This is a genomic window from Micromonospora sp. ATLC16 (assembly GCF_057196645.1).
The window spans coordinates 1-56927 of record NZ_JBXUOW010000018.1; the positions used below are offsets into that span (position 1 = coordinate 1).

The window sequence follows — 56927 nt, forward strand, 5'->3', positions numbered from 1 at the left end:
CAGGTCCACCCAGCGCCACGCGGCCAGGGCGGTGGCCGCGCCCGCGGCGGCGGCCCAGGCCGCGTCGGCGAGACCGATCCCGGCGTACGGGGTCAGCACCGCCGTCGCGCCGCCGAGCCCACCGGCCAGGACGCTCCACCGGCGGGCGGAGCCGCGCAACCTGCTCAGCCGGCGGAAATACCGGGTGCGCTCGTCCGCTGCCACCGTCGCCTCCTCGATTCTCCGCTCAGCCGGCGGCCGTGGTGTCGCCGGTGCCGCGCTCACGGCTCATGCTGGCGCGGATCTCGTCGAGCCGGGCCACTCCCGGATCGGCAGTGGCCGGCTGGTCGGTGACCGCACCACGGTCAGCGCCCGTGCCGAGCTGCTCGCCGGCCATGCCGGCGCGGATCTGGTCCAGCCGGGCGGAGCCGGCCGTGTCCAGCGTCGCCTTCTGGATCTCCAGCATCCGACCCTCGGTCGAGTTGCCGGCCAGTTCGGCGCGGCCCATGGCGTTGGCGTAGCGACGTTCGATGCGCTCGCGTACCTCGTCGAGGGTGGGGGTGCTGCCGGGAGCGGTGAGCGCCGACATCGACTCCAGCGAGGCGGCGACGCTCTCCTGCATCTTGGCCTGCTCCAGCTGGCTGAGCAGCTTGGCGCGCTCGGCGAGCTTCTGCTGAAGGATCATGGAGTTGTTCTCCACCGCCCGGCGGGCCTGCCCGGCGGCGGCCAGCGCCTGGTCGTGCAGGGTCTTCAGGTCCTCCGCGGACTGTTCGACGTTGACCAACTGGGTGGCCAGGGTCTGCGCGGACTGCTCGTACCGCCCGGCCTCGGTCTCGTCGCCCTTCGCCCGGGCCTGGTCGGCCAGGACCAGCGCCTGGCGGGCGTTCGCCTGCAACCGCTCGACGTCGGACATCTGCCGGGACAGCTTCATCTCCAACTGCCGCTGGTTGCCGATCACGGCGGCGGCCTGCTGAACGAGCGCCTGGTGCTGCCGGTGCGCCTCGTCGATGGCCTGCTGGAGCTGCACCTTCGGGTCGGCGTGCTCGTCGATGCGGGCGCCGAACAGCGCCATCAGGTACTTCCACCCCTTGACGAACGGGTTCGCCATCTCCGCGGTATCCCCTCAATCACGTCGCTGCGCCTGCCCCACCCCCGGGGGAAGCGGCTCGGCTACCGGCGATGGTGGCTCCATCGTCCCAGCCGGGCGCCAACACGGCATCCGTACCGGCGAGAGGGGACGTCCGCGATCAACCCTACGCGGCGGGAGCTACCGCGACCATCGGCCGCGAGGCTCAGGCGGCGCAGACCACGTCCCGGTCGCTGCGGTCGGCGGGCCGGACCCGGGCGCTGCGCAGCGTGGCCTTGAGCGGGGAGCCCTGCCGCACGGAGACGGCGACGTTGCCGTCCGAGGTGACCTGGCGTACGCCCCGGCCGGTGGCCTTGTGCACCGACGCGGCGGGGACCGGCGTCGAATCGGCCGGCTCGTCCTGCACCGGCACCAGCACACCCGGCATCTGTTCGGCGAGCGCGACCGTGTCACTGACCTCGCGCAGTAGCTCGGAGAGACGAGCACCCAGCGCGTCGCAGATCGCCGCGAGCAGCTCGCTGGAGGGCTCCTTATGGCCGCGTTCGATCTCCGACAGGTAGCCCAGGCTGACGTTGGCTGCGGACGACACCTCACGCAGCGTGCGGTGCTGCCCCTGCCGGCGCGCCCGTAGTGCGTCACCGATCACCCGGCGTAGCAGGACCATTCGCACCTCCCCTGAGGGACAAAGTTCGCCCGGCCGACCGGTCTCACGAAAGCACCGGCTGTCGGAGCCTTCCCGCAACCGTACCCGTTGTGCGCCGCCACGACATCCCGCCCCGCCCGGTCGTCCCACGGTCGCCGCCGGCAGCGGGGTCAGGTCGGAGCCTGGATATGGTCGGCCAGCAGCCGCAGAGCCTCGGTCACGGCCGCACCCCGCACCTGGTCGCGACCACCGTCGAGGCTCAGTTGCCGCACCTCGGTGCCGTCCGGGCCGGCCACTGCGACGAAGACCAGGCCGACCGGCTTGCCGGCCTGAGGTTCCGGTCCGGCCACACCGGTGGTGGCCAGACTCCAGTCGGCGCCACAGCGTCGCCGTCCCCCCTCGGCGAGCGCCTTCGCCACGTCGGCATCGACCGGTCCACGCTCCGCCAGCAGCTGCGCCGGCACGTCGGCCAACCGTTGCTTCAACTCGGTGGCGTAGACCACCAGCCCACCCCGGTAGACGACGCTCGCCCCGGCGATCTCCACGACCGTGGCGGCCAGCAGGCCCCCGGTCAGCGACTCGACGGTGGCGAACGTCTCCCGCCGATCGGCGAGGCGGCGCACCACGCCCGCCGCCGCGGCGCCCATCGATCCCTCGCCCTCGCATACACCCATGATCTGCATCCTTGCCGGCGCGGGCGTGATCCACGCGTCGCAACGCCGGTGGCCGGTCGTCAGCCCTGGGTACGACGCAGCCGGGTGGCCCGGGCGATGTAGTCCAGCCCGGTGACGAGGGTGACCGCGACCGCCGCGCCCATGATCCACGGACCGATCGGGGTCAGGGCGGCCGGCATCGGCCACAGGTACCAGGTGATGGCCAGCACCTGGAGGGCGGTCTTGATCTTTCCTCCCCGACTGGCGGCGATCACGCCGCGCCGGATCACCCAGAACCTCAGGGCGGTGATCCCCAGCTCCCGGGCCAGGATGACCGTCGTCACCCACCAGGGCAACCGGTCGTACCAGGACAACAGCAGCAGGGCGGCGCCGGTGAGAGCCTTGTCGGCGATCGGGTCGGCCACCTTTCCCACGGCGGTGACCAGCGCGAACCTCCGGGCGATCCACCCGTCTACCAGATCCGTCACCGAGGCCACGGCGAAGATCACGCAGGCGATGACCTGCCATCCAGCGTGCGTCATCCCCGACATGACCACCGAGGCGGCGAAGACCGGTACGAGCGCCAGCCGCAGCGCGGTCAGAGCGTTCGCGGCGTTGACCACGGGTACCCGGGCCACCACCGGCACCGGGGGCGACTCCGTCGCCCCGGTCATCGAATCGCCCCGCTCCGGTGGCGCACCCGGCACCGCACCTCGTGCCTCCTCCGCCTCGTCCCAGCCCACCGTCACCGCGCCGCGTCGGGCGCGGCGGAGATCATCTCATCCGGCACGGCGAGCAGGTCGACGCCCTCGGTACCGGTCACCGTGGCGCGGACGAGGTCTCCCGGGCGCAGCGCGGCCAGGTCGACGCCGCCGCGGTCGGGGGCGACCAGGGTGGTCGACCCGTCCACCTCCGGCGCCTGGTGGGCGGCCCGTCCCTCGACAGCCCCTTCGTCGACCGAGTCGACGAGCACCTCCACCGTCGAGCCGAGGCGGTCCTCGGCCCGCTGCGAACACAGCTCGTCGGCGAGCGCGCTGAGCCTGTCGTACCGGCGTTTGATGGTGGCGGCGGAGACCTTGCCCGGCAGTCCGGCAGCCTCGGTGCCGTCCTCGTCGCTGTAGTCGAAGACGCCGATCGCGTCGAGCCGGGCCTCGGTGAGGAACCGCACCAGCTCGTCGACGTCGCCCCGGGTCTCGCCGGGGAACCCGACGATGAAGTTGCTGCGCGCCCCCGCCTCCGGTGCCAGTTGCCGGGCGGTGGCGAGCAGTTCCAGGAAACGGTCGGTGGAGCCGAAACGACGCATCCGGCGCAGCACCGGCTCGCTGGAGTGCTGGAACGACAGGTCGAAGTACGGTGCCACCCCCGGCGTGCCGGCGATCGCCTCGATCAGCCCGGGCCGGGTCTCGGCGGGCTGGAGGTAGCTGGCCCGCACCCGCACGATGCCATCGACGGCGGCGAGCTGGGGCAGCAGCTTCTCCAGCGCGCGCGGGTCGCCCAGGTCCTTGCCGTAGGAGGTCGAGTTCTCGCTGACCAGCACGAGTTCCCGGACGCCGCTCTTGGCCAGCCACTCGGCCTCGGCGAGCAACTCGTCCGGGGTACGCGAGACGAAGGCACCCCGGAAGGCGGGGATGGCGCAGAACGCGCAGCGCCGGTCGCAGCCGCTGGCCAGCTTGAGCGAGGCCACCGGTCCGCTGTCCAACCGGCGACGCAGCACCGTACGCAGGTGGGCCGGTGTGTGCTCGTCGACGTCGACGCCGCGGCCGTGCCCGGGCAGGGAGACTGCGCTGTCCCGGCGCGCGACGGGGGTCAGGGGCAGCAGTTCACGCCGGTCGCGGGGGGTGTGCGCGGCAACCTCCCGGCCGGCCACCACCGCGTCCAGCCGAGCGGCGATGTCGGGGTAGTCGTCGAAGCTCAGCACCGCCTGCGCCTCGGGGAGGCTGTCGGCCAGTTCCCGGCCGTACCGCTCGGCCATGCACCCGGCGGCCACCACCTTCGCCCCGGTGTCGGCGGCGGCCAGCAGCGTCTGGATGGAATCCTGCTTGGCCTTCTCCACGAAGCCGCAGGTGTTGACGACCACCACGTCGGCGCCCTCGCCGTCGGTGGTCACCTGCCAGCCGTCGGCGTGCAGGCGGGCGGCCAGTTCCTCCGAGTCGACCTCGTTGCGGGCACAGCCCAGGGTCAGCAGTGCGACCCGGCGACCATCGGGGGAAGGCGAGGAGGTGGCAGACACCATCCGAGGGTACCGGGCGGCGGTGCCCGCACCGGCGACGGCGGTCTGAGCCGGTAGGTCAGACCGCCGTGGCGAGCATCCGGACCACGCGGTCGAGCAGGAAGACCTCGGTGCCGGCCAGACCGACCGAGCAGAAGACCGAGATCTGGTCCGCACCGGTGCGGCCGGGTGCCGTGCCCGCCAGCACCGCGCCCAGGTCGCCCAGCCGCGAGGCGTACGGCGGCAGCGCGGCGAGCATCGGCGGGGCGTACGACCGCGCCTGCGTCACCGAGTCACTGGCCAGCACGGTGGCGGCGTCGAGCAGGTCGGTGCCGAACTCCGCGCGGTCCACCTGCTTGAAGCCGACCGCGTTCACGTGGGTTCCGGGGCTCAGGTCGGCGGCGCTCAGCACCGGTGTCGGGCTGCTGGTGGCCAACACCACCACGTCCCGGTCGCGTACCGCCTCGCGGGCGGTGTCCACCGCGCGGGCCGAGATGCCGAGTTCAGCCCGCACCCGGGCGGCGAACGCCTCCCGACGCACCGTCGAGCGGCTGTGCACGGTCACCTCCCGCAGGCGTCGCACGGCGGCGGCGGCCCAGACCTGGGTCCACGCCTGACCGCCGGCGCCGATCAGGCCGACGGTTGCCGCGTCCTTGCGGGCCAGCACGTTCACCGCCACCCCGCCCAGCGCGCCGGTGCGCCGGGAGCCCAGCTCCTCCCCCACGGCCACGGCCCGTACCGCCCCGGTCCGCCCGTCGTGCAGCACCACCACCTGCCCGGTCTCCGGGTGTCCGAACGTGTCGTACGCCCGGTATCCGTACCACTGCCCGACCAGGTGCCCGGCGGTGAGCACCATCCGGCCGGCGCCGAGCGACGCGGCGGCCCGGGGCGGGGCGACGAGCCGCCCGTGGTACGCGGCGAGCAGGGCCTGACGCATCGCGTCGACCGAGGTCGCTGCGTCCAGCACCGCGGCGACCTCCCGATCGGAGATGAGCACGGTCACGGCTCCATTGTGAAGCTTGAAGCAGGCTTGAGTTCCATCCCGGGTGATCCGTCTCACCCGGACGGCCCGGCACCCGATGGCCTGGCTCGTGTTGGTGCTCTCCAAACTGCTCGAAACGGCCTGGGCCATCGCCCTGGACCACTCCGCCGGCTCCACCCGACCCGTCGCCTCGGTGGTCTTCGCGGTCACGCTGGTGCTGAGCATGGCCGGCCTGGCGTACGCGCTGCGGGAGATCCCGGTCGGCACCGGCTACGCCGTGTGGGTCGGCATCGGCGCGGTCGGCACCGCCGTCGTCGGCATGGTGGCGCTCGGCGAACCGGCCAACCTGCCCCGCCTGCTCAGCCTGCTGCTGGTGGTGGCCGGTGTGATCGGCCTCAAGCTGTTCCACTGAGGCGCGTTGATCTCGGACGTGTGGGCGGTGGGGCGTGACTTACGTCCGCAGTGGGTAGAGATCCAGGCAGCAGACCTGAGACTCGTCCCCTGGAGGAAGACATGGCCACCGGCACCGTCCGCTCGACCAGCGCCGCCCGCATCTGCACCATCGTGGGTTTCGTGTGCGCGGTACTCGCGCTACTGCTCAACCCAATCCTCTTCGGAGTCATCGGTCTGGTCCTCGGCGTCGTCGGCGCGGTGCTCGGCGACAAGCCGCTCGGCTGGTACGCCGCCGCGGCGAACGTGGTCGCCATGGTGCTGAGCATGCTGGTCCTCAGCGCACTCTGATCCCGGCTACCTCAACGGCCCGCCGCGCTTAGCGGCGGGCCGTTGCCATGGCCTGTCCCGCTCCACCACGGCCCGTTCCGTCCCTCGTCCCCACGTCGCCGATCAGGACCCGGTTGCCGTTGCCCGACTGCCGTCAGCGAAACGTCGGCTCAGGCATCGCCGCCCCGCAGGCCCTCCAGGACCTCTTCCAGCTCGTCCGGCTTGACCAGCACGTCACGCGCCTTGGAGCCCTCCGACGGACCGACCACGCCCCGGGTCTCCATCAGGTCCATCAGCCGGCCCGCCTTGGCGAAGCCGACCCGCAACTTGCGTTGCAGCATCGAGGTCGAGCCGAACTGTGAGGTGACCACCAGCTCGACCGCCTGCATCAGCAGGTCCAGGTCGTCGCCGATATCCTCGTCGATCTTCTTCTTGCTGTCCTGCGCGGGGGTCAGCACGTCCGGACGGAACTCCGGCTCGCGCTGGTCCTTGCAGAACTTGACCACATCGTTGATCTCGCGCTCGGTGACCCAGGCGCCCTGGATCCGCACCGGCTTCGAGGCGCCCATCGGCAGGAACAGCCCGTCGCCCCGGCCGAGCAGCTTCTCCGCGCCCGGCTGGTCGAGGATGACCCGGGAGTCGGCCAGGGACGAGGTGGCGAACGCCAGCCGGGACGGCACGTTGGCCTTGATCAGGCCGGTCACCACGTCGACCGAGGGCCGTTGGGTGGCGAGCACCAGGTGAATGCCGGCGGCCCGGGCCAACTGCGTGATCCGCACGATCGAGTCCTCGACATCGCGGGGGGCGACCATCATCAGGTCGGCCAACTCGTCCACGATCACCAGCAGGTACGGGTACGGGCGCATCTCGCGCTCGCTGCCCGGTGGCGCCTTGATCTCGCCGTTGCGCACCTTGCGGTTGAAGTCGTCGATGTGCCGGACCCCGTTCGCGGCGAGGTCGTCGTAGCGCATGTCCATCTCGCGGACGACCCAATCCAGCGAGTCGGCCGCCTTCTTGGCGTTGGTCACGATCGGGGTGACCAGGTGCGGGATCCCCTCGTAACCGGTCATCTCGACCCGCTTCGGGTCGATCAGCAGCAGCCGCACCTCGTCCGGCGTGGCTCGGGTCAGGATGGACATAAGTAGGGAATTGAGGCAGCTCGACTTGCCGGCGCCGGTGGCCCCCGCGATCAGGATGTGCGGCATCTTCGCCAGGTTGGCCACCACGTAGCCACCCTCGATGTCCTTGCCGAGGGCGACCACCATCGGATGGTGGTCGCTGGTGGCGGCACGCGAGCGCAGCACGTCACCGAGGGCGACGTTCTCCGGGTCGGTGTTCGGGATCTCCACGCCCACCGCGCTCTTGCCCGGGATCGGGCTCAGGATGCGTACGTCCGGGGACTTCACCGCGTACGCGATGTTGCGGGAGAGCTGGGTGATCCGCTCGACCTTGACGCCATGTCCCAGCTCGACCTCGTAGCGGGTCACGGTCGGCCCCCGGGTGAAGCCGGTCACCGCCGCGTCGACGTCGAACTGATCGAAGACGCCGGTCAGCGCGGCGATCACTTCGTCGTTCGCCTTGCTGCGGGTCTTCGGGGCGGCCCCGCTGCCGAGCATGTTCGACGGGGGCAGCGTGTAGTCGCCGGCCAGGCCGGTCAGCGCGAGCTGCTCGGCCCGGGTCGGCGCGGGCGAGTGCTCCGGTGGCTCGGCGGGCCTGCGGCTGGCCGGCACCCGGGACGGCGCCTTGCGCGGCAGGACCATTGTCTCCTGCAGGTCCGCGCCGTCCAGGTCGTCGAACTCGTCCGGGTCGGCCGGTGGCGCCGCCCGCTTGGTCGGACGCCGACGAGTCGGCGTCGCAGGGGCCTCCGCCGGCTCCGTCTCGTCCTGCCCGACCACCCCGCCGGCCAGGAGGCCGAGCCGCTCGGGGATCTTGTTGATCGGCGTCGCGGTGACCACCAGCAGCCCGAACACCAGCAGCAGGACCAGCAACGGCACCGCCACCCAGGCGGTGACCGCGTGCTCCAGCACGCTGCCCACGCCCGCGCCGATCAGGCCACCGGCGAAGTCGCGCTCGCCCGGGCCGGCCGGCTGCTGGCCGATGTGCAGCAGCGCCGCGGTGGAGACCAACATGGACCCCCAACCGACCAGCCCGCGCCCCCGGTGCTCGGGGTCGTCGGGCTGACGCATCAGCCGCCAGGCGCCGATGCCCAGCAGCACCGGCACCACGATGGAGATCGCCCCGAGGAAGAGCCGCACCGTGTCGGCCAGTCGGGCACCGACCGGACCGGCCGCCGAGAACCAGATCGCGCCCGCACCGAGCAGGGCGAGACCGATCAGCAGCAGGCCGGCTCCGTCGCGGCGGTGCTCCGGGTCGAGATCGCGGGCCGAGGCGGCCTGCCGACCCGCCGCGCGCACCGCCCAGCCGACCCCGTGGGCCAGCCCCATCCACAGTGCCTGGATCGCCCGGCCGACGTACGCGGCCGGGCCCGGCCCCCTCGTCGAGGGGCGGGGCCCCACCGGCGCCCCGGTCTTCTTGGCCGGCTGGCGGGCACGACTGTTCGTGCTGCCACGCGGCGACGCGCCGCGCCGCCGACTCGCCTGAGGGGTACGGCCCGCCATAGCATCACCGTAACGGCGGGCCGGGTGATCGGCCGGTCATCCTGGTCGCTCCGCGTGTCGCAGCGCGGTCCCTGCCGCCTGCCGTGATATTCGCCTCACGAGGGAGCGTCCGATGGGGTCGCCGGAATTCGAGGACCGTGCCGGCGACCCGTTGGCGGGCCATCCGTCGACGCTGCGACCGCTGACCCGGGAACTCGTCGCCGCCGTGCTGAACAACCGGGGTCACACCGTCGCCGGCGACGCCGACGGTGCGTTGGTGGGCAGGTGGGCGCAGGGGCACATCTGGTTCCTCCGCGCCGGAGACGCCGGTGAACTGCTCCAGGTGCGTACCGTCGCGGCGCCCGCCTTCGCGGTCCAGGACGTGCCGTGGCTGCACGACTTCTGCAACACCTGGAACCGTGACCGGTTCTGGCCGAAGGCGTTCGTGCACGTCGACGACGCCGGTCAGGCCCGGGTCTGCGGCGAGGTCATCACCGATCTGGAGCGGGGCGTCACCGCGCACCAACTGGAACGGCTGCTCGACCGGGGCATCTCGGCCGGTTGTCGGCTGGCCGACGAGGTGGGCCGGCTCGCGGGGACGGGGCACCCGTGACCGGGCCGGTCCCCGGCGCCCGCCGGAGCCGCAGCCGAGCGCGAGGCGCCGCCGGTCCGGCCGATGGCGTACGCGCCGACCACCGGATCGCCGCCGCCCTCGCCGATGCGAGGGACATGCCCGACGGCGAGGTGCGCGTCGGCGAGTTGGAACGGGTCGCCGCTCTCGCCGAGGCGGACGGCGATCGGCGTACCGCGCTGAGCGCCTGGTCCGAGCTGGTCGAGACGCACCTGCGCGGCGGCGAACGGTGGCGGCTGTTCGAGCCGGTCCGGCGTTGCCTGCGGGCGGCGGAGCCGGACGACGACAGGTTGCGCCGCTACCGGCGGTACGCCGTCGAGGCGCTGCTCGGCACCCCCCGCATCAGTCTCGACCAGGCTCGCGGCGTACTGAACGGACTCGCCGAGGAAGGCGGCGAGGCGAACGCGGCGCTGGTGGCCCAGTTGCGGTGCCGGATCGCCGATCACGTGGGCGACGAGCCCGCCGCCCGCCGCTGGCTGGCACGTTGGCGGGCCGGGGCACCCGACCCGGCTGCCGGCTGCCCCGACTGCCTGCCGGTGCGACAGGCGGAACTGCTGGCCGGCTGGGGTGACCGGGCGGCGGCGCTCGAATTGCTCGATCCCCTGCTCGACGCGCCGGCCGGCTGCACCGCCCAGCCGGAGGCGGCCCTGACCGCGGCGCTGCTGCCCTGGCTGCGGGCGGGCCACGCACGGCGGGCTGGGCAGGCGCACGTGCGGGCGTACCGGCGGCACCGGACGGAACCCGACGGGTTCGGCCATCTCGCCACCCACCTGCGCTTCTGTGCACTGGGCGGGCACCTCGATCGCGGTGTGGAGATCGTCGTCGAGCAGTTGCCCCGGCTGGACCGACCGCACGATGATCTGTCCGTGCTGGAGTTCGCCGCGGCGGGGGCGCTGGTCTGCGCGCTGGCGGGCGAGATGACCACGGATCGGGCGGTCCGCCGACCGGCGTACGGTGGACGGCCGGCCGCCGAGGTCACGGTGGGTCAGCTCGGTGCCGAACTGCTCGCCGTCGCGACCACGCTGGCCGGTAGTTTCGACGCCCGCAACGGCACCGGCCACCAGTCCGGCCGGATCGCCGCCTGGCTGGCCGAGCGTCCGCTCGTCCCGCCGGTGCCGCTGCCGGACGACGAGGAGTTCGAGTCGGCCGACGGGTTCGCCACGGACGGCGTTCCCGGCCCCGGAAACCTGCCGGGGGCAGACAGCGGGGCCGCCGAGCTGGCCGCGGACGAGATCGGCACCCTGACCGTGTCGATGATCACCGATACGTTGGACCGGCGGGGTGACGACTACACCGTCGACGTCGCCGGCACGGTGCTGGGACGCTGGGACGACGCGGTGATCCAGTTCCGGCGGGCCGGCGAACGCCACGACATCCTGCACGCCCGGGTGGTGGCCGGGCGTCGGCTGGCGGCGACCCGGCGCACCGAGGCGTTCGCCTTCTGCAACGCCTGGAACCGGGACCGGCTGCTCCCCAAGGCGTACGTGCACGACCCGGGCGACGGTGCGCTGGTGCTGGCCGGCGAGTCGACCACAGACCTGGCGTACGGTGTCGCCCCGGATCAGGTCGCGGTGCTGGTCGACGCGGCCGTCCGCACCGGTGTCGCGTACGCGGCGGCGGTCGCCGCCCTGCCCTGACCCGGCCGGGTGCGGAACGGCGCCCGGCCGGGTGGGCGGATCAGCGCCGGCCGCTCAGAGCGCGGAAGTTCCGCGTGGTGAGCAGCGTCAGGTTGTTGCGCTGGAGGATCTCGTTGACCGGCTGATAGAACGTGGTGCCACCGCGAACGCAGTCGCCGGATCCACCGGAGGTCACGCCCTGCGCCTGGTTGCCGGAGATCCATGAGCCACCGGAGTCACCGGGCTCGGCGCAGACGTTGGTCCGCACCAACCCGCTGACCAGCCCTTCCGGGTAGCGGACGGTGACGTTGCGGGCCTGCACCGTGCCGCAGCTGACTCCGGTGGTGGAGCCGGAGCGGCAGATCGACGAACCGACCGGCACCTCCTGCGAACCGGCCACCCGGGCCACCCCGCCCCGGAAGTCGGTCACCTCCGGCAGCACCCTGGTGTTGTTGTTGACCTGCACGAAGGCCCAGTCGTCACCGGGGAAGGACGAGGCCCGGAAGACGCCCTGCGGCGCCCGGTCGGCACCCGTGGTGCGGGCACCCACCCGCCCGCAGTGGCCCGCGGTGACGAAGCCACCGACCACCGCGAAGCCGACCGAGCAACGGCCGCTGCCGATGAAGTAGGGCTCACCGCCGCGTACGTCGGCGAAGAGTCGGGGCTGTTCCTCGGTGGCCATCCGCACCGCGGTTCGCGGCACGCCGGCACGGGCCACGAAACGCCACCCGGCCGCTTCCGCGCCCGGCTCGGCGAGCACCACCACGTTGTTCGAGGCGACGTCGACGTACCAGCCGGAGACCTGCTGGGCGCGGGCGGCGGTACGGTCCATCCGCGTCTTGAGGGTGTCGAGCTGGCGTACCCCACGCTCGACCACCTTCGGAACCGCCCCGGCGGCCCGGACCCGCTGCGCCTGTGCCTCGTCGGCGACCGCCACGTTGAGTTCGCTGCCGTCGGCGCTGAGCCAGCTGCCGCCGTAGGCCGCGCCGAGATCCGCCCGGAGCTGGTCGACCACCCCGGAGGCCCAGCGTTCGGTCTTCAGTCGGGCGGCCACCTGCGACTCGTCCAGCCGCAGGTCCCGGCGCATCGCCTCGACCACGTCCGGGTCGGCGCCCTCGACCACCCCGCGGGTCGGTGCGCCGACCGGCGCGCCACCGTCACCGGCGAACGACGGCAGGGCGACGGCCGCCGCCGCGCCCACGGCCGCCACCACGACACCGATGGCTGTCAATCGTCTGCGGTCCATCCGCCATGCTCCTCCCGGCTGGCGCGGTCACGCCTGCCGGCTCGGAGTACGGGCAAAAGGCGCGATCGGTTGAACTCGCACCCGACAAATCGATTTGCCGACGCCGATGGGCCACCACCCGCCGGGTGTGGTGGCCCACCGGAATCGGTCCGGTACGCCCGGTGCTCAGACCTCGACCACGGTAGGAACGATCATCGGACGTCGACGGTAGGCGTCGTTGACCCAGCGGCCCACGGTGCGCCGGACGATCTGCTGAAGCTGGTGCGGGTCGGTGATCCCGTCCGCGGCGGCACGGTTGAGCGCCTCGGTCACCAGCGGGATCACCGCGTTGAACGCCGCCGGGTCCTCGGAGAAGCCCTTGGCCGAGACGGTCGGGCCGGCGACCACCTTGCCGGTGACCGAGTCCACCACGACGGTCGTGGCGATGAAGCCACCGTCGCCGAGGATGCGCCGTTCGGTGAGCAGTGACTCGCTGACGTCGCCGACGGCCAGGCCGTCGACGTAGACGTAGCGGCTCTTGACGTGCCCGACCAGGCTGGCCCGCCCCTCGACCAGGTCGACCACGTCGCCGTCCTCGCAGAGCACCACCCGGTCCGCCGCCACGCCGGACTCGATGCCCAACCGGGCATGCGCGCGCAGGTGCCGCCACTCACCGTGCACCGGCATCAGATTGCTGGGCCGGACCACGTTGAGCAGGTAGAGCAGTTCCCCGGCCGGGGCGTGCCCGGAGACGTGCACCTTCGCCACGTCCTTGTGCACGACCACCGCGCCGGCCCGGGCCAGCCGGTTGATCACCCGGTAGACGGAGGTCTCGTTGCCCGGCACCAGCGACGAGGCGAGCACCACCGTGTCACCGGGTGCGACGGTGATGTGCCGGTGATCCCCGCTGGCCATCCGGCCCAGGGCGCTCATCGGCTCGCCCTGCGATCCGGTGGACATCAGCACGATCTGTTCGGGCGGCATCGAGGTCGCCTCGTCGAGACCGACGACCAGACCGGGTGGGATGTTCAACAGACCCAGATCCCGTGCGATGCCCATGTTGCGGACCATCGACCGGCCGATCAGGGCGACCTTGCGGCCGTGCTCGACCGCCGAGTCGAAGACCTGCTGCACCCGGTGCACGTGGGAGGCGAACGAGGCGACGATGATCCGGCCCCGAGCCTTGGCGAAGATCGCGTCGAGGACCGGACCGATCTCCCGTTCGGGCGTGACGAAGCCCGGGATCTCCGCGTTCGTGGAGTCGGACAGCAGCAGGTCCACGCCCTCGGCACCGAGCCGGGCGAAGCCGGCCAGGTCGGTGATCCGGCCGTCCAGCGGCAACTGGTCCATCTTGAAGTCACCGGTGTGCAGCACCAGCCCGGCCGGGGTCCGGATGGCCACCGCGAGCGCGTCGGGAATCGAGTGGTTCACGGCGAAGAACTCGCACTCGAACGGGCCGAGCCGCTCCCGGCCCCCCTCCCGCACGGTCAGCGTGTACGGCTGGATGCGCCGCTCGGCCAGCTTCGCCTCCACCAGCGCGAGGGTGAACTGCGAGCCGACCAGCGGGATGTCGGGCTTGTGTGCGAGCAGGTAGGGCACCGCGCCGATATGGTCCTCGTGACCGTGCGTCAGCACGATCGCCTGGATGTCGCCGAGCCGGTCGAGGATCGGTCCGAAGTCCGGCAGGATCAGGTCGACACCGGGCTGTTCCACGTCCGGGAAGAGCACGCCGCAGTCGACGACCAAGAGCTTGCCGTCGTACTCGAATACGGTCATGTTCCGGCCGATGGCGCCGAGCCCGCCGAGCGGCATGATCCGCAGTCCGCCCTCCGGCAGCGGCGGTGGAAGTTGGGCCTCCTCGTTGTGCGCCTCGGTCACGCGTTCACCTCATTCTGCGACGCCGTCACTCGACGTCCGTCGTGTCGTTTGATCATTCAGGGAGCGGTAGGCCCGCCGCCGCGCAGTCGGCGCGTAGCTGGGCGATCTCGCCAGCGGTAGCGTCCACCAGCGGTGGACGGACCGACCCGCCCGGCAGGCCCTGCGCTGCCAGGCCAGCCTTGACCAGGATCACACCCTGAGTACGGAAGATCCCCGTGTACAGAGGTAGCAACCGGCGGTGCAGCGCCAGCGCGGTGGCCGTGTCCCCCGTGTCGTACGCCTCGATCATCCGCTTGGTCTCGGCGCCGGTGAAGTGCGTAGAGGTGCCCACCACACCGACGCAGCCGACGGCCAGAGCGGGCAGGGTGAGCGCGTCCTCACCGCTGTAGTACGCCAGCTCGGCCCGGCTGGTCACCCAACTCGTCGCCGTCAGGTCGCCCTTGGCGTCCTTGACCGCGACGATGCGGCCGTGCTCGGCGAGCTGCACCAGGGTCTCGGTCTCGATCGCCACACCGGAGCGGTGCGGAATGTCGTAGAGCATCACCGGCAGCCCGGTGGCGTCGGCCACCGCGGTGAAATGGCGTAGCAGACCGGCCTGCGGCGGCTTGTTGTAGTACGGAGTGACCACCAGCAGCCCGTGCGCACCGGCCTTCTCCGCCAAGGTCGCCAGCTCGATGGTGTGTCGGGTGTCGTTGGTGCCGACCCCCGCCACCACCCGGGCCCGGTCGCCGACCGCCTCCACCACGACCCGGATCAGGCGGTCCTTCTCGGCGTCGGTGGTGGTCGGTGACTCGCCGGTGGTGCCGTTGACCACCAACGCGTCGTTGCCCTGCTCCGCGACCAGATGATCCGCCAGCCGTGCCGCGCCGTCGAGGTCGAGCGCCCCGTCGGCGGTGAACGGGGTCACCATGGCCGTGAGCACCCGACCGAACGGGCGCGAGGCCGTTCGAACCGGACCGTCAAGGTGGTCGTGCGTCATGGTGACAACCTATCGGACGGCCGACGGCCGGCCACCGGGGAAGGGGCTCACCACCCCCGGGCGAGCAGCCGCACGCCCCGTTCAGGACACCTGGGCGTACCGGCTCTGCGCCACCTCCGTGCCGTCGGGCAGCGTCGAGATGGTGAAGTCGGCGAAGACGTTCGGCGCCACCCGCTGCAACTGCCGGAGGCATTCCACCGCCAGCTCACGGATCTCCACGTCGGCTTGCTCGGTGGCGCGCATACCGACGAAGTGCCGCCAGGCCCGGTAGTTGCCGGTCACCACGATGCGGGTCTCGGTGGCGTTCGGCAGCACCGCGCGGGCCGCCTGGCGGGCCTGCTTGCGCCGCAGGGTCGGGTTCGCCACGTCGGCGAAGCGCCGCTCCAGCTCCTCCAGCAGGTCGTTGTAGGCCCGTACGCTCGCCTCGGCGGCCTCGACGAACCGCTTGTGCAGCTCCGGGTCCTCGGCGATGACGGTCGGCTCCACCATCGCGGCGTCCCGCTCCGGCACGTACCGCTGCGACAGCTGGGAGTACGAGAGGTGCCGGTGCCGGATCAGCTCATGGGTGAACGAGCGGGACACGCCGGTGAAGTAGAAGCTCACCGAGCCGTGCTCCAGCACCGAGAGGTGGTCGACCTCCAGAATGTGTGCCAGGTAGCCGGCGTTCGTGGCCGTCGCCGGGTTCGGCTTCTTCCAGCTCTGGTAGCAGGCCCGTCCGGCGAACTCCGCCAGCGCCTGCCCCCCGTCGGCATCGGTCGACCACGGCACGTCCTCCGGCGGATCGAAGTGGGTCCACGCAATCAACCTGACCTGGGGCTGCACCATCTCCGGCATGCCTGGGACTGTAGCCGACCGGGCAGCGGGTAGCGGCCGGCGGGCCGGACGCGAACAGATTTGAGCGGGGTATGTCACGGCGACAGCCAAAACCACCATCCGCAACGGTCACCCGGCGTGACAGTAGGGCAAGGTCAGCGGCCGGACGATCCGAGCGGAAACGACCCTCGGGTGGGCTAGACGTAGAGGGCGGTGAACGGGGCCCAGGGCAGGTTACGGACCACCGAGAAGGCGAGCCAGGCGGCGAGGAAGCCGCCGATCAGCTTCGGGCCGATGCGTAGCTCGGGAAGCCGCCAGCCGAACGCCTGCCGACCGGCCCAGGCGACGAAGAGGTACGCCAGGAAGGGCAGCGCGAAGACGAAGAGGAAGTGGTGCCGGGCGGCGGCCGGCAGATCGGCGTGCAGCACGTACCAGAGGGCGCGGGTGCCGCCGCACCCTGGGCAGTCCAGCCCGGTGGTCAGCTTGAGCAGGCAGGTCGGCAGGGCGTCGGGCGCGGAGCGGGTGGGATCGCTGAGCAGCGTGTACCCGATGCCCGCGGCGACACAGCCGACGGCGGCCAACGGCGCCACCCAGCGCGGTGTGCGGGCGTGCATCCGGGTCACGAATCGGGTGAGACGGTCGGACTCGACCACCGGATAGCCGGCCGGGTAACCAGTCGGCCAGTCGCCCTGCGGCGCGGCGCCCGCCGGCCCACCGGACGGGTGACCAGGATCCGGGCGACCATGTGGGTGCTCGCCGTGCAGGTCCGGCTGCGGCTGGGCGTCCGGTCGGTCAACGCTCGTCACGAGCCTCACCGTACACCGGCCACGCCCACCAACGCGGCGGCCAGCGGAGCCGCGAGGTCACCGGCGGCCGGCGGGGCCACCGCGTCCAGGCCGAGCCAGCCGGCCAGGCGGTACAGCTCGGCGGCGAGGGCGATCGCCGTCTCCCCCGGGTCGACGCCCGGCTCCGCCCACACGGCCGGCACCAGCAGCACCCCGGCCTTGCGGTCCGCCTTCAGGTCGACCCGGGCGGTGAAGCGCTCGCCCTGACGGAACGGCAGCACGTAGTAGCCGTACACGCGTTGTGGTGCGGGCACGTAGATCTCGATGCGGTATTTGAAGCCGAACAGCCGCTCGGTGCGGGCGCGTTCCCAGACCAGCGGGTCGAACGGGCTCACCAGGCCGTCGCCGCGTACCCAGCGGGGTAGCCGGGCCTCGGCGTGCAACCAGGCGCGCTGACGCCACCCCTGCACCGTGACCGGCCGCAGCTCTCCCGCCTCGACCAGCTCGGCGATGGCCTGCCGCGCACCGGCCACCGGCAGCCGGAAGTAGTCGCGCAGCTCCGGCTCCGCGGCCACCCCGAGCGACCGGGCCCCGACGCCCACCAGGGTGCGGTACGCCTGCGCGTCGGTCGGCGTCGGCGCGTCCAGGACCTCGGCCGGCAGCACCCGTTCCGGCAGGTCGTAGCGGCGGGCGAAGGAGCCGGTGCGCTGGGCGGCGCACACCTCGCCGGCCCAGAATAGGTATTCCAGGGCCTGCTTCACCGCCGACCAGTTCCACCCCCAGTTGCCGGTCTGACGGGGCGCGTCGTGCTCGATCTCGGCCACCGTCAGCGGCCCACGGGCAGCCACCTCGTCGCGCACCCAGGCGACCAGGGCGGGCTGCTCGGCGACGATGCGGCGCATCCCGCCCCAGGCGTCGGAGCGTGCCCGGGCCATCCGCCAGCGCAGCGCCGGATGCAGGACGACCGGTACCAACGACGCCTCGTGGCCCCAGTACTCGAACAACTCACGGGGCCGCCGGTAGGCGGCCGTGTCGAGCAGGTCGGTGGGGTAGGGCCCGAGCCGACTGTAGAGCGGCAGGTAGTGCGCCCGTTGCAGGACGTTCACCGAATCCATCTGGATCAACCCGACCCGGTCGAGCACCCGACGCAGGTGCCGACGGGTGGGCGCCCCGGTGGGCGCCGGATCGGCGAAGCCCTGTGCGGCCAACGCGACGCGGCGGGCCTGGGCGGGCGAGAGCGATTCCGGTGCGGCCATCGCAGGCAGGCTACGACAGGCGTACGACATCGGTGCGGACACTGGACCTGCCCGCCCCGGCGGCCTAGAACTGGTTCCATGCCCAGTATCCGCCGTGAGCAGCCCGCCGACGCCGAGGCGGTGGCCCGGGTGCATGTGCGCGGCTGGCAGGCCGGCTACGCCGGGATCATGCCGGACGAGGTGCTGAACCGGCTCAACCCGGCCGCCTGGGCGCAGCGCCGCCGGGCCCTCGGCACCGCCGACCCGGATCACCCGTTCACCACCCTGCTCGCCGAGGAGGACGGCGCGCTCGTCGGGTTCGCCACCTTCGGGCCGTACCGCAACAACCAGGATCGCGGCGACCTCGACCCGGCGTACGGCGAGGTGGTGAGCCTGTACGTCACGCCCGAGAACTGGGGCGACGGCACCGCTCAGGCCCTGTTCGCGGCGGCCCGGGCGGGCCTGCGCGAGTCCGGCTGGACGGAGTACCGGCTCTGGGTGCTGGCGGACAACGACCGGGCCCGCCGGTTCTACGCGCGAGCCGGGTTGTCACCGGACGGTGAGCGGTCGACCTATCCGGTGCCGTTGTCCGGCGGGCGACCGGCGATCGGGCTGGTCGAGCTGCGGTACACCGGCCGACTCGACGGCGGCTGAATCCCCCGACGGACGGGGTGGGGCGGGGCGGCGCACCGGCAGGAAGGCAAGCAGCGCCAGGCTGATCCAGACGTAGGTGTTGCCGAACAGGAAACCGTCGAGCCCGGTGAAGTCCTTCTCCCACGCCCAGACGATCCGGCTGGTCAGGAACGCGTACCCGATGGCCGCGCAGGCCAGCAGGACCCGACGTCGCCGACCGCCCGGCGGTGCGGCCATGCCCCGCTCCACCAGCAGCAGCAGGCCCGGCAGCAGCCAGACCAGGTGGTGTACCCAGGTGACCGGGCTGACCAGGCACATCACCGCGCCGGTCAGGGCCAGCCCGGTGGCCTCGTCGCCGACGGACGCCGCGACCCGGCACCGCCACGCCCAGAGCACCAGCGTCGCGGCGACCAGCAGCAGCCAGGCCAGCGTGCTGGGATTCTGCGGGTCGAGCCGGGCCACCACGCCCCGCAGCGACTGGTTGGAGACGAAGGCAAGCTCACCGACCCGCCCGGTGTTCCACAGCGCGCTGGTCCAGAACTCCCGGGACGCGTCCGGGAACAGCGCGGCGGCGACAACTGTCGCGGCGGCCGCGGTACCGGACGCGGTCACCGCCGCGCGCCAGCGTCGGGTCACCAGCAGGTAGACGATGAAGATGCCCGGGGTCAGCTTGATCGCGGTGGCCAGGCCGATGCCGATCCCGGCCCACCTGCTGCCGCCCGGCAGCAGCCGGAGCAGATCCACCGCCACCAGAAAGAGCAGCAGCGTGTTGACCTGACCGAAGTTGATCGTCTCGCGCATCGGTTCGAGGGCGGCGACCAGACACAGCGCCAACGCGAAGGCGAACCAGCGGGTCCAGCCGGCACGCCGGGCGACCGGATCCAGCAGCCACCAGATCAGCACCGCGGTGGTCACCACGCCGGAGGCCACGCTCACCACGATCGCCGCGTGCCAGGACAGGTACGCCATCGGCAGCATCACCAGGGCGGCGAACGGTGGGTAGGTGAAGCCGTACTGGGTGCCGGGCTTGAGGTAGTCGTAGATCTCGCCGCCGTCGTGCACCCACCAGACCAGAGCGCCCCGGTAGACCTGCAGGTCGAAGAAGCCGTGCCGAACGGCCGCCACGGACAGGAACCCGGCCACCACGACGGCGAGCACGATCACCGCGGCGACCTGTCCGACCGTCCGCCTGGCACCCTGCGCCACCGTCGCCTCCCTCGCCCTGCGTAGGCTGTCGTGCCATGAGTCTCGGTTACGTCCGCCCGGCGCGTCCGGAGGACGCCGCCGAGATCGCCCGCATCCAGCTCGCCACCTGGCGGGTCGCCTACCGGCGACTGCTGCCCCGGGACGTGCTGGACAGCCTCGACGAGGCGTCGCTTGCCGAACGCTGGGACGCCTCGGTGCGCCAGCCGCCCAGCGGCACCCACCGGGTGCTGGTCGCCGTCGAACAGGCCGAGCAATCGTATCTGGTGGGCTTCGCCGCCTCCGGCCCGGCCGACGCCGAGGCGCTGGCCCCGAACGAACCGGCCGACGCGCTCGGTGCCGACGTGGTGGCGGTGACCGACCTGCTCGTCGAGCCCCGCTGGGGCCGGCGCGGGCACGGTTCCCGGCTGCTCGCCGCCAGCGTCGACCTGTGGCGGGAGTCCGGCTTCGACCGGGCGGTGGCGTGGGTGTTCGAGGGCGACGAGGCGTCCCGGAAGTTCCTCACCACCGCCGGCTGGGAGCCCGACGGCGCGGGCCGCGCACTGGACGTCGACGACATGCTGGTCCCCCAGTTGCGCCTGCACGTCGCCGTCCCCACCGAACCGCCCCAGGCGGGCTGACCGGCCCGTCCGGCCCGCCTCGGCCGCGCTCAGTCGAGCAGGGCGTCCAGGCCGAGGGTCAGGCCCGGCCGGTTCCGCACCGCGCGTACCGCGAGCAGCACGCCGGGCATGAACGAGACCCGGTCGTACGAGTCGTGCCGGACGGTGAGCGTCTCGCCCGTGGTGCCGAAGAGCACCTCCTGATGGGCGACCAGTCCGGTGGCCCGCACGGCGTGCACCCGCACCCCGTCGACGTCGGCGCCCCGGGCACCGGCGATCTCGTCCTTGGTGGCGTCCGGCACCGGACCGAGACCGGCCTCGGCGCGGGCCGCCGCGACCAGGCGCGCGGTGTGCATGGCGGTACCGCTGGGCGCGTCGAGCTTGCGTGGATGATGCTGCTCGACGATCTCGACCGACTCGAAGTAGCGGGCGGCGCGGGCGGCGAACTGCATCATCAGCACCGCGCCGAGACCGAAGTTGGGGGCGATCACCACACCCACGTCGGGCCGGCCGGCCAGCCAGCCACGTACCTTCTCGATCCGCTGCTCGGTGAAGCCGGTGGTGCCGACCACCGCGTGAATGCCATGGTCGATGCACCAGTGCAGGTTGTCCATGACGACATCGGGGGTGGTGAAGTCGACGAGCACCTCCGCACCGGCCTCGGCAACGTTCGCCAACCAGTCGTCCTGGTCGACCGTCGCCACCAGCTTCAGGTCGGCGGCTGCCTCGACGGCCCGGCACACCTCGGCACCCATCCGGCCACCGGCACCGAGCACGCCAACCTTTATCGACCCGGGCGTGCTCTTCTCCTGCGCGTCAGTCACGCGGCACAACCTATCCCAACGGGGTGGGGTCGCGTCGCGTGATCCACTCTGTTCCGGGTGGGCAGGTCCACCGGGGGCGGACCGCCGCCGGAACGCTCCCGCTCCGCGCAGGGCGCGTCCTGCGGCTTGATCAGCCGGTGAACTGCCGGCCGGCGAACGGACCGACGACCGCGAGGGACATCGGCCGGCTCAGCAGCTCGGCGGCGAGGGAGTTGACGTCGTCGAGGGTGACCTCGTCGACCCGGTCGAGCAGCTCGTTGACCGGCACCAGGTCCCCGTAGAGCAACTCCCCCTTGGCCAGCCGGCTCATCCGGGAGCCGGTGTCCTCCAGGCCGAGCACGAAGGACCCCTTGCTCATCCCCTTGCCCCGGGCCAGCTCCGCGTCGGTGATGCCGTGCGTGGCGGTACGCGCCAACTCGGCCCGGGTCAGCTCCAGCACCTCGTCGACCCGGCTCGGGGCGCAGCCGGCGTAGACGCCGAACAGGCCGCTGTCGGCGTACTGGCTGGCATAGGAGTAGACGGAGTAGGCGAGGCCACGGCGCTCCCGGATCTCCTGGAAGAGCCGGCTGGACATGCCCCCGCCGAGGACGTTGTTCAGCACGCCGAGGGCGAAGCGGCGCTCGTCGAGCCGGTCGATGCCCGGGCAGCCCAGCACGATGTGCGCCTGCTCGGTCTCCTTCTCCTCCAGCACCGTGGCGGCGGCCCGGGTGCGTACGCCCGGAGTGGCCGGCCGTTGCGGCGCGGGCGCCGCCGGATCGGTGTCCAGCGGGGTGCCCCGCAACGCCTGGCGGACCAGCCGCACCACGGCGGTGTGGTCCAGGTTGCCGGCGGCGGCGATGACGATCTGGGGCGCGACGTAGCGTCGTCGGTAGAAGCTCTGGATCTGCCGGCGGGTCATCGGGGTGACGGTGTCGGTGGTGCCGGAGATCAGCCGGCCCAGCGGATGGTCACCGTAGACGACCTGGGCGAACAGGTCGTGCACCTCGTCGCCGGGTTCGTCGTCGTGCATGGCGATCTCTTCGAGGATCACGCCACGCTCGGTCTCCACGTCGGCCGGTTCCAGCACCGAGTCGGCGACCAGGTCGCACATGACATCGATGGCCAGGGGCAGGTCCTCGTCCAGCACCCGGGCGTAGTAGCAGGTGTATTCCTTCGTGGTGAAGGCGTTCGTCTCGCCGCCCACGGACTCGATCGCCGAGGAGATCTCCATCGCGTTCCGCTTGTGGGTGCCCTTGAACAGCAGGTGTTCCAGGAAATGGGCGGCACCGGCCTGCGGACCGGTCTCGTCCCGCGAACCGACCGCCACCCAGATGCCGAACGAGACGCTGCGCATGGCCGGGATCGCCTCGGTCAGCACCCGCAGCCCGTTCGGCAGCACCGTGCGGCGCACGGTGCCGCCCAGCCGATCGTCGCTCAGGGTCCGGGTCACCGCCCGGGTCGACGCACCGGCGGCCCGCGCGGTAGCGGTGGCCTGCCGGCCGGCGCGCGGCGTCGGCCCCGGTCGAGCCCCGAGGAAAGACGAATGCCGGGTCCGGGTCACGGCCACCTGCTTCCAGTACGACGACGGGTGGATGAGTTGACGAACGAACCGGCCGGGCGACGGTGTCGCCCGGCCGGTCAGTGGTTCACGTGTCAGCTGTGCCGGGTGCGGCGTCGGGGACGGTTGTCGCCGCCACCCTCGCCGCCCTCGCCACGCTCGGGGCCACGACCGCCCCGGTCGCCACCGCGCTCGCGGTCGCCCCGGTCCCGCGGACCCCGGTCGCCACCCCGGTCCCGGCCGGCCGGCCGCTCCTCGCCGGCTGCGGCGGCCGGCGCCTCGGCGCCCTCCGGGCGGACCTTGTCCAGGTAGATCTTGCCGCGCTGGTCGATGTCGGCGATCTCGACCTCGACCCGGTCACCGACGTTGAGAAAGTCCTCGACCTTCTCGACCCGCTTGCCGTCGCCCACCTTGGAGATGTGCAGCAGGCCGTCGCGGCCCGGGAGCAGCGAGACGAACGCGCCGAACGGAGCGGTCTTCACCACCGTGCCGAGGAAGCGGTCGCCGACCTTGGGCAGGGTCGGGTTGGCGATCGCGTTGATCCGCTCGACCGCGGCCTGCGCCGACGGACCGTTGGTCGCGCCGACGTAGATGGTGCCGTCGTCCTCGATGGAGATCTCGGCGCCGGTCTCGTCCTGGATGGCGTTGATGGTCTGACCCTTCGGGCCGATCACCATGCCGATCTTGTCGACCGGGATCTTGACCGTGGTCACCCGCGGCGCGTAGTCGGACATCTCGGCCGGTGCCTCGATCGCCCGCTGCATCACGTCGAGGATGGTCTGCCGCGCCTCGTGGGCCTGCTGCAGCGCGGCGGCCAACACGTCCGACGGGATGCCGTCGAGCTTGGTGTCGAGCTGCAACGCGGTGACGAAGTCGCGGGTGCCGGCGACCTTGAAGTCCATGTCGCCGAAGGCGTCCTCGGCACCGAGGATGTCGGTCAGCGTGACGTACTGGGTCTTGCCGTCGACCTCGTCGGAGATGAGGCCCATCGCGATGCCGGCGACCGGCGCCTTCAGCGGCACACCGGCGCTGAGCAGGCCCAGCGTCGAGGCGCAGACCGAGCCCATCGAGGTGGAGCCGTTGGAGCCGAGGGCCTCGGAGACCTGCCGGATGGCGTACGGGAACTCCTCCCGCGAGGGCAGCACCGGGATCAACGCCCGCTCCGCGAGGGCCCCGTGCCCGATCTCGCGACGCTTCGGCGAGCCGACCCGGCCGGTCTCACCGGTGGAGTACGGCGGAAAGTTGTAGTTGTGCATGTAGCGCTTGGACTTCTCCGGGGAGAGGGTGTCCAGCGCCTGCTCCATGCGCAGCATGTTGAGCGTGGTGACACCGAGGATCTGGGTCTCGCCGCGCTCGAACAGCGCCGAGCCGTGCACCCGGGGCAGCACGCCCACCTCGGCGCTCAGCGGACGGATGTCGCGCGGGCCCCGACCGTCGATGCGGACCTGCTCGCGCAACACCCGGCTGCGCACCTCGGACTTGGTCAGCGAACGGAACGCGGCGGAGAGTTCCTTCTCCCGACCCTCGAAGCGGGAGCCGAGTTCCTCGTGCACCCGCAGCTTGATCGCGTCCAGGGCCTCCTCGCGGTCCGCCTTGCCGGCGATCTGCAGGGCCTCGGCGACGTCGGCGCGGGCCAGTTCGGCGACCGCGTCGTACGCGTCGTCCTGGTAGTCCAGGAAGACCGGGAACTCGGCGACCGGCTTGGCGGCCACCTCGGCCAGCTCGCTCTGCGCCCGGCACAGCTCGCGGATGGCGGGCTTGGCGGCCTCCAGACCGCTGGCCACGACCTCCTCGGTCGGTGCGGGTGCCCCGCCGGCGACCAGCTTCACGGTGTGCTCGGTGGCCTCCGCCTCGACCATCATGATCGCGACGTCGCCGTCAGGCAGTGCCCGGCCGGCCACCACCATGTCGAAGGTCGCCCGGGCCAGCTCCTCGTGGGTCGGGAAGGCGATCCACTGGCCGTCCACGTGGGCCATCCGGGTCGCCCCGATCGGGCCGGAGAACGGCAGGCCGGAGAGCTTGGTCGACATCGACGCGGCGTTGATCGCGACCACGTCGTACGGGTGCTGCGGGTCGAGCGCGAGGATGGTCTCGACGACCTGGACCTCGTTGCGCAGGCCCTTGACGAACGACGGGCGCAGCGGCCGGTCGATCAGGCGGCAGGTGAGGATGGCGTCCTCGCTGGGCCGGCCCTCGCGGCGGAAGAACGAGCCGGGAATGCGGCCCGCGGCGTACATCCGCTCCTCGACGTCGACGGTCAGCGGGAAGAAGTCGAACTGCTCCTTCGGCTGCTTGCCGGCGGTGGTGGCGGAGAGGACGACCGTCTCGCCGAGCTGGGCCGTGACGGACCCGGCGGCCTGTCGGGCCAGCCGGCCGGTCGAGAAGGTGATCTCACGGGTGCCGAACGACCCGTTGTCGATCACGGCGGTGCGGGTTTCGGTGCCGAGTTTGGTCTCGGTCATGCTGCTTCAATGCTCCTTCGCATCGGGGGCCACGACGCGGGAGCTGTGCGGACGGCCGGTCTTCGATCGAAGCGCCCGGGACCACCGGCGGGATGCCAGGGTGCCCGGAGGCCACTACCGGAGACCGGTACGCCGACACTCCCTTGTCTGGGTGGTCGTGGCCCGTTTCTCGGTTGGGACGCCGACGGGGGAGTGACCTGGTGGGCCACTCCCCCGTCACGTCACCGGCGCAGGCCGAGCCGCTCGATGAGCGCCCGGTAGCGATTGATGTCCTTCTTCTGAACGTAGTTGAGCAACCGGCGGCGACGGCCGACCAGCAGCAGCAGCCCACGGCGGCTGTGGTGGTCGTGCTTGTGCACCTTCAGGTGCTCGGTGAGATCGGCGATCCGCTTGGTGAGGACCGCGACCTGCACCTCGGGCGACCCGGTGTCACCCTCGGCGGTCGCGTACTCCTCGCGGATCTTGGCCTTTGCCTGCTGGTCGAGCGCCATGTTCTCCCTGTTCTGGTGGGTTGTCTCGATGCGGTCCGTCGGGCCGGGCTACGGCACCGGTGACGGACGGTCCTCGCACCCGCGGCGTCGAGCAGGCAGGTGAGGCCCCACGTCGGTCAGCCGACGTCTCAGCCAGCCTACCAGCACCCAACCGACCCGGCCGGTAAGGGCCACGGGCGGGTCGGTGACCGGTCAGCCCAACACCCGGCGGGTCCGCTCGACGTCCTCGGCGATCTGGGCGATCAGCGGCTCGATCGAATCGAAGCGGGTCTGCCCGCGCAGATGCGCCACGAAGTCCAGCGACAGCCGTTCGCCGTAGAGGTCGCCGTCGAAGTCCAGCGCGTACGCCTCGACCCGGCGCTCCCGGCCGGAGAAGGTCGGGTTCGTACCGATCGACACGGCGGCGGCCAGCGGCTGTCGCCGTCCCCGACGGATCATCCGGGCGGCGTAGACGCCGTCGGCCGGGACGGCCGCGTACCGGTGACAGAGCAGGTTCGCGGTCGGATAGCCGAGTTCCCGCCCACGCTGGTCACCGCGGACCACCACACCCTCCAGCCGGTGCGGGCGACCCAGCGCGTCGGCGGCGGCGGTCACGTCACCCGCGTCGACGCAGGATCTGATGTACGTCGAGGAGAAGACCGTGCCCGCCACGGCGACCAGCGGAGCCCCCTCGACGGCGAACCCGAACGTGCGACCGAGCCGCTCCAGCAGCGCCACGTCGCCGGCGGCCCGGTGGCCGAACCGGAAGTTCTCCCCCACCACCACGAGCGCGGCGTGCAGGTGCTCGACCAGCACGTCGTGCACGAACGCCTCGGCCGACAACCGGGAAACCTCGGGCGTGAACGGAATCACACAGAGCACGTCCGCCCCGAGGGCCTCGATCAGCTCCGCCTTGCGGGACGGCTCGGTCAGCACCGCCGGATGGGAACCCGGCCGCACGACCTCGGCCGGGTGCGGGTCGAAGGTGACCACCACCGACTGCACGCCGAGTTCCCGGGCGCGGGCCACGGCATGGCCGATCGTCGCCTGATGCCCCTTGTGCACACCGTCGAAGACGCCGATGGTGACGACCGACCGTCCCCAGCCACCAGGCACCGCGTTGTACCCCCGCCACCGCTGCATGCTGCTCCTCCGCTGTCGTTGGCCCCGACCGCCGGCGGTCGGCTGTCGGGCACCCGGCGTCAGGCCGGGGCGAGCACGATCTCCGCGCGGGCCCGGCCGGCCCGCTCGCTGACGATAGCGATCAGCCCGCCGGTCGGATCGAAGACCGCGTACGACCCGGTGTGGCCGACCGGGTCGAGCGGACCGCCGTGGGAGAGCACCTTCGCCTCCTCGGCGGTGGCGTCCCGGCGGGGGAAGAACCGGTCGGCGGCGGCCGCGAGCGGCAACCCCACCACGTCCGGCGCACGACTCTCCAGCTCGTCGAGGGTGGCGGCCTCCGCCAGGGTGAACCCACCCACGGCGGTACGCCGCAGCGCGGTCAGGTGGCCGCCGACCCCGAGGGCCAGGCCCGCGTCCCGGGCGATCGCCCGGATGTACGTCCCGGTCGAGCAGGCCACCTCCACGTCGACGTCGACCACGTCCGGCCGATCACGTCGGATCGCCAGCACGTCGAGCCGGGAGACGGTGACCCGCCGGGCCGGCAGGTCGACGCTCTCCCCCGCGCGGACCCGCTTGTACGCCCGCTGCCCGTTGATTTTGATGGCGCTCACCGCGCTCGGCACCTGGTCGATCTCCCCGGTCATCCCGGCCAGCACGCCCCGGACGGCCTCGTCGGTGAGCATCCCGGCGGGCGTGGTGGCGATCACGTCGCCCTCCGCGTCGTCGGTGACGGTGGCCTGGCCCAGCCGGACGGTCGCCGCGTAGCTCTTGTCCGCACCGATCACGTAGGTCAGCAGCCGGGTGGCCCGTCCCACCCCGATCACCAGCACCCCGGTGGCCATCGGATCGAGCGTGCCACCGTGACCGACGCGCCGGGTCCGAGCCAGCCGGCGGATCCGGGCGACCACGTCGTGCGAGGTCATGCCGCCGGACTTGTCCACCACGATCAGGCCGTCTGTGCTCACGGCGTGCAAGCCTGCCAGATCGGCGCGCCGGCCCGAGCACCGGACAGCCGCCGGAAAACCGGATGATCGGGCTTGGACTCCCCTGACACGATGGACCCATCGGCGACGGTGAGTGCCGCGCCGGCAGGCCACGGGGAGAACGAGATGACCACGGACCGCAGTCCCGATCGAACGCGCCGGCCCGACGAAAGGGTCCGCATGCGTACGCCCGAGCAGCCCAGCGCGCTGCCGGACTGGATGCTGAATCCGCCACCGGCGAGACGCACGCTGGGCACCCGCCTCGCCGAGAGCGTGGCCGCGCTGCCCGGTGCCGGGGCGGTCCGGCGCCGCTGGTGGGCCTGGCAGCGACGGCAGCCCCTGCGTCAGCGCTACCCCAACACCATGAAGATCATCGCGTTGCTCGTCTCCTTCGTGGCGAGCCTGGCGCTGTTGCTCGTCATCTACGCGCTGTACGGAAAGGTCTTATCAGGCGGGTAGACGCTCCTCGCCGATCACCGCCCAGGCACCGCTGCGCAATCGCAGCAGCAGCCCGATCAGGCGGATCACGGTGAACAGCATCAGTCCGGCCCAGATGCCACCAAGCCCGAGATCGAGGGCGTACGCCAGCCAGATCGCCGGCAGGAATCCGCCGAGCGCACCGCCCACGGTGAGGTTGCGCAGATAGCGGATGTCACCCGCCCCGATCAGCACGCCGTCGAGGGCGAACACCACCCCGGCCAGCGGCAGCATCGCGGCGAACCAGGGCCAGGCCACCAGCGCCTGTTCGTGGACCGCCCGATCGGGAGTGAACCAGGTGGGCACCACGGTGGCACCGGCCGCGGCGAGCACGGCGAACGCCGTACCGCAGATCGCGCCCAGCCGGCCGATCCGGCGGGCCAGCGCCCGGGCCGTCGCATCGTCACCACCGCCGAGCGCCGCCCCGACCAGCGCCTGCGCGGCGATGGCCAGCGCGTCGAGCACCAGCGCCGCGAAGAACCAGAGTTGTACGGCGATCTGGTGGGCGCCGACCGTCGCGGCACCGAACCGGGCGGCCACGGCCGTGGCGGACAGGAAGCTGGCCTGGAAGGCCACCCCGCGGATCAGCAGGTCCCGGCTGAGCACCAGTTGCTGGCCGATGATCCGGGGACGCGGGCGCAGCGCCACCCGCTCGGCCACCAGGGCTGCGGCGAAGAGCGCGCCGGAGAGGGTCTGCGCGATCACGTTCGCCACTGCTGAGCCGACCAGCCCCAGGCCGACCGGGTAGACCAGCACCGGACAGAGCACTGCGGAGAGCACATTGGGGCCGACCACGAAGAGCAGCGGGCGGCGAGTGTCCTGCACACCCCGCAGCCAGCCGTTACCGGCGGCGGCGAGCAGCAGCCCGGGGGCACCGAACGCGGCGACACGCAGCCACTCGGCGGCGCCGACGGCCACCTCACCACCGCCGGCCAGGGCACCCGCCAGGGCACCACCGCCGAACTGCATGCCGACGACGACGGCCAGCCCCACGCCAAGGGCCGACCAGGAGGACTGGACCCCCTCGGCCACCGCGGCGGCGCGGTCCCCGGCACCGAACCGGCGGGCCGCGCGACCGGTCGTGCCGTACGCGACCACGGTCCCCAGCCAGGCGGTGAGGGTCATCACGGTGCCGCCCACGGCCACCGCCGCCAGCGGCACCCGGCCCAGGTGACCGACGACCGCGGTGTCGACGAGCACGTAGAGCGGCTCGGCGGCGAGCACCACCAGGGCGGGCAGGGCGAGCGCGGCGATCCGGCGCGGCGACGCGACCCGGTCGGTGGCAGTGGTCGGCTGACTCATCGCCGCCGATGGTGACACGCGAGGTGTAAGGGCAGCAAGGCTGCTTACCACTTACCCCTGGCGATCGTCACGCGGGGACGGTGCCGGTCCGGCTCAACGACGCGGAAGGACGAACGGACCGGCGGTGACGTGGTACGCGTGGGCGGCGGGACGTCACCGCCGGTCGAACACCGTCACTGACGGGTGTCCATGGAGGTCTGCAGGGCGCGGCGGGCCTGCTCACGGGCCTCGTCAGTGGTCTCGGGCTTGGGCTTGGCGGCCATGGTGAAACCCCTTCCAGGGCACGCGTCCACCGAACGCGGCGGCGCGTCACGGGCAGTGCTACGACTGTCGCCCGAAAGCCGGTACCGGGGTCGCCGGAGCGGCGGATGGGCGGCCTGGTGGCCCGGGTCGGTGAACCCTGGAGTGGAGCGGCACCGGATATGGCTCCGCCCCTGACCTGCGCCGAAAGCGGCACCAGCCGCTTCCCAAGTTATCGTTCAGGTCCACATGGTGCGCCCTGTTCCCGCAATCTGGACGGGTCGATATTCCGTCAACGAGCCAGGAAGTGCCAGCCGATCCACCACCAGAAGCCGAGCAGCCCGATCCGGCCCACCGGCACCGGACCGACCTCGTACCGCATGACGTACGCACAGAGTTCGCCGAGGGTCGGAAGCTTCGAGCCCTCCCGTCGGGCCAGCCACTCGACCAGCCCGAACAGCGCCATCCCGAGCAGGAAACCGCCGATCGCCAACGCCCGCATCATCGCCGAACCAGCCCCCAGAACGCCGACAGCCACACCAACCAGGCCGCGGAACGGACCAGGCGGTCCTCCAGCAGCGGGTCGGCCAGCAGCGAGAAGGTGGGGAAGTCGTCACCGGCCGCCGCGATGAAAGTGACGCCCTCGAAGATCCCGAAGACCACCACCGGCAGCGCCCACCAGACCGCGCCGAGTGGCAACCGCTCGGGCGCCGGACGGGCCTGCACGCGCTTGGTCAGGCCGAGCCAGATCAGCACCCCACCGGCACCGAACACATAGACGTTCGCCTCGGTCGAAAAAGACGTGAAGCGGCCGCCCACCAGGGAGAGAGCGACAAGCACCGGTACGCAGACGACCGGCCGCTCCCAGCTGCGAGGGGCCTCGACGGTGAGATCGTGGGGCTGCTCCATCACCCGATTCTCCCCGCCCTGTCCAGGTGCCGAAGCGCCGACGCCCCGGAGCTGACCCTGAAATCACCCCTGCTGGTCGGTGCCGCTCCTCGGGCCCTACGCCCGCAACTGGCTCCTGATCTGCTCGATGACCTCGTCCACGGTGCCCCGACCGGTGAAGCCGGCGGCCAACCGGTGCCCACCGCCGCCGAGCGCAACGGCCACCCGACTCACGTCCGCCGCCCCCTTGCTGCGCAGGGAGACCGCCCAGACGGCCGGCGCGGTCTGCTTGATCACACAGCTCACGTCGGCCTCGGCGGTGCAGCGCACCGGATCGATGAGCGCCTCCAGCACGTACGGCCGCTGCTCGTGGCGGGCCAGGTCGTCCAGGGTCGCGTACGTCCAGACCAGGCCCTGCCCGCCGGCCTCGTCGGGCTCCAGCCGGGCTCGCCCGAGCACCTCGCCGAAGAGCCGCACCGCGCCGAACGGCCGGCTGTCGAACACCCGCCGCGAGATGTCACCCGGACGGATACCGGTCGCCAACAGCCGGGCCGCCATCTCGTGCACCGCCGGGGTGGTCGCGTCGAACCGGAATGATCCGGTGTCGGTGCTCAGCGCCACGTACAGACACTCGGCGATGCCGGCGTCCAGCGGCACGCCGAGGCGGTCCAGGAGCTGCTCGGCGAGCACGGAGGTCGCCGCCGCCGCCGGGTCGACCAGGTTCACGTCGCCGAAGCCGCAGTTCGAGGCGTGGTGGTCGAGCACCAGCGCGGTGGCCTTCCCGGTCAACCGGTCGGCCAGCTCACCGAGGCGCGACTCACTCGCCGCGTCGAAGCAGATGACCAGGTCCGGCTCGGGTACCACCTCGGCCTCCGGCACCAGCAGCTCCAGACCGGGCAGACCGGACAGCGGCTCGGGCACCTCCGGCGGGCCGGGAAAGGTGGCCTGCAATCGGTGTACGCCGAGTCGCCGCAGCCCGAGCGCGAAGCCGAGCATGCTGCCCAGCGCGTCGCCGTCCGGGTTGACGTGGCAGATCAGCAGCACCCGAGCGTCGGCGGGCAGCTGGCGGATCGCGGTCACCGCAGCGGTCCAGTCGGCCTCGGTCGGCCCGGCGGACACCGGCGCGGAGAGATTCGACTCGCCCGGTTCGACCGGGCCGTGCGGACCGGCGGCGGGCGTCACCGGGGCCGGCCGGCCGTCGGCGGCCCGGCCGGTGCCGGGCTGCCGCCGCACGGCGGGATCCGGCTCGGTCACGGCACCACCGGAGGGAGCGGTCACCGACGATCCCCGCCCCGGGCATCGTCAACGGTCCCGCCGGGCTCGTCCTCGTCGTCGGCGCCGTCCTCGTCCTCGTCCTCGTCGAGGCGGTAGGGCTGTGCCTCACCGGCGTACTCGGCCCTCGCCGCCAGGCGCTGCACCTCGGCGTCGGCGTTGCGGGCCGCGGCGAGCAGGTCGTCGATGTGCTTGACCTGATCCTGGACGTCGTCCAAGACGAAGGTCAGCGTCGGCGAGTGGCGCAGCCCGAGCGCCTTGCCGACCGTGCTGCGCAGCATGCCCTTGGCGCTGTCCAGCGCGGCGGCGGTGCCCGCCTGGGCCGCCGCGTCGCCGAGCACGGTGTAGAAGACCGTGGCGTCCCGCAGGTCGGCGGTAATCCGGGCGTCGGTGATGGTGATCATGCCGAGTCGGGGATCCTTGATCTGACTCCGCACCACCGACGCGACCAGTTCGCGTACCCGCTCCGCGTGCCGGCGCACCTTGGCCGCATCCGTCATCTCCGCCACCTCCACGGCGTCCGCTACCGGCCGGGACCGGCGACGCCGGCGTCACCGGAGCCCGCACCGACCCCAACACTCGAACCCTACCCGCGCCGTCCGCCCCGGCGTGCGGGGCGGCGGCCAACGGCTCAGTCGTCGTCGCCGTGCAACCGGCGGCGCACCGACAGCAGTTCGACCTCCGGACGACTCGCGACCAGCCGCTCGCACGAGTCGAGCACCTCGCGGCCGTGTGCCGCCTCGGCGGCGACCACCGCCACGCCGATCTCCGCTCGTCCGTGCAGGTCGAGCGCCCCCACCTCGGCTGCCGACACGTCGAACCGGCGGAGCGCCGCGACGATCGGCCGTACGTACGATCTCTTGGCCTTCAGCGACCGGGAGTCGCCCGGTAGCAGCAGGTCGAATACTGCGGTTGCGGTGTACATCGTCTGGGGACACTACTCGCACCCCACCCCGCATGATCAAGGGGTTTACGCCGGCCGGCGTAAACCCCTTGACCAGTGCGTCACCGCAGGATCAGGCGCGAACCTTCTCCCGCATCTCGAAGGTCTCGATCACGTCGCCGACCTGGACGTTGTTGTAACCGCCCAGAGTCAGACCACACTCGAAGCCCTCCCGGACCTCCGTCGCGTCGTCCTTGAACCGCTTGAGCGAGCTGATCGTGAGGTTGTCCGCCACGACCGTGCCGTCGCGCAGCAGGCGCGCCTTCGCGTTCCGCCGGATGACACCCGACCGGACGATGCAACCGGAGATGTTGCCGATCTTGGACGAGCGGAACACGTCGCGGATCTCCGCAGTGCCGAGCTCGGCCTCCTCGTACTCCGGCTTGAGCAGGCCCTTGAGCGCCGCCTCGATCTCCTCGATGGCCTGGTAGATGACGGTGTAGTACCGGATCTCCACGCCCTCGCGGTCGGCCATCTCGCGGACCTTGTTGGAGGCCCGCACGTTGAAGCCGATGATCGTGACCGGCTCGGACGAGGCACTCGCGAGCATGATGTTGCTCTCGGTTATCGAGCCGACGCCCCGGTCGAGGACCTTGAGCTGAACCTCCTCGGGAATGTCGAGGTTGAACAGCGCGTCCTCCAGGGCCTCCACCGAACCGGAGACGTCGCCCTTGAGGATGAGGTTGAGCGACGTCTTCTCGCCCTCCTTGAGCTGCTCCATGAGCGTCTCAAGGGTGGCCCGGCCACGGGAGTTGGCGAACGCCGCCGCCCGCCGACGGGCCTGCCGCTGCTCGGCGATCTGCCGCACCGTGCGGTCGTCCGCCGCAGCGAGGAAGGTGTCGCCCGCCCCCGGCACCGCAGTCAGACCGAGGACCATGACCGGACGCGCCGGACCCGCCTCGGTGAGCTGGTTGCCGTTCTCGTCGAGCATCGCCCGGACCCGGCCGTGCGCCCCACCGGCGACGATCGAGTCGCCGGCCCGCAGGGTGCCCTTCTGCACCAGCACCGTCGCGACCGCACCACGGCCCTTGTCCAGGTGCGCCTCGATGGCCACACCCTGCGCCGGCCCGTCGGTCGGAGCGGTCAGCTCCAGCGACGCGTCGGCGGTGAGCAGCACCGCTTCGAGCAGTTCCTCGATGCCGGTGCCGGGCTTCGCGGCCACGTTGACGAACATGGTCTCGCCGCCGTACTCCTCGGCGACCAGGCCGTACTCGGTCAGCTGCTGGCGGACCTTGTCCGGGTTCGCCTCCGGCTTGTCGACCTTGTTGACCGCGACCACGATCGGCACCTCGGCCGCCTTGGCGTGGTTCAACGCCTCGATGGTCTGCGGCATGACACCGTCGTCGGCCGCGACCACCAGGATCACGATGTCCGTCACCTGGGCACCACGGGCACGCATGGCGGTGAACGCCTCGTGGCCCGGGGTGTCGATGAAGGTCACCGCACGGTCCTCGCCCTCGTGCGGCACGTGGACCTGGTAGGCACCGATGTGCTGGGTGATGCCTCCGGCCTCACCGGCGACGACGTTCGCCTTACGGATCGCGTCGAGCAGCTTGGTCTTACCGTGGTCGACGTGACCCATGACGGTCACCACCGGCGCCCGGCTGACCAGGCGGTCCTCCGCGACCTCGGCGTCGAGGTCGATGTTGAACTGCGCGAGCAGCTCGCGGTCCTCGTCCTCCGGGCTGACGATCTGCACGTTGAAGCCGAGGTGCTCGCCCAGCAGCAGCAGCGTGTCGTCGGAGCACGACTGGGTCGCCGTGACCATCTCGCCCAGGTTGAACATCTCCTGGACCAGCGAACCCGGGTTGGCATTGATCTTGTCGGCGAAGTCCGACAACGAGGCGCCACGGGAGAGCCGTACCGTCTGCCCCTGACCCCGGGGAGCACCCGAGCTCATGGTCGGAGCCGACAGGTTGTCGAACTCCTGTCTGCGCTGCTTCTTGGACTTGCGACCACGGGTCGGCTTGCCACCCGGACGCCCGAAGGCACCCGCGGCGCCGCCGCCACGGCCACGGCCGCCGCCACCGGGACGACCACCGCCACCGGCCGGCGCACCCGGGCGGTAGCCACCGCCACCGCCACCGGGACCGCCACGGTAGCCACCGCCACCGCCGCCGCCACCGGGACCGCCACGGTAGCCACCGCCACCGCCGCCGCCGGGACCGCCACGGTAGCCACCGCCACCGCCGCCGCCACCCGGACGACCGGCGCCGCCACCGGAACGACCGGCACCCGGACCACCGGGACGACCCGGACGCTGGCTCGGCATCGAGGCCGGGCTGGGTCGGGGCGGCATCGAGGCCGGGCTGGGCCGCGGCGGCATCGAGGCCGGGCTGGGCCGGGACCCACCACCACCAGCGGCCGGTGGCCGCTGCTGCTGGCTGCCCTGGATACCGAACGGGTTGTTACCGGCGCCGCGCGCCGGCGGGCGACCCTGCCGGCCGCCCGGACCCGGGTTGGTGGCACCGGGTCGACCCGCGGCCGGAGAACCCGGGCGGGGCGGCATCGTGCCGGGACCGGGTCGGGGACCCGGACGGGCACCACCGTCGGCCGGGGGCTCCCGGCGGACGTTCTCCCGCTGTTGCTGGCGGGCGGCCTGGGCGGCCTTGACCGCGGCCTCCTGCTCAGCCTTCAACGCGGCGGCACGCGCCTCGGCGGCGGCCACCTCGATGTCGTGAGCACTCGCCGGCTTGGCGACCGGGGCCGCCGCTGGCGGCGGACCGGGCACCGGGCCCTTCGGCTTCGGCCCGGGCACCGCCGGACGCCGAGGCGGCGTCGGCTTGGCGGTGACCCGAGGCTCGCCGGGGGTCGGCGACGGGGTCGGTGCTGCCGCCGTCGGAGCCGGTGCGGCCGGCGGCGCAGCCGCCGGGGCACCGGGGCCACCCGAGGCGACGAACGCGCTGCGCAGCCGTCGGGCGACAGGCGCCTCTACGGTGCTCGACGCGGACTTGACGAACTCGCCCATCTCCTTGAGCTTGGCGAGTACGGTCTTGCTTTCGACCCCGAGCTCTCTTGCAAGCTCGTGTACGCGGGCCTTACCTGCCACTGCACTCCTCACTCCGAGGTCGTGCGGGCAGCACCCGCAGCGACCTCACTCGTGCACTTGAAGCCTGATCATTTCTGGGACTTCATCGTGTGCTCATGTCGGTCGTCCTACCTTGCTAGCGGCCCTCGTCCGGTCGGGTGACCGGACGTGGTGGTTGACGCGTCAGGTACTCCGCGAGGGCCCCGTCATCCGGAACCCCGGCGACGCGCAGCGCGCGCCCGAAGGCACGACGCCGCACTGCCTGCGCGAAGCAGGCCGGATCCGGGTGCATGTTCGCTCCCCGACCCGGCAGTCTGCGGGCCGGATCGGGTCGGAGGCTGAACCCAGCCTCGTCGCCAATCGCGACGATCCGCAGCAATTCACTGGCCGGTGCGCGCCGTCGACAACCCACACAGGTGCGCTCCGGCAGCGCGCGTCGTGCCACTGGTGGAAGTCTACCCCTAGCTACCCGACACCGCTCCGCCCGGTTCCCGGACGTGATCAGCTTCGGATTGCCCGGCGGGCGTGACCGGTTCGGCGTCGGAGCGAATGTCGATCCGCCAACCGGTCAGTCGGGCAGCAAGTCGGGCATTCTGCCCCTCCCGCCCGATCGCGAGCGACAGCTGGAAATCCGGAACCGTCACCCGCGCGGCTCGGTTGGCCAGGTCGACCACCTCGACGCGCAGCGCCTTGGCCGGGGAGAGCGCGTTACCGACGAAGGTCGCCGGATCGTCCGACCAGTCGATGATGTCGATCTTCTCTCCGTGGAGCTCACTCATCACCGCCCGGACCCGCTGACCCATCGGACCGATGCAGGCGCCCTTGGCGTTGACCCCGGCCGCGGTGGAGCGCACCGCGATCTTCGTACGATGACCCGCCTCGCGGGCGATCGCGCCGATCTCTACCGTGCCGTCGGCGATCTCCGGCACCTCCAGGGCGAAGAGCTTCTTCACCAGGTTCGGGTGCGTACGGGACAACGTGATCTGCGGACCACGCATTCCCTTGGCCACGTGCACCACCACGCAACGGATCCGCTCGCCGTGGGTGTACCGCTCGCCGGGCACCTGCTCCGACTGCGGCAGCACACCCTCCAGCTTGCCCAGGTCGACGGTGACGATGCCCTTCTCGGCCCGCGCCTCGTGCGCCTGCACCACCCCGGTGACCAGGTCACCGTCGCGGCCGACGTACTCACCGAAGTGCACCTCGTCGGTGGCCTCCCGCAGCCGTTGGAGGATCACCTGCTTGGCGGTCATGGCGGCGATCCGGCCGAAGTCGTGCGGGGTGTCGTCCCACTCCCGCTCCACGGTGCCCTCGGCGCCCAGCTCCTGGGCGTAGACAAGTGCCGCGCCGGTCTTCCGGTCGATCTCCACCCGGGCGTGCGTCTGGGCACCCTCGGTGTGCCGGTACGCGGTCAGCAGCGCGGTCTCGATCGCCGCGAGGATCGTGTCGAACGGGATCTCCCGCTCGCGCTCCAGTGCGCGCAGCGCCGCGAGGTCGATGTTCACCTCTCCTCGTCCTCCACATCGTCATCGTCGTCGACGTCTTCTGATTCGGCCAGCTCGTCGAGGCGGGTGAACTCGACCTGCACCCGGCCCGGGCCGAGGTCGGCGTAGACCCACTCCCCGCGGTCCGCGTCGGTCTCCAGCACCACCCGCTCGGCGTCGGCGTCGACCACCCGGCCGGTGACCTGCCGGTCACCCCCGGGCTGCCCGGCCGACGCGCCGCCGCGGACCGTCACCCGGACCAGCCGACCCACGTTGCGCCGCCAGTGTCGGGGCAGGGTCAACGGGCGGTCCACGCCCGGCGAACTGACCTCGAGCTGGTACTCGCCCGCGACGAGGTCACCGCCGCTCTCCTCGGCCGCGTCCAGGGCGGTGGAGACCGCGCGCGACACGTCGGCCACCGCGTCCAGGTCGATGCCGCCGTCGGCGTCGACGATCACCCGCACGACGTGCCGGCGCCCGGCTCGGGCGACGGTGAGATCCTCCAGGTCGTAGCCGGCGGCCTGCACCACGGGCGCGATCACCGAACGCAGCCGCTCGCGGCGGGCGCCGAGGTCACCACGGGAGGTCTGACCCGGGCGTGCAGCCTGGCCACCGCGGGGTCGCCCCGTCGTCCTGGTGGCACGGCCACGCTGCGTCATCCGAAGAACCCTTCCGCTGCTCGCCGACGCCATGCCGGCACGCCACCGGTGCGGACGCGCCGGTGGCTGCGCAGAGCGTAACGCGCCGCCCGGACGACGGCCCGGGCGGCGCACCGAGCGCCACCGCCGGACACCCGTCACGGCGATGGTGTTGACTTGTCCGGTGGCGATGGGCAGAACGACTTGGCAGGACGAATCGTCCGCACTTTCCCGACGCGGCCTGCTACGGGCCGGTGCGCTGCTGGCGCTCGGCGGGGCCGCCGCTCCGCTGACCGGTTGCGGCCTGCTCGACCGCGACGAGCCACCGCCGCAACCCGATCCGCTCGCGCCGCTGCTGGACGAGTCGCTGCGGCTCGCGGCGGGACTACGCGCCGCCGCCACCGCTCACCCCGATCTGGCCGCCCGGCTGCTCCCACTTGCCGAGTCGCACGAGGCGCACGCCGCAGAGCTGGCTGAGCTGACCGGTGCGGCGACCGCCTCCGCCACGCCCACTGTCGTCCCGTCGGGCACGCCGCCGACGGATCGCTCCGGCTCGGCCACGCTGGCCGAGCTGCGGAAGTCCGAACGCGCCGGTCGGGAGTCGGCGATCGGGGCCTGCGCGGCCGCGCCCGCCGAGCGCGTCGCGCTGCTCGGCTCGATCGCCGCCGCCCGCGCGACCCACCTGGAGGCGCTGCGATGAGCGAATCCACCGAGGCGCTCGCCGGCGCCCTGACCGCCGAGTACGCCGCCATCTGGGCCTACGGTCCCGTCGGGGTACGACTGAGCGGCGCCGAACGCAAGGCGGCGGTGGAGGCGGAAGCCGCCCACCGGGCCCGCCGGGACGCCCTGGTGGTGCAGTTGAGCACCGGCGGCGGCAGTGTCCCGCCGGATCGGGCCGGATACGCGTTGCCCTTCCCGGTGACCGACCGGGCCAGCGCGCTGCGCCTCGCCGTGCAGGTGGAGGAGCGTACCGCGGCCTTCTGGCGTGCGGCGCTGCCGGTCAGCTCCGGCGCCGAGCGGGATCGCGCCCTGGCCGCCCTGGTGGAGTACGCGGTACGGGCGACCCGCTGGCGGCGCAGCGCTGGGGTCACCCCGGTGACCGTGCCGTTCCCGGGCCGCCCCGGCTGAATCGGGACCGGCTGACGTACCGGGCGTAGGCGAACTCACGTCCGCGCCGGTTGCGGTCGGCATACCAGGTATGCATACTCCGGTCCATGTCCATCCGCCACGGCCTGCTCGCCCTGCTCGAACGCGGGCAGATGTACGGCTATCAGCTCCGGGCCGCCTTCGAGGAGTCGACCGGCGCCACCTGGCCGCTGAACATCGGGCAGGTCTACACCACCCTGTCGCGGTTGGAGCGAAACGGTCTGGTCAGGTCGCTGCCGGAGAGCGAGGCCGGACAACGTCCGTACGAGATCACCGACGCCGGGCGCGCCGACCTGACCCTGTGGTTCGCCACGCCGATCAGCCGCAGCGACCGCCCACGCGACGAACTGGCGATCAAGCTGGCGCTGGCGTTGACCACCCCCGGCGTGGACGTCCGCGCGGTGGTCCAGACGCAACGGACCGCCACCATGCGTACGTTGCAGGAGCTGACCAGGCTGAAGTACTCCAGCGACCGTCCGGAGGATCTGCCCTGGCGGCTGGTGCTGGACGCGATGGTGTTCCAGGCCGAGGCCGAGGTGCGCTGGCTCGACCACTGCGAGAGCAGCCTGGTCCGGCACCGCCCCCCGGCCGCCAGCCCAGCGCCCCTCTCCGAGGCGGTGGGCCACAGTGGTGAGGAGGCACGACGGTGACCGCACCCGGGGGCCGTGAGCCAGCCGCCCCCGGCCCGCGGGCCGCGTCCGACGCCGCCGCGACCTCACCCAGAGCCGGCCCCGAACCAGCCGGCGACGCCGTACTCGACCTGCGTGACGTGCACCGCACCCACGGCAGCGGACCGGCGGCGGTACACGCTCTGCGCGGGGTGAGCCTGGCCGTCCGGCCCGGCGAACTGGTCGCCGTGATGGGCCCATCCGGTTCCGGCAAGTCCACCCTGCTCGCCCTGGCCGGCGGACTGGACAGCCCGACCGCCGGTGAGGTGCGCGTCGAGGGGCAGCCGCTGCACGCCCTGGATCGGCGCGGGCTGGCCCGGCTGCGTCGCCGCCGCATCGGGTACATCTTCCAGAACCTGAACCTCATCGGCAGCCTGACCGCGGTGGAGAACGTCGCTCTCCCCCTCGAACTGGACGGCACCGGGGTACGGGCGGCTCGCCGGCTGGCGCTCGACGCGCTGATCGAGGTGGGCCTGTCGGAGTCGGGTGACCGGTTCCCGGACCAGCTCTCCGGTGGTCAGCAGCAACGCGTCGCCATCGCCCGGGCGTTGGTCGGGCAGCGGCGCCTCGTGCTGGCCGACGAACCGACCGGCGCGCTGGACTCGCAGACCGGGGAGGCGGTGCTGCGGTTGCTGCGCCGCCGGGTCGACGCGGGGGCCGCCGGTGTGCTGGTGACCCACGAGGCGCGCCATGCGGCCTGGGCCGACCGGGTGGTGTTCCTGCGCGACGGCGTGACGGTCGACTCGACGGCCCCGCTGACCGGCGTGGAGGCCCTGCTCAGCGGCAGCGGCCGGTGAGCTATCGACCGTCCCGGCCGACCAGCGGTGCACGGCTGGCCGAAACGCTCGGATCGTGGCGGGCCGCGCTGCGCATCGCCCGACGGGAGGCCAGACGGGCCCGCGGGCGTACCGCCCTGGTGCTGGCGATGATCATCCTACCGGTGCTGGCGTTGAGCTTCGTCGCGGTCAGCGTCGACATGGCCCGGCTGACCCCGAGCGAGGAGTTGGACCGTCGGCTCGGCAGCGCCGACGCGGAGCTCCGGGTGGTGGGGCGCGGCCCGGTCGAGCAGAGCCCCGACGGCAGCGGCTGGACCTCGGGAGACCGGGACCAGCCGCTCACCGCCCCGGTCGCCGCGGAGCACTTCGCCGCGCTGCTGCCCGAGGGCAGCCGGGTGCTGCCGCTCCGTCGCTGGGTGCCGTTCAGCGCCTGGCAGGGCAACCGGATCCGCGACGACATCGCCGCCGCCGCGATCGACCTGACCGACCCGCTCGGGCACGGCCTCGCCCGGATCCACCGGGGCCGGGCGCCGGCCACCGCCGACGAGATCGCGGTGAACCTGGCCGCTCGACGCAGCCTCGGTGTCGACCTCGGAGACCAGGTCGCCGCCGCGGACGACAGCCGCACCTGGACGGTCGTCGGCGTGGCCGAACTCCCCGAGCAACTGAACGCGATGGTCATCCTGCACCCCGCCGGGGCACCTCCGGAGACCCACCCCGACGAGGTCTTCCTGGCTGATTTGTCCGTCCCGCTCACCGAGGACGTCTTCCGGCGGCTCAACCACAACGGCGTCGTGGTCGTCGCCCGGGTACCCGCGCCGCACGCAAAGCTGTCCCCGTACGTCGACTCGCGAATGGGCGGAATGACCGTGGATGCGGTCAGCACCGGCGTCCTCGTCGGCGGACTCGGCCTGCTCGAAGTGGTGCTGCTGGTCGGGCCGGCGTTCGCCGTCGGAGTACGCCGTCGGCGACGGGAACTGGCTCTGGTGGCGGTCGCCGGTGGCGACGCGGTGCAGCTGCGCCGGGTGGTGCTCGCCGACGGCGTGGTGCTGGGTGGGGTCGGTGCCGTGACCGGGATCGTGCTCGGCGTGACCGCCGCCATCGCCGGCCGGCCTCTGGTCGAGGAGTTCGTCTTCTCGCAGCGGTTCGGCGGCTACCGCGTCTGGCCCGCGGCCCTGGTCGTGATCGCGCTGGTCGCGGTGCTGGCCGGAATCCTGGCCGCGCTGGCACCGGCGTGGACGGCCGCCCGGCAGGACGTGGTGGCCGGGCTCGCCGGACGGCGCACCCCACCCGTGCACCGACGCCGGTGGCTCGCCATCGGCATCGCGCTGGCCGCCGGCGGAACCGTCGTGGCCGCGAGCGGCGCGGTCCTCACCTCGCAGCCGGTCATCCTCGGCGGGCTGGTCCTGGGCGAGCTGGGTCTGGTGTTCGCCACCCCGACGCTTGTGGGCCTGCTGGCCCGGCTCGGTCGGTTCCTGCCGCTGGCCCCCCGGATCGCGGTCCGCGACGCCAGCCGTAACCGCGCGTCGGCCGCGCCGGCCATCTCCGCCGTGATGGCCGCGGTCGCCGGCAGCGTCGCCCTCGGCCTCTTCCTGGCCAGCGACAACGCCCGCGCCGACCAGCGGAACCAGCCGCTGCTACCGGAACGCACCGTGCTGGTCACCACCAGCGGAGATCCCGCGTCGGACCGCCCGCCCACCCTCGACGAGGTCAGCGGCCCGGCGCGGAAGCTGCTCGGCGCCGGCACCATCGCCCCGCTGGTGGCGGCCGGCTGCGCGCCGGACTTCTACGCCTGCACGATCACCGCCACCATGCCTGCCGAGCGGGTCTGCCCCTGGCAGCCGTACCGGCCACTCACCGCGGCCGACCAGCTGCGGGCCCGCGCCGACCCCCGCTGCCAGCACAGCGACGACCAGCCCCACGGCCCGTACCTGCGGGTCGCCGTGGACGACGGCGCCACGCTGCCGCTGCTCACCGGGGTCGAACCGGCCGAGGTCGAGGCCGCCACCGCCACGCTGCGCTCGGGCGGCGCGGTGGTCACCGACGCCCGCTTCCTGCGCGACGACCGCCTGGATCTCCGGGTCGTGCACGGCGACGAGAAGCGGCCCACAGACACCGCCACCGTCCCCGGACGCGCGCTGCACACCGGATTCGGTCAGCACTGGCTGCTGCTCTCCCCCGCCGCCGCCGACCGACTCAAGATGACGACCTGGCAGGTCGGCTGGGCGTTGGACGCTCAGCAGCCACCGGACCAGCAGCGGCAGGACGAACTCGCCGCCGCCCTTCGTCCGCTCGGCTTCGCGGGGGTCTCGGTGGAGCGCAACCACGACCACGACGACACCCGGCCACTGCTGCTGTTGCTGGCGGCGGTCTCCGCGGTGGTCACCGTCGGCGCCGCTGGCATCGCCACCGGTCTGGCCGCCGCCGAGGGACGGGCCGACCTGTCCACCCTCGCCGCGGTCGGCGCGGGACCAGCCGTACGCCGGCTGCTGTCACTCTGCCAGGCTGGCCTGATCGCGGTGCTCGGCTCGACACTGGGCATCGTCGCCGGACTCGCCTCGGCCCTGATCGTGCTGGCCTTCACCAACCGCCGGTACGCCGACAGTTGGCCGATCGAACCGCCCTACCCGTTGGTGATGCCCTGGCTCACCCTGGGTGTGCTGGTGGCGGTACCGCTGGTGGCGATGTTCGGCGCGGCGCTGTTCACCCGGTCCCGGCTACCGATGGAACGCCGTCTGGACTGACCGGCACCCCACCCCCAGACTGTGCGGATGTCCGTGCTGGAAAGCCTCACCCGCCGGGTCGGCCGGCGCCGCTGGTTCGGCGCCACCATCCGGCTGCTGGTACCCGTCGACCGGGCCGTCGGGCGGCTGACCCGGGGCCGGGTGGTGGCTTTCGGGCTCGTACCGTCGCTGGTGATCACCACGACCGGCCGCAAGTCTGGTCGGCCACGCAGCAACCCGCTGCTCTACTCCCCCGACGGCGACGGTTACGTGGTCGTGGGGTCGAACTGGGGCCAGGCCCACCAGCCGGCGTGGTCGCTGAACCTGCTCGCCGAACCGAGGGCCGAGGTGGACGTCAAGGGGCACCGGATCCCGGTACGCGCCGAGGTGGCCACCGGCGCCGAACGCGACCGGCTGTGGCGGCTGCTGGTCGACGAGTGGCCGGCCTACGAGACGTACGTGGAGCGGGCCGCCGGCCGGGAGATCTGGATCTTCCGCCTGGTGCCCGACGACACCCGACATGCCTGACCCCCCGTCGCGGCTCGACCGAGGGCACCGACACAGGCGTTAGGGTGTGCGTGACCGACAGGTCGCTGTGGGTGGCGCGAACGCGGGGTGGTCGGCGTGGGCGGTGTCCAGGAACACCGGGACGATCCCCGCTGGGACGTGGCCGAGCGGGTCGCCGTCGCCGTCCGGCGGCGGTTCCCGGCCGAGGTGCTCGCGGTCGCGGTGCACGGTCCGCTGGCCCACGGCGACGACGACGGTGGTGGCGACGGTGAGGTCGGGATGCTGGTGGTCACCTACCGGCCCGGCACCGGCCCTCCGGCGGCGACCCGTCGGGTGGACGGCGTACTTGTCGACCTGACCGTCGGGGCCGCCGAGGAGCGGCTGCGCCAGGCCCGGCAGTTGACCAGCCGGTGGCCGCTGACCGCCGACCGCTACGTGACCACGCGGGCTCTGCACGACCCGACCGGATGGCTGGCCACCCTGCGCGACGAGCACCTCGGCCGACTGGCCCGGGCGCGCCCGGCCGAGTTCACCTCGGCCGCCCGCAGGGCGTGGTACCGGGGCAGCGCCGCGCATGCCAGGGCCGCCCGGCTGGCCGAGTGGTACGAGACGGACCAGGCCCTGCTGATGCTCGGCGAGGCCCGGCTCGGCGCAGCCACGGTCAGCGGGCTGCTCAACCGCACCTACTTTCGGGATCCGGGCGACGCGGTACGGCGGACCGGGCTGGCCGGGGCGGACATGACCGAGGTGGGTGCGGTGCTGGCCCGCCAGTCGGCGGAACTCACCGCCCGTGGCCGCCCGGTCGACGGCACCATCGACGACCTGCTCGACGGCTGACTCAGCCGAGGCCGCCCGGCACCCCGATCAGCGCGCCGATCAGGTATGTCGCCACCGCTGCGGCGGCGCCGAGCAGCAGTTGGCGCAGCCCGCCGGACCACCACCGGCGGTTGGTGAACCGGGCGACGACCGCACCGGCGACGAAGAGGCCGAGCCCACCGACGGCCAGGGCCAGAGCCAGGCTGGTCGCCCCGAGCAGGTACGGCAGCAGCGGCACCAGGGCGCCGACGGAGAAGCAGAGGAACGACGAGAGCGCCGCCGTCCACGGGTTCGGTTGCTCGTCCGGGTTGACGCCCAACTCCTCCTGCACGTGCATGCGCAGCGCCTGCTCCGGGTGCCGGCGTACCGCCTCGGCGACCTGGACGGCGAGGCCCTCGGGCAGTCCCCGGGCAACCCACATGTCGGCGAGTTCGCGGGCCTCGGCCTCCGGGTGACGCTCCAACTCCTGGCGTTCCTTGGCCACCTCGGCGGCGATCTGCTCGTTGGCCGACCGCACGCTGGTGTACTCACCGAGCGCCATCGAGATGGCTCCGGCCACCAGGCCGGCGGTGCCGGTGAGCACGATGGTGCGGGGCGAGACCCCACCGCCGCCGACACCGGCGATCAGGGCGATGTTGGTGACCAGGCCGTCCATCGCCCCGAACACGGCCGGGCGCAGCCAGCCGCCGGACACGTCGGCGTGATGGTGCTCACGCAGCGCCGCAGGGGTCTCGGTCACGGCAGCGTCAGGATCTCGTGGCCGTCCTCGGTCACCAGCACGGTGTGCTCGAACTGGGCGGTCCACTTCCGGTCCTTGGTGACCACCGTCCAGCCGTCGTCCCACAGGTCGTACTGGTAGGTGCCGAGAGTGATCATCGGCTCGATGGTGAAGGTCATTCCGGGCTCCATCACGTCGGTGGGGCGCGGGCTGTCGTAGTGCGGCACGTAGAGCCCGCTGTGGAAGGATTCGCCGATGCCGTGGCCGGTGAAGTCGCGGACCACGCCGTAGCCGAAGCGCTTCGCGTACGACTCGATGACCCGGCCGATCACGTTGATCTGCCGACCCGGTGCGACCGCCCGGATCCCCCGCATCATCGCCGCGTGCGTCCGCTCGACCAGCAGCCGGTTCTCCTCGGCGACCTCGCCGACGCAGAATGTCGCGTCCGTGTCGCCGTGCACCCCACCGATGTACGCGGTGACGTCGACGTTGATGATGTCGCCGTCGACGAGCGCGGTCGAGTCGGGGATGCCGTGGCAGATCACCTCGTTGAGGCTGGTGCAGCAGGACTTCGGAAAGCCCCGGTAGCCCAGGGTCGACGGGTAGGCCCCGTTGTCGACGAGGAAGTCGTGCACCACCCGGTCGATCTCGTCAGTGGTAACGCCGGGCTTGCAGTGCTCGCCCGCCAACTGCACCGCCTGGGCGGCGATCCGCCCCGCCAGACGCATCTTCTCGATGGTCTCCGGTGTCTGCACGTGCGACCCCTGCCAGGGCCGGGGGGCCTTCTTGCCGACGTACTCCGGGCGGGGGATGTGGGCGGGCACCGGCCGCCACGGGGAGAGCGTGCCAGGGGTCAGCGGCGCACGGACGGTCATGACACAAGCCTATCGCCGCCCGCACAGTGACCCCCACCACCGGCCGCTCCGGAGGGTTGTTGCCCTGCCACCAGCACTGTGTCAAGGTGTCTGCGTGGATCAAGGGGGCGCACCTCCCATTTTCTCCGCCAACGCGGAGACCGATGGTGATCACCTGAGCGTGGTGGTGACCGGCGAGGTCGACATGGCGACCGCCGACACCATGCTCCAGACCGTGCTACGCGAACCGGCCGGCCGGGTGACGCTCGACCTGCGGGCGGTCACCTTCTTCGACTCGGCGGCCATCCACGCGGTGGTCCGGCTCGCCGGCCGCTACCCGGACGCGTTGACGGTGCTGCCGTCCCGACAGGTCAGTCGGGTGTTGGAGATCGCCGGTCTGGCGACTCAGCCCTGGCTGCACCCGGCCTGAGCCGCCCGACCGGCGCGCGGCTACTCGCTCAGCTCCCGACGCAGGGTGACCCGTGTCCCCTGCGGCGTGTGCTCGACCGAGAGATCCCCGAGTGCCCGGATCAGCGACAGCCCGCGACCCCGGAAACCCGACCCGGTCGACTCGCGCCACCGCCCGCTGTCCGACACCGTCGCCACCACCGTGCGGTCCTCGACCCGTACCGCAACCTCCACCACCGGCTCCGCCGGGTCGACCGGGTGCTCGATGGCGTTGGCCGCTGCTTCGGAAACCGCCACGGTCAGGTCGAACAGGTCCGTCTCGCCCACCCGGTGCGCGACCAGGAAGTCCTCCAGCCGCTTGCGCAGCAAGCTCAACCGGGTCGGATCGGCGGGCAGCCGCAGCGCGAACCGGTTGAGTTCGACCGCCTCCAGGGCCAGGACCGCGACGTCGTCCCGTCGGGGCCGGCCGGCGACCCGTGCCACCACCGCGTCGATCAGGTCGGCCACGTGCTCACCGGAGCGGGCCGCGTCGGCGCGCAACAGGGCCAGCGATTCGTCGATGCCGACCTGTCGGTCCTCGATCAGGCCGTCGGTGTAGAGCAGCAGCCGGTCGCCGGCCCGCAGCTCGCCGGAGACGGTCTCGTACTGGGTGCCCACGATGGCACCGACCGGCGGCCCGAGCGCCCGGCCGTGCAGGAACGCCACGTCGTCGCCCTGGATCAGCAGGGGCGACGGGTGCCCGGCGCTGGCGTAGCGCAGCCGACCCGTGCGGGGGCTGAACCACAGACAGAAGACCGTCGCGAACGAGCGTGAATCGGTGGACCCCACCAGCCGGTTCAGCCGGGTCAACGACTCACCCGGGTCGAAACCCTCCAGCACGTACGCGCGCAGCGCGTTGCGGAGCTGACCCATCGCCGCTGCCGCCGGCACTCCCTTGCCGACCACGTCACCGATGATCAGCACGAGTTCGTCGTCGTCCCGGGCAACCACGTCGTACCAGTCACCGCCCACCTCGACGTCCGCGCTGCCGGGCAGGTAGCGGCTGGCCACCAAGGCACCGGGCAACTGGGGCAGGGTGCGGGGCAGCAGGCTGTGCTGGAGAGTGGTGGCGATGCGGTGCTCGGTCTCGTAGAGCTGTGCGTTCTCCAAACGTGCTCCGACCAGGCGGGCGAGCTGGGTCAACGCGGCCTCGTCGGCGTCGGCGCTCTCGGCGGCCGGATGCCACACCCGTAGCTCGCCGAGCGGCTGGTCGGCCGCCCCAATCAACGGCAGGACGAAGGACGGTTCGACGCTGCTGGCCCCACCGGCGTCGGCCTCGTAGCGCGCGCCGCCGACGGAGACCACCACCCGGACGGCCTCGGCGAGACTCAACGCATGGCGGGCGGCGACCTGGAGCACGTCGGCGGTGGATCGGGCGGTGTTGACCGCGACCGCCGCGTCCGCGAGGGCACGCAGCCGGCGGATGATCTGGTTACGCAGCTGGCCGAGGGCCATGTTGGCCCGGACCCGGGCAGTCAGCTCCTGCCCGGAGAAGGGCTTGGTGAGATAGTCGTCGGCACCCACCGACAACCCGGCCACCTCCTCGGCGGAACCGGCGCGGGCCGAGAGCAGCACGATCGGCACGTACCGGGTACGCGGATCCGCGCGCAGCGCGGCGACCAGCCCGAAGCCGTCCAGGCGCGGCATCATCACGTCGGTCAGCACCAGGTCGAAGGCCCTCTCGGTGACGAGCCGCAGCGCCTCCACCCCGTCGGCGGCGGTACTCACCTCCCAAATGGGCATGAGCAACCGGGTGACGTGCTCGCGCAGGTCGGGGTTGTCGTCGACGACCAGCACCCGGCCGGCGGGCGCGGTGCTGAGCGGCCGGGATCCCCGCTCCGTCGAGACGTCGGCATCCGGCACGGTCGCGGTGCCGGCCGGCGCCGGGCGGGACGCGGCAGCCACCGGACCGGCGGTCCACTGGACGGTCTCGGCGACGAAGAGCGGGGCCTGCCGCGGCTCGCGCTCGGTGTGATCGACCTCGGCCAACCGGTCGGCCGGCAGGTGCCCGGCACCGAACGGGATGGTGACCACGAAGGTGCTGCCAACGTCGATCTGGCTCGTGGCGCTGACCCGGCCGCCATGCATCTCGACCAGCTCCCGCACCAGGGCCAGGCCGATGCCGGTGCCCTCGTGACTGCGGGAGCGGACTCCCGGCGCCCGGTGGAACCGCTCGAACACGTGCGGCAACTCCCGCGCGTCGATGCCCACCCCGGTGTCGGAGACCTCGAGACGAGCGGTGCCATCGGCCGCGCGGACCCGGATGCTGATCTCTCCTTCGAAGGTGAACTTCAGGGCGTTCGAGATCAGATTGAGAACGATCTTCTCCCACATGTCCGGGTCGACGAAGACCGGCTCCGGCAACGGAGGACAGTCCACCGCCAGCCGCAGCCCGGCGCGCTCGCTCGCGGAACGGAACGTGCTGGCCAACCGGGAGGTGTACCCGGCCAGGTCGGTGGGCTCGTAGTTCGCCACCAGCCGCCCGGACTCCAACCGCGAGAAGTCGAGCACCGTGTTGACCAGCTTCAGCAACCGCAACGCGTTGCGGTGCATGACGGTCAGCCGCTGCGTGTGGTCCTCGCTGAGCGCCGGGTCGGCGAGCAGGTCCTCCAGCGGGCCCAGCACCAGGGTCAGCGGGGTACGGAACTCGTGGCTCACGTTGGCAAAGAAGTTGGTCTTGGCCAGGTCCAGGGCGGCCAGCTCGGCGGCTCGGGCCCGCTCCTGCTCGTACGCCCGCTGTTTGCCGACCGCCCGGCAGATCTGTGCGGCGACCAACTCGCAGAACGTGCGGTAGTCCTCGGTGAGCGGCAGCCGCCGGGCCACTCCCAGCACCAGCAACCCCGCGGGGTCGTTGGTCGCGCTGATCGGCAGCACCACCGCCTCGTCGGCGGCATCGGGCGGGACCTGGCCGAGTAGATCGGCGACGGCCACCGTCCCTGCGACGCCCGTCGCGGCCACCTCAAGCAGCCGGGTGGGCAGCTCGGCCGGGACGGTCGCGGCGCCACTGGCTCCGGCCAGGCGCAGGTGTCCCTCGCCGTCCCGCAGGTAGAACAGCCCGAGCGGGACGTCGGCTCGATGCCGGTCGAGCACCGCCGCCGCGACCCGGCCGAGTTCGTCGGTGTCGACCGGATCGGCCAGTTCCGAGCCGAGTTCGGCCAACGCCCGCAGCCGGCGTTCGCTGAGCACCCGCCCGGTGGTCTCGCTGCAGATGCAGAGCACCCCGTTGATCGCACCGCTCACGTCGCGGATCGGATCGTACGAGACGTCGAAGTAGACATCCTCCACGAAGCCGTGCCGATCAAGCAGAAAGTGATGGTCCTGGGCCTGGTACGACTCGCCGCTCCGCAGCACCCCGGTCAGCAACGGCTCCAGCACGTCCCAGGTTTCCACCCAGTGCTCCCGGGCAGGCTCGCCCAGCACGGCGGGATGCTTGTCGCCGATGGTGGGCCGGTACGCGTCGTTGTAGAAGGCACGCAGGTCCTCGCTCCAGAACATGGCGATCTGCGCCTTCGAGGCGAGCAGTGTGCTGAGGGCGTTGCCCAGCGAGGTAGGCCAACGCTCCGGTGGACCGAGCGGGTTGGCCGACCAGTCGCGGTCGCGCAACAGGCCGCCCATCTCACCGCCACCCGCGAATGCCGCCGCGAGCAGCGGAGACATTCCGTTCTTCGCTGCGGACGGCTGACTACCGTCCACGCCCCCATGGGCCGAGTTCATGCAGCCTCCCCGGCCGTGTCCACGCCGCTACCGATCACCAAATGCCCTGACCGCCTTCTACCCAGACGGATCAGCAACGTAACGCATTCGGCGGTTGGGACGCTGTTCAGCTCCAGGTGAGCGCCGGTGGCGATCCGACCGAGCAATAATCCTCACCTTGCGCGCATAGGAAGTCACAGAGGGGTGACGTAAGCGCCGGTGATGCCCCCGTCGACCACGAACTGTGCGGCGGTCATGAACGAGGCGTCGTCGCTGGCCAGGAAGGCCACCGCAGCGGCGATCTCGGTCGGTTCACCGAATCGGCCCATCGGCACGTGCACCAGCCGGCGGGCGGCCCGCTCCGGATCGGCCGCGAACAGCTCCCGCAGCAACGGCGTGGCCACCGGCCCCGGGCAGAGGGCGTTGACCCGGATGCCCTCCCGGGCGAACTGCACGCCCAACTCCCGGGTGAGCGCCAACACACCGCCCTTGCTCGCGGTGTACGCGATCTGTGACGTCGCCGCGCCCATCAACGCCACGAAGGAGGCGGTGTTGATGATCGAGCCCCGACCCTGCCGGCGCATGTGCGGGATGACGTGCCTACAACACAGGTAGACGCTCGTCGTGTTCACCCGCAGCACCCGTTCCCAGGCGTCCAGCCCGGTCTCCAGGATGGAGTCGTCGTCCGGCGGGGAGATACCGGCGTTGTTGAACGCCACGTCCACCCGCCCGTACCGCTCGACCACCCCGTCGAAGAGGTCGCGTACCGCCGTCTCGTCGGCCACGTCCGCCGCGACGAAACTCCCACTCACCTCGTCGGCGGCCCGCTGACCGGCCTCGGTGTCCACGTCGACGCAGACCACCCGGGCGCCCTCGGCGGCGAACCGGCGCACGGTGGCCAGCCCGATACCGCTGGCCGCCCCGGTCACCACGGCCACCCGGTCCTGCAACCGTCCCGGCATGCTCACTCCTCCGTGCTGACGAAGACGTTCTTGACGTCGGTGAACGCGTGCAGGGCGTCCGGCCCCAGTTCCCGGCCCAGACCGGAACGCTTCATCCCGCCGAACGGCGTCCAGTACCGCACGGAGGAGTGGGAGTTGACGCTCAGGTTGCCGGCCTCCACGGCCCGGGCCACCCGCAGCGCGCGGCCCACGTCGCGGGTCCAGATCGAGCCGGAGAGACCGTACTCGGTGTCGTTGGCCAGCCGGACGGCGTCGGCCTCGTCGTCGAACGGGAGCACCGAGACGACCGGGCCGAAGATCTCCTCCCGCCAGTGACGGTCGCCGGGCGAGTCGGCGAGCAGCACGGTCGGCGCGTGCCAGTAGCCGGGGCCGTCGGGCCGCGAGCCGATGAATGCCACCCGCGAACCGTCGACGTACCCGGCGACCTGATCCCGCTGCCCGGCCGAGATCAACGGTCCCATCTCGGTGCTCTCGTCGGCCGGGTCACCCACCCGGAAGGCCCGCACCGCCGGTTCGAGCAGTTCGAGGAAACGGTCGTACACCCCGCGCTGCACCAGCAGTCGCGACCGGGCGCAGCAGTCCTGGCCGGCGTTGTCGAAGACGGCGTACGGCGCGCTGGCGGCGGCCCGCTCCAGGTCGGCGTCGGCGAAGATCAGGTTCGCCGACTTGCCGCCCAACTCCAGGGTCAACCGCTTCACCTGACTCGCGCAGCCGGCCATGATCCGGGTGCCGACCTCGGTGGAGCCGGTGAAGCAGATCTTGCGTACGGCGGGGTGGCTGACGAACCGTTCGCCGACCACCTCGCCCCGCCCGGGCAGCACGGTGAACACCCCCTCGGGCAGACCCGCGTGCTCCGCCAACTCGGCCAGCCGCATCGCGGTCAACGGCGTCAGTTCGGCGGGCTTGAGCACCACCGTGTTGCCGGCGGCGAGCGCGGGAGCGAAGCCCCAGGCGGCGATGGGCATGGGGAAGTTCCACGGCACGATCACCCCGACCACGCCGAGTGGTTCGTGGAAGGTGACGTTCAGCCCGCCCGGCACCGGGATCTGCCGCCCGGTGAGCCGTTCCGGCGCCCCCGCGTAGTAGTCCAGCACATCCCGGACGTTGCCCGCTTCCCAGCGGGCGTTGCCGATGGTGTGGCCGGCGTTGGCCACCTCCAACCGCGCCAACTCCTCCAGGTGCTCGTCCACCACCGCCGCGAACCGCCGCAACAACCGCCCCCGGTCCCCGGCGCTGACCTGCCGCCACCGCTGGTACGCCCGCGACGCCCGCCCGATCGCCGCATCCACGTCCCCGACGGAACTCTCGGCCACCTCCCGCAACACCGTGCCTCGCGCCGGATCCCGTACCTCACCCATCCACCCTCACCCCACCCCCTCTTCGCCGATCACCCTTCGCCCACCCACTCTTCGCCCACCCACTCTTCGCCGATCATGCAGTTGTGGCACGGGAGAAAAGCCGCTTACTGCCCCCTTCGGGCGCCACAACTGCATGATCGCGGTGGGGTGGGGTGGGGTGGGGGGGTTGGTGGGGTGGGGTGGGGGGTGGGGTGGGGGGGGTTAGAGGCGTTCGAAGCCACGGGTGAGTTCCCAGTCGGTGACGGCGGCGTCGAAGGCGGCCAGCTCTACGCGGGCCATGTTGGCGTAGTGGGCCACCACCTCCTCGCCGAAGGCGTCGCGGGCCACCGTCGAGCCTTCCCACAGAGTGAGGGCGTCACGGAGGGTGCCCGGGACGCGTTCGGCGCTCGGGTCGTCGTACGCGTTGCCGGTGCACTCCTCAGGCAGGTCCAACTCGTTCTCGATACCGTGCAGCGCGCCCGCCACCAGGGCCGCGATCGCCAGGTACGGATTGACGTCGGCACCGGGCACCCGGTTCTCCACCCGCATCCCCTGACCGTGTCCCACCAACCGCAGCGCGCAGGTGCGGTTGTCGGTGCCCCACCGCAGTGCGGTCGGCGCGAACGAGCCCGGCTGGTATCGCTTGTAGGAGTTGATGTTCGGCGCGAAGAACAGGCTCATCTCCCGCATCGTGGCGAGCAGCCCGGCGAGCACCCGCTGCCCGGTCGGGCTCAGGTGCGCCGGACCGTCGCCCAGCATCGCCGAGCCGCCGGAGGCGTCACGCAACGAGAAGTGGATGTGGCAGGAGTTGCCCTCCCGCTCGTTCGGCTTGGCCATAAACGTGATCGACATGCCCTCCTGGGCGGCGATCTCCTTCGCCCCGTTCTTGTAGATGACGTGATGATCGGCACAGGCGACCGCCTCGTCGTAACGGAAGGCGATCTCGTGCTGGCCGAGGTTGCACTCACCTTTCGCGCTCTCCGGAACCAGCCCCGCGCCGGCCATCTCGGTGCGGATCCGGCGCAGCAGCGGCTCCACCCGGGCGGTACCGAGCAGCGAATAGTCCACGTTGTACTGGTTGGCCGGGGTCAGCTCCCGGTAGCCGCGCTGCCACGCCTGCTCGTACGAGTCACGGAACAGCACGAACTCCAGCTCGGTGCCGGCGTACGCGGTCAGCCCGTGCGCGGCCAGCCGGTCCAACTGCCGGCGCAGGATCTGCCGTGGCGAGGCGATCACCGGACCGGCACCGTCCAACCACTCCAGGTCGGCCAGGAGCAGCGCGGTGCCGGGCTGCCACGGCACCCGGCGCAGGGTGCCGAAGTCCGGCTTCATCGCGAAGTCACCGTAACCGCGTTCCCAGCTCGACATCGCGTACCCGTCGACCGTGTTCATGTCCACGTCGACGGCGAGCAGGTAGTTGCACCCCTCGCTGCCGTGCCCGACAACCTGGTCGAGGAAGTACGGGGCGTGGAACCGTTTGCCCTGCAACCGGCCCTGCATGTCGACCAGGGCCAGCACCACCGTGTCGATCTCGCCCTCGGCGACGACGACCCGCAGTTGTTCCAACGTGAGCGGCGGCTTTCTCATCCGCGAGCCTCCATCACCAAGGTCTACCGGCCGAGCCGATCACCGTCAATAAGACGCTCCGCCCGTACCCCCATCCGATCCCCCGCCAAACCGCCCGGCGTGGCCGCCGAAATCGGCCGACCATCCGCAATTGCGTTGCCGGCGCGGCTCGCGTACCCCATCCTTGGGCCTGTGACCAGGCCCGATCGCGACGGGCCGACCACCGGGCCCTCGGAACGGCCCGGCCGCCGCGGCGGCGCGGGAAAGCGTCACCTCTCTCTCGGGTACGGCGTCGCGCCCTACCCTGACTCCGCCCCGCGCCGCCTCGGTCAGGCCATCACCAGGCCGGCCACCCACAGAGCACCGATCACCAGCCCGGAGAGGAACTCGACAAGCATCGACAGCCCCGCCGCGGCGACCGCCCGTTTGGTCGCCGGCCAGGCGAGTCGGGTGTCACCGAGCCGCAGCCGTTCCATCGCGAAGATCCCGCCGACGAAGCCGATGACCAGCCCTACCACCGGGATGACGAAGAAGCCGATCAACCCGAGCACCGCGCCGGCCAGCAGCGACGTGGTGGGCACCCCGGCCCGCTTGAGGTTCCGCCCGGGCCAGGTGTACTTGACCACGGTGCCGGCCACGGCGACCAGCGTGGCGGCGGCGAGCACCAGCCACCGGCCGGCTCCGGCGTCGCCGAACAGGCTCCACACCAGTACGCCGCCCCAACACAACGGCAGCGCCGGCAGGCCGGGCACCACCACCCCGGCCAACCCGGCGAGGATGGCCAGCGCGGTGACGACCGACACCGCCGTTCCGGTTTCCGTCAGCCCCACGTCGACTCCCCATCCGCTCGCCTCGACTCTGATCCACGGGCCACGTTCGTACCCGGAACGGTCACGGTCTGATCATCGCGGTTCGTCGCCACGCAATCGGGCCACCACCGTCTCCGCCGGGCCCGGTGGGCCGAACAGCCGACCCTGGGCGGTGTCGCACCGCAGCGCCCGCAACCGTTCCGCCTGCGCCTCGGTCTCGACCGCCTCTGCGGTGACCCACAGTTCGAGCGCGTGGGCCAGCCGCACCAGCGCGTCGACGATGCGTTCGTCGCGGTGGTCGGCATCGGCCGGCTCGGTGCCTCGGATTCCCTCCACGAACGGGCCGGCCAGCTTCAGGCAGGTGATCGGCAGCCGGCGCAGGTACGCCAGATTGGAATACCCGGTGCCGAAGTCGTCCACGGCCAGCCGTACGCCCAGCGCGGCGAGCCGGTGCAGGGTCCGCAGCGGCTCCCCGGCGGATCCCATCACCGCGCTCTCGGTCAGCTCCAGTTGCAGCAGTTCCGCCGGCAGACCGCTGCTGGCCAGCGCATCGGCCACGGTGTTCACGATGGCCGGGCGGTCGGCCTGGCGGGCGGCCAGGTTGACGCTCACCACCAGCCTGGCGTCGGGAAATTCGGTGTGCCACCGCTGGGCGTCACGGCACGCCTGCCGCAGCACCCACTCGCCCAGACGGACGATCAGGCCGGTCTCCTCGGCGAGCCCGATGAACCGGTCCGGACCGACAAGTCCCAGTTGCGGATGCTGCCAGCGGACGAGCGCCTCGACGGCCAGCACGCGCCCGTCCAGCAGGGACACGATCGGCTGATAGTGCAGCACGAACTCGCCCCGGTCCAGGGCCACCGGCAGCCCGGCGGCCAGTTCCGACCGGGCGATGTCCTGGGCGCTGCGCTCGGGATCGTAGACCGCCCACCGGTCACGCCCCTCCGCCTTCGCCCAGTAGAGGGTGGTGTCGGCCGCCTTCATCAGCTCCACCACGCTGGTGCCGGCGACCGCCGAGTCGACGATGCCGATGCTCGCCGAGACGGCGAGCTGCTGGTCGCCGACGCGCACCGGCGCGGCGACGGCGGCCAGGGCCGACTCGGCCACCGCGATCACGTCCTCGACGGCGGCGACCCCGTCGACCAGGATGACGAACTCATCGCCGCCCATCCGGGCGACCAGATAGCCCTGTTCGGCCACGCAGTCGGCCAGCCGTCGGGCGATCATCACGAGCAGCCGGTCGCCGAGGGCGTGCCCGAGACTGTCGTTAATCGCTTTGAATCCGTCCAGGTCGAGGAAGCAGACACCGACCCGGCCCGGCGCGTCGGGTTGCTCCACCAGGCCGGCCAGCGTGTCGAAGAACAGCGTCCGGTTCGGCAGGCCGGTCAGCGGGTCGTGCAGCGCCTGGAAGCGCAACCGCTGCTGGAGTTCGTACCGTGCGGTGATGTCCTCGACCACGGCCACGGTGAACCGGGGCCGGCCGTCGTCGTGCCGGATCAGCGAGACGGCCAGGTCGGTCCAGACGGCGCTGCCGTCCTTGCGGTGGTAGCGCTTCTGGACCCGGGCCGCGTCGTGCTTGCCCTCGATCAGTTCCTGGTACAACTCCCACATGCCGGCCGCGTCGTCGGCGTGGAACAGCGACGCCACGTTGAGCTGCCGTAGTTCCTCGACCGAGTAGCCGAGCATGTCGGCGAAGGCGTGGTTGACGTCGATGATCGTGCCGTCTACTCCGGCGATGCCGATGCCGATGGCCGCGCCGTCGAAGACC

Annotated in this window: 52 protein-coding genes and 2 pseudogenes (1 of these 54 running past the window's edge); 15 read left to right on the forward strand and 39 right to left on the reverse strand. The window is 72.1% G+C overall.

Translation table 11 applies throughout. The features are described from left to right. The 7 genes and pseudogenes from AC2CHE_RS10280 to AC2CHE_RS10310 all read right to left on the reverse strand — a co-directional run. Nucleotides 1–204: pseudogene (locus tag AC2CHE_RS10280) on the reverse strand (phage shock envelope stress response protein PspM); the annotation flags it as partial. A gap of 22 nt (nucleotides 205–226) precedes the next feature. Next, nucleotides 227–1087 carry a PspA/IM30 family protein gene (locus AC2CHE_RS10285; RefSeq protein WP_484504673.1) on the reverse strand — a complete coding sequence of 287 codons (861 nt, stop codon included), beginning with the start codon at nucleotides 1085–1087 and terminating at the stop codon, nucleotides 227–229. 184 nt (nucleotides 1088–1271) lie between these two features. After that, nucleotides 1272–1730, reverse strand: a complete 459-nt coding sequence (locus tag AC2CHE_RS10290) for a helix-turn-helix domain-containing protein (protein ID WP_484504674.1) — start codon at nucleotides 1728–1730, stop codon at nucleotides 1272–1274. 149 nt (nucleotides 1731–1879) lie between these two features. Next, entirely contained in the window at nucleotides 1880–2383 is a 504-nt protein-coding gene (locus AC2CHE_RS10295; RefSeq protein WP_484504675.1) for a CinA family protein, read from the reverse strand. Between the two features lie 59 nt (nucleotides 2384–2442). Next, entirely contained in the window at nucleotides 2443–3036 is a 594-nt protein-coding gene (gene pgsA / locus AC2CHE_RS10300; RefSeq protein WP_484504740.1) for a CDP-diacylglycerol--glycerol-3-phosphate 3-phosphatidyltransferase, read from the reverse strand. 71 nt (nucleotides 3037–3107) lie between these two features. After that, nucleotides 3108–4595 carry a 30S ribosomal protein S12 methylthiotransferase RimO gene (rimO, locus tag AC2CHE_RS10305; protein ID WP_484504676.1) on the reverse strand — a complete coding sequence of 496 codons (1488 nt, stop codon included), beginning with the start codon at nucleotides 4593–4595 and terminating at the stop codon, nucleotides 3108–3110. A gap of 55 nt (nucleotides 4596–4650) precedes the next feature. Beyond that, nucleotides 4651–5574 (reverse strand): ornithine cyclodeaminase family protein, encoded by a 924-nt coding sequence (locus tag AC2CHE_RS10310; protein WP_484504677.1) that lies wholly within the window; start codon nucleotides 5572–5574, stop codon nucleotides 4651–4653. Nucleotides 5575–5650: 76 nt separating this feature from the next. Between AC2CHE_RS10310 and AC2CHE_RS10315 the strand changes: the two genes are divergently transcribed. After that, a complete protein-coding gene (locus AC2CHE_RS10315) occupies nucleotides 5651–5965 on the forward strand; it encodes a DMT family transporter (protein ID WP_484504741.1) in 315 nt (104 codons plus the stop codon). 101 nt (nucleotides 5966–6066) lie between these two features. Beyond that, nucleotides 6067–6294 (forward strand): hypothetical protein, encoded by a 228-nt coding sequence (locus tag AC2CHE_RS10320; protein WP_484504678.1) that lies wholly within the window; start codon nucleotides 6067–6069, stop codon nucleotides 6292–6294. Nucleotides 6295–6443: 149 nt separating this feature from the next. On the opposite strand, the gene AC2CHE_RS10325 is transcribed toward AC2CHE_RS10320, so the two are convergent. Then, on the reverse strand, nucleotides 6444–8891 hold the full coding sequence (locus tag AC2CHE_RS10325) for an FtsK/SpoIIIE family DNA translocase (protein WP_484504679.1): 2448 nt from the start codon (nucleotides 8889–8891) through the stop codon (nucleotides 6444–6446). A 112-nt stretch (nucleotides 8892–9003) separates the two neighbouring features. Here AC2CHE_RS10325 and AC2CHE_RS10330 point away from each other — a divergent pair, with 112 nt between their 5' ends. Both AC2CHE_RS10330 and AC2CHE_RS10335 read left to right on the forward strand, forming a co-directional pair. Beyond that, nucleotides 9004–9483 carry a YbjN domain-containing protein gene (locus AC2CHE_RS10330; protein ID WP_484504680.1) on the forward strand — a complete coding sequence of 160 codons (480 nt, stop codon included), beginning with the start codon at nucleotides 9004–9006 and terminating at the stop codon, nucleotides 9481–9483. Further along, complete coding sequence (locus tag AC2CHE_RS10335) at nucleotides 9480–11138, forward strand: YbjN domain-containing protein (protein ID WP_484504681.1); 1659 nt, start codon at nucleotides 9480–9482, stop codon at nucleotides 11136–11138. The genes AC2CHE_RS10330 and AC2CHE_RS10335 overlap by 4 nt, the downstream gene beginning before the upstream one ends. Before the next feature lie 40 nt (nucleotides 11139–11178). Here AC2CHE_RS10335 and AC2CHE_RS10340 read toward each other — a convergent pair whose 3' ends face one another. The 6 genes from AC2CHE_RS10340 to AC2CHE_RS10365 form a co-directional block, all read right to left on the reverse strand. Then, nucleotides 11179–12363: a S1 family peptidase gene (locus AC2CHE_RS10340; RefSeq protein ID WP_484504682.1), complete on the reverse strand. Its 1185-nt coding sequence runs from the start codon at nucleotides 12361–12363 to the stop codon at nucleotides 11179–11181. A gap of 165 nt (nucleotides 12364–12528) precedes the next feature. Next, complete coding sequence (locus tag AC2CHE_RS10345; RefSeq protein WP_484504683.1) at nucleotides 12529–14220, reverse strand: ribonuclease J; 1692 nt, start codon at nucleotides 14218–14220, stop codon at nucleotides 12529–12531. Nucleotides 14221–14272: 52 nt separating this feature from the next. After that, nucleotides 14273–15199 carry a 4-hydroxy-tetrahydrodipicolinate synthase gene (gene dapA / locus AC2CHE_RS10350; protein WP_484504684.1) on the reverse strand — a complete coding sequence of 309 codons (927 nt, stop codon included), beginning with the start codon at nucleotides 15197–15199 and terminating at the stop codon, nucleotides 14273–14275. Nucleotides 15200–15280: 81 nt separating this feature from the next. Beyond that, on the reverse strand, nucleotides 15281–16024 hold the full coding sequence (gene thyX / locus AC2CHE_RS10355; RefSeq protein WP_484504742.1) for an FAD-dependent thymidylate synthase: 744 nt from the start codon (nucleotides 16022–16024) through the stop codon (nucleotides 15281–15283). 185 nt (nucleotides 16025–16209) lie between these two features. Further along, nucleotides 16210–16827: a DUF2752 domain-containing protein gene (locus AC2CHE_RS10360; protein ID WP_484504685.1), complete on the reverse strand. Its 618-nt coding sequence runs from the start codon at nucleotides 16825–16827 to the stop codon at nucleotides 16210–16212. Next, nucleotides 16824–18053, reverse strand: coding sequence for a winged helix-turn-helix domain-containing protein (locus AC2CHE_RS10365; RefSeq protein WP_484504686.1), 1230 nt, complete (start codon nucleotides 18051–18053; stop codon nucleotides 16824–16826). The genes AC2CHE_RS10360 and AC2CHE_RS10365 overlap by 4 nt, the downstream gene beginning before the upstream one ends. A gap of 78 nt (nucleotides 18054–18131) precedes the next feature. Here AC2CHE_RS10365 and AC2CHE_RS10370 point away from each other — a divergent pair, with 78 nt between their 5' ends. Next, nucleotides 18132–18686, forward strand: a complete 555-nt coding sequence (locus AC2CHE_RS10370) for a GNAT family N-acetyltransferase (RefSeq protein ID WP_484504687.1) — start codon at nucleotides 18132–18134, stop codon at nucleotides 18684–18686. Here the strand turns inward: AC2CHE_RS10370 and AC2CHE_RS10375 are convergent. Continuing rightward, nucleotides 18582–19871, reverse strand: coding sequence for a glycosyltransferase family 87 protein (locus tag AC2CHE_RS10375; RefSeq protein WP_484504688.1), 1290 nt, complete (start codon nucleotides 19869–19871; stop codon nucleotides 18582–18584). The two genes, AC2CHE_RS10370 and AC2CHE_RS10375, sit on opposite strands and share 105 nt — an antisense overlap. 35 nt (nucleotides 19872–19906) lie before the next feature. On the opposite strand from AC2CHE_RS10375, the gene AC2CHE_RS10380 reads away from it, so the two are divergent. Further along, nucleotides 19907–20488, forward strand: a complete 582-nt coding sequence (locus AC2CHE_RS10380) for a GNAT family N-acetyltransferase (RefSeq protein ID WP_484504689.1) — start codon at nucleotides 19907–19909, stop codon at nucleotides 20486–20488. Between the two features lie 29 nt (nucleotides 20489–20517). On the opposite strand, the gene dapB is transcribed toward AC2CHE_RS10380, so the two are convergent. The 6 genes from dapB to truB form a co-directional block, all read right to left on the reverse strand. Then, a complete protein-coding gene (gene dapB / locus AC2CHE_RS10385; protein WP_484504690.1) occupies nucleotides 20518–21291 on the reverse strand; it encodes a 4-hydroxy-tetrahydrodipicolinate reductase in 774 nt (257 codons plus the stop codon). 130 nt (nucleotides 21292–21421) lie between these two features. Beyond that, on the reverse strand, nucleotides 21422–22720 hold the full coding sequence (locus tag AC2CHE_RS10390; RefSeq protein WP_484504743.1) for a M16 family metallopeptidase: 1299 nt from the start codon (nucleotides 22718–22720) through the stop codon (nucleotides 21422–21424). A 203-nt stretch (nucleotides 22721–22923) separates the two neighbouring features. Then, entirely contained in the window at nucleotides 22924–25290 is a 2367-nt protein-coding gene (locus tag AC2CHE_RS10395) for a polyribonucleotide nucleotidyltransferase (RefSeq protein WP_484504691.1), read from the reverse strand. 221 nt (nucleotides 25291–25511) lie between these two features. Then, nucleotides 25512–25781 (reverse strand): 30S ribosomal protein S15, encoded by a 270-nt coding sequence (rpsO, locus tag AC2CHE_RS10400; RefSeq protein ID WP_484504692.1) that lies wholly within the window; start codon nucleotides 25779–25781, stop codon nucleotides 25512–25514. A gap of 192 nt (nucleotides 25782–25973) precedes the next feature. Continuing rightward, nucleotides 25974–26903 carry a bifunctional riboflavin kinase/FAD synthetase gene (locus AC2CHE_RS10405; protein WP_484504693.1) on the reverse strand — a complete coding sequence of 310 codons (930 nt, stop codon included), beginning with the start codon at nucleotides 26901–26903 and terminating at the stop codon, nucleotides 25974–25976. Between the two features lie 59 nt (nucleotides 26904–26962). Then, the gene (gene truB, locus AC2CHE_RS10410) at nucleotides 26963–27847 is read right to left on the reverse strand and encodes a tRNA pseudouridine(55) synthase TruB (RefSeq protein WP_484504694.1); all 885 of its coding nucleotides are present in this window, start codon (nucleotides 27845–27847) and stop codon (nucleotides 26963–26965) included. A 144-nt stretch (nucleotides 27848–27991) separates the two neighbouring features. Between truB and AC2CHE_RS10415 the strand changes: the two genes are divergently transcribed. Next, nucleotides 27992–28324, forward strand: coding sequence for a hypothetical protein (locus AC2CHE_RS10415; RefSeq protein ID WP_484504695.1), 333 nt, complete (start codon nucleotides 27992–27994; stop codon nucleotides 28322–28324). Here AC2CHE_RS10415 and AC2CHE_RS10420 read toward each other — a convergent pair. The 10 genes and pseudogenes from AC2CHE_RS10420 to rimP form a co-directional block, all read right to left on the reverse strand. Then, the gene (locus AC2CHE_RS10420) at nucleotides 28313–29644 is read right to left on the reverse strand and encodes an MATE family efflux transporter (RefSeq protein ID WP_484504696.1); all 1332 of its coding nucleotides are present in this window, start codon (nucleotides 29642–29644) and stop codon (nucleotides 28313–28315) included. The two genes, AC2CHE_RS10415 and AC2CHE_RS10420, sit on opposite strands and share 12 nt — an antisense overlap. Nucleotides 29645–30176: 532 nt before the next feature. Then, nucleotides 30177–30386: a DUF6186 family protein gene (locus AC2CHE_RS10425; protein WP_484504744.1), complete on the reverse strand. Its 210-nt coding sequence runs from the start codon at nucleotides 30384–30386 to the stop codon at nucleotides 30177–30179. Further along, nucleotides 30386–30793: a hypothetical protein gene (locus AC2CHE_RS10430; RefSeq protein WP_484504697.1), complete on the reverse strand. Its 408-nt coding sequence runs from the start codon at nucleotides 30791–30793 to the stop codon at nucleotides 30386–30388. Before AC2CHE_RS10430 ends, AC2CHE_RS10425 begins: the two co-directional genes overlap by 1 nt. Nucleotides 30794–30889: 96 nt before the next feature. Continuing rightward, entirely contained in the window at nucleotides 30890–31891 is a 1002-nt protein-coding gene (locus AC2CHE_RS10435) for a DHH family phosphoesterase (protein ID WP_484504745.1), read from the reverse strand. A gap of 155 nt (nucleotides 31892–32046) precedes the next feature. Beyond that, nucleotides 32047–32544 carry a 30S ribosome-binding factor RbfA gene (rbfA, locus tag AC2CHE_RS10440; protein ID WP_281566503.1) on the reverse strand — a complete coding sequence of 166 codons (498 nt, stop codon included), beginning with the start codon at nucleotides 32542–32544 and terminating at the stop codon, nucleotides 32047–32049. Between the two features lie 131 nt (nucleotides 32545–32675). Continuing rightward, a complete protein-coding gene (locus AC2CHE_RS10445; RefSeq protein ID WP_281566502.1) occupies nucleotides 32676–32969 on the reverse strand; it encodes a DUF503 domain-containing protein in 294 nt (97 codons plus the stop codon). A 91-nt stretch (nucleotides 32970–33060) separates the two neighbouring features. Continuing rightward, nucleotides 33061–36036: a translation initiation factor IF-2 gene (gene infB, locus AC2CHE_RS10450; protein ID WP_484504698.1), complete on the reverse strand. Its 2976-nt coding sequence runs from the start codon at nucleotides 36034–36036 to the stop codon at nucleotides 33061–33063. A gap of 93 nt (nucleotides 36037–36129) precedes the next feature. Further along, nucleotides 36130–36460, reverse strand: a pseudogene (locus AC2CHE_RS10455) (YlxR family protein). Nucleotides 36461–36476: 16 nt separating this feature from the next. Then, a complete protein-coding gene (nusA, locus tag AC2CHE_RS10460) occupies nucleotides 36477–37520 on the reverse strand; it encodes a transcription termination factor NusA (protein ID WP_484504699.1) in 1044 nt (347 codons plus the stop codon). Further along, entirely contained in the window at nucleotides 37517–38158 is a 642-nt protein-coding gene (rimP, locus tag AC2CHE_RS10465) for a ribosome maturation factor RimP (protein ID WP_484504700.1), read from the reverse strand. The genes nusA and rimP overlap by 4 nt, the downstream gene beginning before the upstream one ends. A gap of 220 nt (nucleotides 38159–38378) precedes the next feature. Here rimP and AC2CHE_RS10470 point away from each other — a divergent pair, with 220 nt between their 5' ends. The 7 genes from AC2CHE_RS10470 to AC2CHE_RS10500 all read left to right on the forward strand — a co-directional run bounded on the left by AC2CHE_RS10470 (nucleotide 38379) and on the right by AC2CHE_RS10500 (nucleotide 44794). Beyond that, nucleotides 38379–38837 carry a hypothetical protein gene (locus tag AC2CHE_RS10470; RefSeq protein ID WP_484504746.1) on the forward strand — a complete coding sequence of 153 codons (459 nt, stop codon included), beginning with the start codon at nucleotides 38379–38381 and terminating at the stop codon, nucleotides 38835–38837. Further along, nucleotides 38834–39265: a ferritin-like domain-containing protein gene (locus AC2CHE_RS10475; RefSeq protein ID WP_484504701.1), complete on the forward strand. Its 432-nt coding sequence runs from the start codon at nucleotides 38834–38836 to the stop codon at nucleotides 39263–39265. The genes AC2CHE_RS10470 and AC2CHE_RS10475 overlap by 4 nt, the downstream gene beginning before the upstream one ends. An 86-nt stretch (nucleotides 39266–39351) precedes the next feature. After that, on the forward strand, nucleotides 39352–39933 hold the full coding sequence (locus AC2CHE_RS10480) for a PadR family transcriptional regulator (protein ID WP_484504702.1): 582 nt from the start codon (nucleotides 39352–39354) through the stop codon (nucleotides 39931–39933). Nucleotides 39934–40043: 110 nt separating this feature from the next. Next, nucleotides 40044–40748 (forward strand): ABC transporter ATP-binding protein, encoded by a 705-nt coding sequence (locus tag AC2CHE_RS10485; RefSeq protein ID WP_484504747.1) that lies wholly within the window; start codon nucleotides 40044–40046, stop codon nucleotides 40746–40748. Then, nucleotides 40745–43471 (forward strand): FtsX-like permease family protein, encoded by a 2727-nt coding sequence (locus AC2CHE_RS10490; RefSeq protein WP_484504703.1) that lies wholly within the window; start codon nucleotides 40745–40747, stop codon nucleotides 43469–43471. The genes AC2CHE_RS10485 and AC2CHE_RS10490 overlap by 4 nt, the downstream gene beginning before the upstream one ends. Before the next feature lie 27 nt (nucleotides 43472–43498). After that, nucleotides 43499–43978 (forward strand): nitroreductase family deazaflavin-dependent oxidoreductase, encoded by a 480-nt coding sequence (locus AC2CHE_RS10495; protein ID WP_484504704.1) that lies wholly within the window; start codon nucleotides 43499–43501, stop codon nucleotides 43976–43978. 96 nt (nucleotides 43979–44074) lie between these two features. Then, nucleotides 44075–44794 carry a nucleotidyltransferase domain-containing protein gene (locus AC2CHE_RS10500; RefSeq protein ID WP_484504705.1) on the forward strand — a complete coding sequence of 240 codons (720 nt, stop codon included), beginning with the start codon at nucleotides 44075–44077 and terminating at the stop codon, nucleotides 44792–44794. 1 nt (nucleotide 44795) lies between these two features. Here the strand turns inward: AC2CHE_RS10500 and AC2CHE_RS10505 are convergent, their stop codons facing one another. Continuing rightward, entirely contained in the window at nucleotides 44796–45512 is a 717-nt protein-coding gene (locus tag AC2CHE_RS10505; protein WP_484504706.1) for a VIT1/CCC1 transporter family protein, read from the reverse strand. Further along, complete coding sequence (gene map / locus AC2CHE_RS10510; RefSeq protein ID WP_484504707.1) at nucleotides 45509–46366, reverse strand: type I methionyl aminopeptidase; 858 nt, start codon at nucleotides 46364–46366, stop codon at nucleotides 45509–45511. Before map ends, AC2CHE_RS10505 begins: the two co-directional genes overlap by 4 nt. A gap of 94 nt (nucleotides 46367–46460) precedes the next feature. On the opposite strand from map, the gene AC2CHE_RS10515 reads away from it, so the two are divergent. Further along, complete coding sequence (locus AC2CHE_RS10515; protein ID WP_484504708.1) at nucleotides 46461–46775, forward strand: STAS domain-containing protein; 315 nt, start codon at nucleotides 46461–46463, stop codon at nucleotides 46773–46775. A 20-nt stretch (nucleotides 46776–46795) separates the two neighbouring features. Here the strand turns inward: AC2CHE_RS10515 and AC2CHE_RS10520 are convergent, their stop codons facing one another. The 6 genes from AC2CHE_RS10520 to AC2CHE_RS10545 form a co-directional block, all read right to left on the reverse strand. Beyond that, nucleotides 46796–50506, reverse strand: a complete 3711-nt coding sequence (locus tag AC2CHE_RS10520) for a SpoIIE family protein phosphatase (protein WP_484504709.1) — start codon at nucleotides 50504–50506, stop codon at nucleotides 46796–46798. Nucleotides 50507–50679: 173 nt separating this feature from the next. Then, entirely contained in the window at nucleotides 50680–51447 is a 768-nt protein-coding gene (locus AC2CHE_RS10525) for a 3-oxoacyl-ACP reductase (protein WP_484504710.1), read from the reverse strand. A gap of 2 nt (nucleotides 51448–51449) precedes the next feature. Next, nucleotides 51450–52805 (reverse strand): aldehyde dehydrogenase family protein, encoded by a 1356-nt coding sequence (locus AC2CHE_RS10530; RefSeq protein ID WP_484504711.1) that lies wholly within the window; start codon nucleotides 52803–52805, stop codon nucleotides 51450–51452. A gap of 201 nt (nucleotides 52806–53006) precedes the next feature. Next, nucleotides 53007–54371 carry a glutamine synthetase family protein gene (locus tag AC2CHE_RS10535; RefSeq protein ID WP_484504712.1) on the reverse strand — a complete coding sequence of 455 codons (1365 nt, stop codon included), beginning with the start codon at nucleotides 54369–54371 and terminating at the stop codon, nucleotides 53007–53009. A gap of 308 nt (nucleotides 54372–54679) precedes the next feature. Beyond that, nucleotides 54680–55180, reverse strand: a complete 501-nt coding sequence (locus AC2CHE_RS10540) for a DUF456 domain-containing protein (RefSeq protein WP_484504713.1) — start codon at nucleotides 55178–55180, stop codon at nucleotides 54680–54682. Between the two features lie 72 nt (nucleotides 55181–55252). Further along, nucleotides 55253–56927, reverse strand: the 3' portion of a protein-coding gene (locus tag AC2CHE_RS10545; protein WP_484504714.1) for a putative bifunctional diguanylate cyclase/phosphodiesterase. It continues 488 nt past the right edge of the window; 1675 of the gene's 2163 nt are visible here — the last part of the coding sequence; its start codon lies beyond the right edge, outside the window; it ends in the stop codon at nucleotides 55253–55255.

Excerpts from the sequence above, each read along its gene's own strand:
- AC2CHE_RS10285 (WP_484504673.1), bottom strand. The coding sequence starts at position 1,087 with ATGGCGAACCCGTTCGTCAAGGGGTGGAAGTACCTGATGGCGCTGTTC.
- AC2CHE_RS10290 (WP_484504674.1), bottom strand. The coding sequence starts at position 1,730 with ATGGTCCTGCTACGCCGGGTGATCGGTGACGCACTACGGGCGCGCCGG.
- AC2CHE_RS10295 (WP_484504675.1), bottom strand. The coding sequence starts at position 2,383 with ATGGGTGTATGCGAGGGCGAGGGATCGATGGGCGCCGCGGCGGCGGGC.
- pgsA (WP_484504740.1), bottom strand. The coding sequence starts at position 3,036 with ATGACCGGGGCGACGGAGTCGCCCCCGGTGCCGGTGGTGGCCCGGGTA.
- rimO (WP_484504676.1), bottom strand. The coding sequence starts at position 4,595 with ATGGTGTCTGCCACCTCCTCGCCTTCCCCCGATGGTCGCCGGGTCGCA.
- AC2CHE_RS10315 (WP_484504741.1), top strand. The coding sequence starts at position 5,651 with ATGGCCTGGCTCGTGTTGGTGCTCTCCAAACTGCTCGAAACGGCCTGG.
- AC2CHE_RS10320 (WP_484504678.1), top strand. The coding sequence starts at position 6,067 with ATGGCCACCGGCACCGTCCGCTCGACCAGCGCCGCCCGCATCTGCACC.
- AC2CHE_RS10325 (WP_484504679.1), bottom strand. The coding sequence starts at position 8,891 with ATGGCGGGCCGTACCCCTCAGGCGAGTCGGCGGCGCGGCGCGTCGCCG.
- AC2CHE_RS10330 (WP_484504680.1), top strand. The coding sequence starts at position 9,004 with ATGGGGTCGCCGGAATTCGAGGACCGTGCCGGCGACCCGTTGGCGGGC.
- AC2CHE_RS10340 (WP_484504682.1), bottom strand. The coding sequence starts at position 12,363 with ATGGACCGCAGACGATTGACAGCCATCGGTGTCGTGGTGGCGGCCGTG.
- dapA (WP_484504684.1), bottom strand. The coding sequence starts at position 15,199 with ATGACGCACGACCACCTTGACGGTCCGGTTCGAACGGCCTCGCGCCCG.
- thyX (WP_484504742.1), bottom strand. The coding sequence starts at position 16,024 with ATGGTGCAGCCCCAGGTCAGGTTGATTGCGTGGACCCACTTCGATCCG.
- AC2CHE_RS10365 (WP_484504686.1), bottom strand. The coding sequence starts at position 18,053 with ATGGCCGCACCGGAATCGCTCTCGCCCGCCCAGGCCCGCCGCGTCGCG.
- AC2CHE_RS10370 (WP_484504687.1), top strand. The coding sequence starts at position 18,132 with ATGCCCAGTATCCGCCGTGAGCAGCCCGCCGACGCCGAGGCGGTGGCC.
- AC2CHE_RS10380 (WP_484504689.1), top strand. The coding sequence starts at position 19,907 with ATGAGTCTCGGTTACGTCCGCCCGGCGCGTCCGGAGGACGCCGCCGAG.
- AC2CHE_RS10395 (WP_484504691.1), bottom strand. The coding sequence starts at position 25,290 with ATGACCGAGACCAAACTCGGCACCGAAACCCGCACCGCCGTGATCGAC.
- rpsO (WP_484504692.1), bottom strand. The coding sequence starts at position 25,781 with ATGGCGCTCGACCAGCAGGCAAAGGCCAAGATCCGCGAGGAGTACGCG.
- AC2CHE_RS10405 (WP_484504693.1), bottom strand. The coding sequence starts at position 26,903 with ATGCAGCGGTGGCGGGGGTACAACGCGGTGCCTGGTGGCTGGGGACGG.
- AC2CHE_RS10415 (WP_484504695.1), top strand. The coding sequence starts at position 27,992 with ATGACCACGGACCGCAGTCCCGATCGAACGCGCCGGCCCGACGAAAGG.
- AC2CHE_RS10420 (WP_484504696.1), bottom strand. The coding sequence starts at position 29,644 with ATGAGTCAGCCGACCACTGCCACCGACCGGGTCGCGTCGCCGCGCCGG.
- AC2CHE_RS10425 (WP_484504744.1), bottom strand. The coding sequence starts at position 30,386 with ATGCGGGCGTTGGCGATCGGCGGTTTCCTGCTCGGGATGGCGCTGTTC.
- AC2CHE_RS10430 (WP_484504697.1), bottom strand. The coding sequence starts at position 30,793 with ATGGAGCAGCCCCACGATCTCACCGTCGAGGCCCCTCGCAGCTGGGAG.
- rbfA (WP_281566503.1), bottom strand. The coding sequence starts at position 32,544 with ATGACGGATGCGGCCAAGGTGCGCCGGCACGCGGAGCGGGTACGCGAA.
- AC2CHE_RS10445 (WP_281566502.1), bottom strand. The coding sequence starts at position 32,969 with ATGTACACCGCAACCGCAGTATTCGACCTGCTGCTACCGGGCGACTCC.
- rimP (WP_484504700.1), bottom strand. The coding sequence starts at position 38,158 with ATGACGCAGCGTGGCCGTGCCACCAGGACGACGGGGCGACCCCGCGGT.
- AC2CHE_RS10475 (WP_484504701.1), top strand. The coding sequence starts at position 38,834 with ATGAGCGAATCCACCGAGGCGCTCGCCGGCGCCCTGACCGCCGAGTAC.
- AC2CHE_RS10480 (WP_484504702.1), top strand. The coding sequence starts at position 39,352 with ATGTCCATCCGCCACGGCCTGCTCGCCCTGCTCGAACGCGGGCAGATG.
- AC2CHE_RS10495 (WP_484504704.1), top strand. The coding sequence starts at position 43,499 with ATGTCCGTGCTGGAAAGCCTCACCCGCCGGGTCGGCCGGCGCCGCTGG.
- map (WP_484504707.1), bottom strand. The coding sequence starts at position 46,366 with ATGACCGTCCGTGCGCCGCTGACCCCTGGCACGCTCTCCCCGTGGCGG.
- AC2CHE_RS10520 (WP_484504709.1), bottom strand. The coding sequence starts at position 50,506 with ATGAACTCGGCCCATGGGGGCGTGGACGGTAGTCAGCCGTCCGCAGCG.
- AC2CHE_RS10525 (WP_484504710.1), bottom strand. The coding sequence starts at position 51,447 with ATGCCGGGACGGTTGCAGGACCGGGTGGCCGTGGTGACCGGGGCGGCC.
- AC2CHE_RS10530 (WP_484504711.1), bottom strand. The coding sequence starts at position 52,805 with ATGGGTGAGGTACGGGATCCGGCGCGAGGCACGGTGTTGCGGGAGGTG.
- AC2CHE_RS10535 (WP_484504712.1), bottom strand. The coding sequence starts at position 54,371 with ATGAGAAAGCCGCCGCTCACGTTGGAACAACTGCGGGTCGTCGTCGCC.